This window comes from Rhodopirellula islandica, assembly GCF_001027925.1.
Classification (GTDB): Bacteria; Planctomycetota; Planctomycetia; order Pirellulales; family Pirellulaceae; genus Rhodopirellula; species Rhodopirellula islandica.
In genome coordinates, this window is record NZ_LECT01000020.1 from 1 (window position 1) to 57,671 (window position 57,671).

Sequence of the window (57,671 nt, forward strand, 5' to 3'; positions counted from 1 at the left end):
GACGGCCCCATCCGGGGCGATACCCAGACGCCCGCCACCATTTATTTTTCGAACGTCCCAAGGGAGGGTGATAATAAACGCTTGGCAACACAGCACTTCAAAACTGCACGACCTCCTGGGCGGGCGGCGTTCTCAAGACGCCACTGCAGCGTCCGAAATCTGGCGAATCCGGCTGCGGCGTCTCATGCACCTGCCGACATCGCGGTCCTCGGGTGGCCCACGGGGCAAGCATGCGAGCGTCGTGGAACCATCTTGTTCAGGCGTACGCCGAACGCTCATGAAAGGCAAACCATTTGGTCGATCATTGAGCAGACAGTTCGCTGATCAGCAACCACGTTGAACGATTAGAAACCAGGGGGATTCAGGCTCGCTCTCGGAGGCCGGAACCTGTTTCAGCAAACGCATCCCTGACTCGCCTTCCCACTGCGACACTTGAGCATAAGCGGGGACTTGGACGTCCTCCGAATTCTTTTCTGCGGTTGCCAGCACTCAATTAGCCCCGACGCTTGGGTGCCTAAGTTGCCATTGGACGATTCCAAGGGAAATTCACGGGAATGCTCTTTACTCGGACCGCGGGGAAAGAATAATTCTCGCGTTACCCAGGAACCGAACGGAGATTGCTGACTCCGGTTCTTGGCCTTTTCTTCAGCATCGGATGTTACTCCCCTATCTGCAGGGATCCCCAGCAGGCACTCCACGCCTTGCCAGTTTTGACGTTAACGCCCTGACTTTTCTGATGGTCGATTCCGGCCTGAGTGAGGTTGCGTCCATCCCCACCCCAATCGAAAGATCCGTTCGTGAACGGCACGTTTGCATTGGTGGCATTTGCCGCCTCCGTGTGCGCTACCGCTATGGTCGAAGCGTACTGGTATCGTCGTCAACTTCTCAAAATCCCTTTTCGAATCCACGTCAACGGCACTCGCGGCAAGTCCTCGGTGACACGTTTGATCGCGGCGGGGCTGCGCTCCGGCGGCCTCCGAACCTGTGCCAAAACCACTGGCACACTGGCCCGAATGATCCTTCCCGATGGGAAAGAGCTGCCGATTTTTCGACCGGACCGCGCCAACGTCATCGAACAAAAACGAATCGTTCAAACCGCAGTCGGGCACAAGGCCGATGCGCTCGTGATTGAGTGCATGGCGCTGCAACCCTTGCTGCAATCGGTTTGTGAACTGAAACTGGTTCGTTCGACTCACGGTGTCATCACCAACGCTCGCGCCGATCACTTGGATGTGATGGGGCCGACTCGTTTGGATGTGGCCCGCGCCCTGTCCGCGACCACCCCCATCAGCGGCAACATGTTCACCGCCGAAGATCGCGCGGACAGTTTGTCTGTGATGAAAGAAGCCTGCGACGACCGCGGAAGCGAGTTGTTGGTCACCACGGCAGACGATGCCAACGAAATCACCCAAGACGAACTGGCCCAGTTCAGTTACCTGGAACACGCCGAGAACGTTGCCTTGGCACTCAAAGTTTGCCAGTCCATGGGCATCGCTCGCGACGTGGCCCTGCAAGGCATGTGGGAAGCTCAACCGGACCCGGGTGCGATGCGTGTGCACGCTCAAACCGTTCACGGCAACACGTGGCACTTCGTCAACGCGTTCGCTGCCAACGACCCGGAATCAACCACCCGAATCTGGGATGCGGCCTACAACTATTTCCCAGGTGTCACCCAGCGTGTGTTGGTCATGAACTGCCGCGTCGACCGCGCCGATCGCTCGACCACCATGGCCGAGGCCGTGGCGACTTGGGCACCCGCGGATCGCTATGTGATCATTGGATCGGGCACGGACATCTTCCTACGGCGATTGCTCAAACGTGGGATTCATCCTGACAAAGTCATTTGTTTGGGGAATGCGGCTGGTCCCGAACTGGTTCAGTCGGTGTTGGAATCGTTTCGCCGCGAACAACACCTGGCAACCGCTTCCCAATCGCAATTCCATGTTGGAACAGCAGTCGCTGAACCTGTGGAAGCAATGGAACCCTCGACCATGATGCTGATGGGAATCGGCAATGTGGCCGGGCCCGGCATGGAATTGGCCGATCACTTCGGACAGGACCAGGGGTGGGAACGTTTCCGCACGCCTGTGACACATCCGGCACGAGTCTTGGAGATGGTTTGAGATGGAATGGCTCGCTTTGTCGATCGGCATTGGCCTGATCGTCAGTTTGATTTTCACCGAAGCGTTTGGCCTCAGCGTCGGCGGGATGATTGTCCCGGGTTACTTGGCACTGGCGTTCGATCAACCGGCGACGATCATCGCCACGATCGCTGCCGCTTTGGTGACGGCCTGGGTCGTCTACCAGATCGATCGCTGGGCGATCCTGTTTGGTCGTCGGCGAGTGGTGCTGACGATGGTGGTTGGATTTGCGATCGCAGCGACGCTGCGGTCCATGGTGGAACTCGCTTTCCCAGCGATGCCGGTCGGCGTTGCCTTGGAAGCGGGCACGTCCGCTGCCTCCATGATGATGGCCGGAACCACGGTCATCGGTTTTGTCATTCCAGGGTTGGTCGCTCTCTGGATTGCTCGCAGCGGCGTGGTGCAAACGTTGTCGCCGCTGGTGATTGCGACGTCTTTGGTCTACTTGGTCCTTGTGACGGCAGGTGTTGAAACGCTGGTATGAAGAAACTGTATTACCGCCCTCAGAAAATCTCGTCGGGTTCGCTGTTGTTCCTCGCCGCCCTTTCGGTGGCAACGGTTCTCGCGCTTCGCGCCATGCCCCATCAAATGGGCGGATGGAGCACGATGGTGGCCAGCCTGTACGGCATCCCGGATCTGAAAGACCGCATGCTGGAAGCATCCGAACGGGCAGACATCGCCTTCGACGCGATCCATGCCAAGCGTTTGGAACTCGGCCACCCGCTGCTCGATGCGCAGGACCCAGCCGACACCGGGATGGTTGGCCCCTCGATGTCCGCCGTGACCACTTTGCCGGGTCACCTGCCTGCCAAGCAAACATCGATCAATCCAAACTTCGCCGCGGTTGCCATGCGATTGCTGGTCGATGCCGGCGTTCGGCCTGGCGATCGCATTGCGATTGGGTGCACCGGATCCTTTCCCGCTCTGAACATCGCGGTCTACAGTGCCGCCGAATCGTTGGGAGCTCATCCGACCATCATCAGCAGTGCGGCCTCCAGCCAATTTGGCGCGAACTCACCGGACATGATGTGGCCGGACATGGAAAAACTGCTGGCCGACCAAGGCATCTTGGCCTACCGCAGCTTGGAAATTTCACGCGGCGGTTTTCGCGACCGCGCTGCGGGGATGACCGATGACACTCGCGAGATCTTGGACGCCGCGATCAAGCGAAGCGGGGTGCCGATCATGGACAGTGTCGACGACGCCGATGCCATCGAGCGACGCATGGTTGCCTATTCCAAAGCCGCGGAAGACGAAACCTACGCCGTGTACATCAACGTCGGCGGTGGAGACGCATCCGTCGGCGGCACGGAAGGCAACAATAGCATCGGCGAAGGTTTGATCTCTCCCAAACAACTCGTCACCATCCAAAAGAAGGCTGGTTCCCCGGAGGCCGTTGACTGTGTCGCAACACGGTTCCTGGCGTCGGGTGTGCCGGTGATCAACATGATCAACGTGGTGGCGTTGGCAAACCAATACGGGCTGCCAATTGCATCGGCAACCAAGGTGGAAGTCGGTCAAGGGATGGTTTACACCATCATCGACCCACGTCGAGTGCTGGCATTGATCGGGATCTTCTTCATCACGGCAGCCACTGCGATTGTGGTCAAACCGCCGCATCGATTGACGAAGTGGTTGCAACAACGAGGTTGGTTCGGCGACCAGCCCAAAGATCAGCCGCAATACATGGTCTGATGGGGCGACGACGGACGCGTCCCTACAATGGGAACGCGTCTTCTTCTTCCTGTTCGGCGTACAGCGGCATGTGCCGGTAGTACACCTCGAGGATCATTGTTGCGAACGAAGTGGCGGCCAAGCGGCCGCCTTCTTTGGGGCCGGTGTGCGTTCCGGCTTGTGGGAAGTACCAACTGCCTTTGCTGCCACCGGATTGCGATTGAGTTTCCACCAACCAATCCCGCAGCTCCGTGTTGAACTTGTCCCATTCTGGGCCACCAACATGCCGCAACACTTGGGCAGCGTAGTAGTCGTAATAGATGTTGTCCTTGCGAACACCAATGTCGACCAACGTCTCCACGCCCTTTTGCAATCCGGGGTGATTTTTATCCCAACCCAAGTACATGCGGCACAACAACCCTGCGGCGGTGCAAGCCGGGCGGACTCGTGTGGAAGGCGACTGATAACCGTACATCGCACCCCCGTTGGACTGGACCTTGTCTAAAAACAAAGTCGATCCGTTGATGGTCTGTGGCGGCACAATCAGGTGCCCCATGTAAGCGCTTTTCAGCGCCATCACTTGCCACCCCACCACGGACGTGTCACCGCCCGAAGCATCGCGGGGCTGATAACGCCATCCACCGTCTGCACACTGGGAGGTGACGATGTAATTGATCGCTTGCTGAGTCGGAACGGCAAGCGCGGGGTCCTCGGTCATCGCATAGGCTTCGCTGAGAACGATCGCCGCCAAGCCATGCGAGTACATCCCGTTGCCAGCTGATTCCGACAAATCCAACACGGGCAACCCGCGGACCGTGCCTTTCTTTCCGTTGGCGATCAAAAACAACAAACCACCTCGGACGACATTCTTGAAGTCACCCGAGTAGTGCGTTTGCCCGGCACCTAAGAACGGCAGCAAAGCCATCGCGGTCGCTGCGTTGACAGCTCCGACTCGCTTGGGTTCGCCGGGGTCGCCGCACTTGCCGTTGCAAACCAGGTTGTGTTGAAACGTCCATCCGCCGTTGGGTGCTTGGTGAAGAGCCAACCACTTGAGTGCCTCGGTGACCGCCGCTTCGCTGGCGGCCGACCCGCCATACTCCCGCAACAGTTTCTTCTTCATGTCCACCGAACGGCTGTCCATTGCGGTCATCGAAACCGACGACAACGTTTGCAATGTCTGCGCGACGGGAGCCATGTCGGACGCCAAATCCGTCATCTCCATTGGCACCGAAGGCATGTCCATCGCCACATCGACCTGCATCGTTTCGGTTGTATCAAGGGCTTCGGAAAGCTCCACCTGTTCGGTGAACTCTTCCATTTCAACCATGTCACCGGGATCAATCTGTTCGATTTGGAACTCTTCGATCTCAGGGCCTTCTTCACCGTTCGATGTCGCCGACAACACGTTGATGATTTTGACGGGGTCGGCAAACGTGACCAAACCGAGAATCAAAATCACACCGATGTGGAACAGCGTGCTGATCAACCAAGCGGGAGCGGCTTTCAAGAATCCCATGCGACGGCGTGGGGCAGCCTCTTCCGCACCTGGCGTTTCATCCGCCAAGGTTGCGTCGACAAGGTCGTGATCTGGCAAGGACGTTTCCGAAACCGTGGCCATCAATCATCCCAAATGAAGAGGAGTCAAATCTTTGTCCTGACAAGTGGAACGCATGGGCCTTGGTCAATGACGATCAAGACGAGTCATTCCAACAAACACACGGCACAACATCGATGAAGTCAATCCATCCAAGATGCGAGAAGGTGCCGTTTCGGACGCTTTCATTGTAGCTGAAACCGCATGAATCGCCGTCAAACGATTCCTGTGTGAAAATAGAACGCAGCAATCGATGAAATGTACCCGGCGCAATCGATGCGTCCGGCCCCCCGGGTGGCTAAAACAGACAAGCAAGTCACCCCCTACTGGAGTGACTTGAGCTTGGCGAAGCGATCCGCAAGCGGAAGCAAACGCTCGTCCCGAATCGCGTCCATGTGACCTCGCCAAGTCGCATTGGAATCGGGCGTTGAGTAGCCCAACCCACCCGACATTGCGAGATCAATGGTCTCGTCATCGGCAACGCCCGTCTCCGCAATCGCTTGGGCTTCACGCCACATGGCGGCCGCGAACATGTCGGCGACCAAAGAAATGTCACCGTTGATTTCTGCCGCACCAAAGTCATCGCGGGAATAGCGATCGACAAGCTCACTTGCCTCTGCGGAGAGTTCGTCCCCCGCCCGCACGCCATCCTCTGCGTAGTTGTAAAACCCTTTGCCTCCAGCCACGCCGAGCAGGGAACGTTTGACCATCGCAGGCAACAGCGGCGAAGGATCCATCCGGTGCGGGAACGATTGCCAAACCACTCGCCCACCATCAAACGCGGTCCGCGGACCGATCAAGTCAATCAATTCGAACGGCGACATCGGCATGCCATAACGCAGCGCCGCTTCGCGAATGGTGGCGGCCGACACGCCAGCGCACAACAACTGCATCGCAAGATTCAAATACGGAGCCAGCATACGATTGACAACAAACCCCGGCGAATCCAAGACTCGCAGCGGAGCCTTTCTCAAGCGCCGAACGTGTTCTTCGCAAACTGCGATGACCGCTTCCTCGGTTCCGGGATGCACAATGATTTCCGCTGCGTGGCGTCCCACCACGGGCATGAAAAAGTGCATCCCACAGAACCGTGAGGCATGCGTGTTCATTGCACCGGCGATCTCACCAATCGGCAAAGTCGAGGTGTTGGTGGTCAAAATCGGTGATCGCGAAAACCAGTTTTCAACCTCGGCAAAGAACGCCTGTTTGATCGCCAGTTTTTCGGCGATTGATTCGATCACCAACCAAACCGGAACAGCATCCATGTTGATCGTAGGGTTGTCCGGCACCTTGGGCATCAGGTGCACAATCGGAATCGGGACCAACGCTCCCCACGGCGACGCCGAATCGGCTGTCCCGTCGGTCCGCTGGAGCACTGCATCGCAGGCTTCTGACAGCACCGCTTCATCCCGGTCCGCCATCCAGACTTCGCATCCTGCCAACAGATGATCTGTCGCAATCGCGCGGCCGACGACTCCCGCGCCCACCAACAACACTCGAATCGATTCCGCCACGATCAGCGAGTTCCTGCGGCGTTGTCGCTCGACTCAGGCTTCGCTTTGACTTCGCCGGCCTTCTCAGCGGAATCTTGGGCGGGCTTTTTTGCTAACGGCAAAATCGTTTCGTCCGGGGGCGTGGTCGCGTTGGGATCGTTTTCAAACTGCGGTACCAAGACCAACCGAACCGAAGTCGCTTGTTCGGGAATGTGCTCGGTGAACGCGACAAACAACAGATTGCCGGCTTGGGCACTGCTGGAAAATGGCACATCTAACATCGCACTGCTGAAATTGGACACGCAGATCATGTCACCTGAATCAGCGGAGTAATGCGTGACCTTGTCGACCGGGTCCGTCCAGAGCTGGCTGCCTGCGAACACCCACTGCTCAGCCAATGCCTTCTTGGACTCGTTGTTCTGAACCCAAGTTCTCGCGTCAGCCACTTTGAACGCTCCCTTTTCATCTCGCCAAGTCACCCAGACAGCGACCGGTTGGCCGGTTGGCGGTTTGAATTCCGGGTCGTAAGAAACCGGCGTCCCAGATTTGGTTCCCAGCGCCAGCAACGCCGCATGAACTTCTTTGCTTTTCGCGAAGGCAGCGACAACCGATTCGTGTTCCTTGGTTCCAACCGGGCAAGCGAACATTTCCAATCCACCGTTTCGCATCGTCACGTAGCCATCGAGATAGGCCCGCTTGGCTTTTGGATCGATCCACAAATCGGGAAGCTTGGTGATCTGTTTGGCGTTCGGAGGCGCGGCGTATTTGTCCGCCATTGCACGCATCTGCCGATCCCACTCTTCCAACTCGGCTCGAATGGCTGCGTCATCGTTCGGATCGGGATCATCCGCCGCCGGAATTCCAAGCGAACGTTCATTCACCTTTTCCGTGGCTGGCTCGGTTTTGCCGGAGTCGTCTTGAGCCGAGGCGATCGACGCCCCCGCGTTTCCGAGCAACGCGACCAGGATCACCACCAGCCACCCGCTGCCCCCCCGAGAATGTCTCAATAGACCGGCGGAGAGAACTTCGCCGCTCACCAACCCAGGCAAGGTCCCTGGATTGGTTGCCAAACGAGACCGGCGAACGTCTGAAACAGATTTCATGAACATGAATTTTTCAATCACTCAAATGCGGGGAGTCTACAACTGGCGCCGCCCGGTTAGACTGCGTGGCCAGTCGATTCGTCGATCGTTCCATCGATTATTCCCTGCGTAGCACCTCGGGTCCATGACACTGACCAAACCGCCATCCAAATCGAACTCGCCCCGAAAAAAAGCCTCGGAGGCTGGCTCCACGTCCACCGACGGGACCACCAGTCTCACGCCGATGCCTGACGCAGCGGCGTGGCAGAGCCTGCGCAAAAAGATCGAGTCTCGCCGCCAACGTCAAAACGCCACCCGATTGTACGGCGACGATGCCATCGACGGCCAAATTTACCATTGGGGATTGGCGGCGCTCCTCAATGGGCCCGTCGATGCACTCAGCCATCAATTGGCAATGTTGGCTACCGTCGAGCCGGACCGCGCGTCCTCCACCGACACGGATTTGATTCCCGCTGCGGAACTTTTCTTGGAAGCCTCGCGGGACGGGCGTTCGGACGTGGCCGGCGACGTCGGCTGCATCCTTTGGGCCTCCTCGCTTCCCATCCTGACTTCGACTTTGCCATTGGAACTTTGGTGGAATCTGCTGGCGGAACTGCAACGACGCGTCGCTTCCACACTGGCCCAAGACGAACCTCAGTCGCCCCATCACTTGTTGTTGGCCGGTGAAGTTGGACTGACCCTGGCGCATCGTTTGGCGGATATCCCCAGCTGCGCCGCGCGCGGAAAACCATCCTCTTCAGCCGTCCAAGCCTACTTGGATCACGAAGAAACGATCGACGAGGCCTTGCGAACCCCGCACGCTTTGCGAGCCATCATGGCATCGATCATCCGCTGCGAAGAAACGATGCGAGCCGTCACAAAACGTAAGTTCAACCCAACGCATCGGTCGACTGCCGAAGAACTGGCCGGCTGGATTGCCGCGACTTCGCGTGTCGATGGATCGCCCGTGCTATCCAAGACAACCGCCCAGGATGTCGCTCTGGATCACGTCGGTTTGGTTTCGCGAACCAAGCAGCCAGCGAAGAAAAAGAAGTCCACTTCAAAAACCAAAAAAACCGTTCGCCCGATCGCTCCCGCCGGTTTGATGGGACGAGCGATGCAGTACGACACCGATTCCTTGCTGCCCGCGTTCTCAGCCTCCTTGGGGCAAAGCCAAAGTGGCGGCCGCTTGGCCTGGGAAATCTCGCTTCCCGAATCAATGTGGCACAGCGATGTGGCCGGTTTGGTCGCGATGTTGCCGGAGTGGGATGTGCGCCGAGGGCGAACCTTCATCGACTACAGCGATGAAGTGATGCGAATCGAAATCATGGGCGGACGCCGCACAATTTTTCGCGGTCCACTGCAAACCACCGTCGAACTGGACGGGGTCAGCCAACATCCCAAAGGGGCTTGGCAAGCGACGTGCGAATACACCGACGATGACGTTCACTACCTAGAACTGGAACAATCCTTCACCGGTGGTGTGGTTCTGCAACGACAGTTCATGATCATTCGCGATGACCGTTGCGTGATGGTGTCCGACACCGTGTTGCCAGCCCAATCCGATCCCAACTCAACCGCGTCTTCGGATGCAACCGAGCAAGGAGCCGACGGCACGCCCAGTCCCTTTGGTTCCCTGGCTGATGTCCAGATCCGCTGCGTGACCCGTTTCCCGGTTTGCGAGGATGTCTCCGCGATTCCAGACGAGCAAACGCGTGAGGTCTATTTCCACGACAACAAACGTCGTGCGATGATGTTGCCACTGCCGGCAGCCGAGTGGCGTATCGGGCCCACCGACTGCACGGCCGATCCCAGCGACACCGAGACCGAATCCAACTCCGTCATTGTGACGACCACGGGAATCGGGGCCGTCTACAGCCCCATTTGGTTCGATTTCCAATCTCGCCGCTTCCACCGCCAACGAACGTGGCGAACACTCACCGTCGCCGACGAGTTGCAACTGATCCCTCGCAACATCGCCACGGGATTCCGAATTCAAATCGGCAGCGAACAATGGATGATCTACCGTTCACTGCTCGGCCGTCGGCCTCGTTCGGTGCTCGGCAAACACTTGGTCGCCGACTTCTTCGCAGGACGGTTCCATCCCGGTGACGGAGGCGTGGAAGAACTCGTCACCGTCGACGATGCGGTCCAGGAGTAACGAACCGAACGGCAAGCTCAATCCAGTTCAGCCAACCGACCAGCAACCGCCTGAATCGCCAAGTCGATCTGCCATTGGGAATGGTCGCGATCACCGGCAACGTTGCTGATTCCGCGAACGACCATGCACGGGGTCGATGTCATTCGGCACGCCATCGCGACGCCAAACGCTTCCATGTCTTCCGCGATCACTGCCTCAGCCGGAGGCGAACCGGCCAGACTTCGACGACGACTCGCCAGGGCCGCCTCCGAAGACGCGGCGCAGACGCTGACCAGCGTGTTGATCGAATGGGCCGTCTGATCAGGAACAGGCAGTTCCAAGCGGTCACCGATTGAATCGGATGACTGCCCGTCGGTGCCTGCCCACTGTTTCCATGCCAGCGAATCCGCGGAAACAAACGCGTTGCCTTCCCCCACGCCGATCCCATCGCAAATCACACCTGCGAACCAGTGTGCTGAACCGACCGCTGCAGAATCGGATAAACCGCCCGCGATTCCGGCCAAGATGACTCGCTCCGGTTGATGGACCTGAATCGCTTGCATGGTGGAGGCAGCAGCAGCCACTAAACCGAACCCGCACAACTCGCAGTGCCAACCTCGGGAAGCCAGTGCAAGGGAGTCCGAATGGCTCAGTAGCTTCGAGCGTTCACCCGAAGTTGGAATCAATAGCAGAGTGGACTTAGCGTCCGCCACGACGAATTTCCGAGCCTGCAAACCGAATTTGGAAGCGATAAATCTTCTTGGTCACGCAAGTGATCTTGCCGGTCTGCAAATCGAAGTGATCCGGGGTCTCCGCCAGATTGATGTTGGCGACCGCGCGGAAACCACGCTCGGCAAACACATCGATCACCATCGCCAATGTCATGGGGTCTTCGAAGATCGGGTCTTCACTGTTCACGACTGCCAAACCAGCAATCGCGTGACGACGCACAATTGGCATGAAGCGACTTTGAATGATCTCAATCACATGCTGGAACAATTCTTTGTGTTCCAGTTGATACCCATCCAGACGACGGACCAGTTCCTGACGTGCGTGAACGCCAAGTTCGGTTGCCAAAGGCAGGTGCCGGACCGCGTCGTAGGTTTCCGGGTCCAACTCGAGCGACGATTGGTATTCCAATTCACTGCGGATGTTGCGTTCGACTTCTGCGATGTCGCCGCCCGCATCGATGAAGTGGTAGTGGTAAATCTTCTTCAACGACTGCAGTGCGTCCCAGGTTTTCTCCTTGAACACGCGATACCGTCGTTTTGCGGCGGTGGGATCGAGGTCCGTCAAACGCAGCTCAAGGGGCTCACCGTCGTTCTCGGTTTCGACCCGTTCGTTGTGTTCGGCGATCTTCCGACCACGCAGCAACTGCCGTTCGATGCTGGTCTTTTCGTCGATGAACAACACCACCGCGTGAACGGTGGGTTTGCGGAAATTGATCGCCAGCGGCGTCGAATGATATTCACGATAAAGCTGATTCATTTTCTGAACCAACTGATGCAGACACTCCACTTGAACGCGCGTTCGCGGGAACCCGTCCAAGATGCATCCGTCGCGGTACTCTTCTTCCAGAAGTTTGCGGAACAAAATCCCGACGACTTCGGTGTCGCCGACCATGCCACCAGCTTCTTTGATGCGTTGGGCTTCGGGCGTGTCGAGCAGACTGCTGACCACAATCGGATCGCAAGTCAAACCGCGTGCCTTGGAGATGAAACCGCTGTTGGTTCCTTTCCCCGACCCCGGTGCACCGCCCAACAGAATCAACTCTTTGGTGAACCGCAAATTTTCGCGGCCGTACTCTTCTTCCAAGTCATTCCAGACGTTGGTGAAAATCACGTGGGCGTCTTTGACCTCCAGATCTTCCACGGAATGTTCTGCCGCGGCAGCGACCGCTTCATCGGTCACCAGTTGAGACGCTTGGTCTTCCACCACGCCGGAGCCCGTGGGTGGCAAATCAGCGTCCGAATTTGAGATTTCGGGAGCTTCGTCCAGTGAGTCCATGGCAGCAACAGGATTCATACAAGGCGGAAAAAATGGAAGTCAACACCCCGCATCCTAACCAAGGAACGATGCCCCGCGAAGCGTCATTCACTCTGGCGAAGCCAGATGGACGATGGGATAGGGCGTAAAATCCGTTGCAACCCGCAAAGTGATTGGTTGGGAAGGATCGGCCCCCAAACGGGGTTCATTTTTCAACGTCAACCAAACCTTGTCTTTGCCCAAAATTTGATTCCTCAACACGCGAGCGAACCCGGGCTCGATTCCATCGCGGTGTGTCCCCATCACCTCATCGCCAATCTCGCGAATGATGGGTTCCAGTCGATCGCCCGCCGTTCGCAACTTTTCGCGAGCCTCGGGGGACGTCCAGACATCCACCCAGACCTGGCGGAGGCGATCGTTGTCAACCACCGCTTCCATCACGATGGTCCGCAGCAAATCCCGCGCTTCGTCGTCCTGCACGATTTGCAAAGCGACTTTGCCAAGCCGATCTCGCAAGACTTCGTTGGCGGCCAAATCACGCAGGATCGCTTCCACTGCCTCGGTGATTTCATCCGAGTGTGCCTCCACGATCGGGACCACTTCCTGTTCTACAAATCGCGACCACTCCTCCCGCACCAACTCCCGTTCGGGAAGGGGTGCACTGTCGTACAAGGCACGCCAACCAAATCGCCACAGCGAGGCTTTTCCCCAAATTTCACGACCAATCGTTTCCGCCGGCTCCCGCCCATGAAGACGCAGCACTGGCAAGACCTCCGTCCGAACCAACGGCACCATCTGATCCTGCACGATCTCTTCCCGAAACCGAGCGGTGATGGATTCCAACTCGACGTCGTGGCGTTTCAGCGACGCAGCCAGTTCGGATTCGATCACGGGCAAGCTTTGCCGAAACGTTTCGAATACCAACGGCAACATTGCTTCGCTGATTTCTTCCCCGTGTTCCCGCATCGCCGCTGAGATCTGTCGCGCCAATTGTTCCCGCTTGGGTTTCGGCAGCAACGTCGCGATCACATCATCGACTTTGCCCGACGAGCGATGCAGGGTTGCGTCAAGTGATTGCTCGGGATCCCAGAACGGGCTGACCGAATCGAGATCCATGGGTGCGTACAACGTCAGCGTCACCGTTTTTGCGTCTGGATCAACCTGCCCAACGTGCCCCACCTGATGCCACTGATCTCGATCCATGTCCTTCGCAAACGCTGCGTCACCCATGCTCAGAGCCGACGTCGGATCCGACAGGACCACCGATTGCGTTGGTGTCCAAACGGCTGACACCAAGGGGCGGGCACCACCGCGTGAGGAAGCGATCAACCAACCGCCGCCGATCACCAAGCACGCCAACCAGAACGCTGCGCCCAAAAAACGAGTGGTCTGCGTTGTCATGCCGAATCTTTCTTGAGAGCTCGCAGTCGGTCGACGTAAACCGCCGCGACAATGATCACACCCAACAAGATGTTTTCAATGTGGTTTTCCAATCCCAACGAGGTGCAACCGTGAGCGATCACGCTCATGATCAACACCCCGCACAACGTTCCGACCACGCTGCCGCGTCCTCCCAGCAATGATCCACCGCCGATCACCACCGCAGCGATGATCTCCAGTTCCAATCCCATCCCCGCCGACGCGTCGCCTTTTCCGAGCCGGGCGATGTCGACACAGCCTGCCAAACCAAACAACGCACCCGCGATCACGTAGACCAAAATCTTGGTTTGACGGACCTTCACACCGCACAATCTCGCCGTCGCTTCACTGGATCCAATCGCGAACACGTGACGGCCAAACACCGTTTGATGCATCAGCAGTGCGGTCGCGATCGCCAAAGCAACGGTCAACCAAACACCCCAACCAAAGTTGGGCATCACCGGGTAGGCGATCCATTCCGGACTGGGAAACGGCGTCACCGATGCCCACAACCACTCAGGGATTGTTTCTGCCGGAGGTGTGATCGTGCCGCCCTGATCCGACAGGCTTTTCCCCAATCCCATGAAGATCGTCATCGACCCCAACGAGATGATGAACGGGGTCAGCCTCAGTCCCGCGATCAAGACACCGTTGAACAACCCGCACAGTGCGCCCGCGCCGACCGCCATCGCCAGCGCCGCGAAAATCGACCATTCGTTGTCGAGCGTCAGTGCCGCGACACAGCCACACAAGGCCGCGGCAGTTCCCGCGGACAAATCGATGCCGCCACTGACGATGATCAAGGTCATTCCCAGCGACGCGATGCCGATTTTGACGCTCTGAACGCCCACCAATCGCACGGATGCCATGGACGCGAAGTTCCCATCGCTCCCGGTCACCCATTCCGCAACGGCAAAGAACAGGACCACGATCACCAACGCCAACAGGGGTCCAGCGGTATTCAATCCTCGCTTCAACAACGCAGTGGGTTCCTTATGAAAAGATGACAGACGCGAATCAGGCGGGCTTTTGCCGCTCAACCCGGCTTCGCAAACGCAAGCAGAGCAGTGTACCAGCGCAAACGCTCCGGATCAGTTGGGTTGTGCGGCTTGCAGGGCCGTCCTGGCAAACATGGGAAACCTTACCGGCAATTCGCCTCAGCGAAACGGCAACGACTGGTCGATCGTTTCGGGTAGGCGGCAATTGGCAAGGATGTCAAGCCATTGTTGACTCCCCTCCCTTGTCATTCACCCAGTACCTGCTGTGTCCAGAAACCCATCCAATTTTTTGCGTGTCCATCGTGGCGATCATGCAACGGATTCTGCCAAGCTTGCTTCCAAGCAAAAGCAGATGAAGTCGCATAGCAAACGTGCGTTGGTGACTTCCGGTGACGCTCATCGTTTGGCCAATCAAGCCAACGAGTTGGCGGATCACTTGCAGGCACAGCAAGCGGTCCTGCGTCAGCAGCAAGTGGAACTGGCGATCCAAGCCACCTTGGCGGCCGGTCAGTCCTCGCGTCCCGATCCGACCGATAGCATCGATCGGCTGCTCGGCGACGCGACCTTGGCGACCGGCACCACGGCGGCGGCGGTGTACTTGCTCGACGACGAAACCGAGTTCCTGGCAACTCGATTTGTATTCGGCTTGTCACCCGCCGAACGCTTGGGTTCCCAGCGGCCACTTCGTGGTGCTCGTGGTGACTTGGAAGCCATGGTCAAAGGCTTGGTCGCGATTGACGACATGGACCTCGGCCCGATCAGCACGTGGCGTTCTCCGGAACCCTTCCCCTCCGGAATCTGCGTGTGTCTGGGTGAAGCCGAGATGCCAATTGGCACGATGTGGTTGTATGCCGCCGCTGTGACGGCATTCAACGACGTGCACACCGCCGCGGCCCGTTTGGCCGCATCCAACCTGCAGCAAACGTTGCTCCGCTTGGCAGAACAAGAAGCCGCACCGGATTCCTCCATCCGGTTGATTCTGCCCAGCGACGTGACCCTGGATCATTCCCGTGATGTCTCGCCCCCACCCAACGAGACTCATGACGACATGGAAATGATCTGGGAGAACAATCCCACGAGCAACGCCGCTGCCCCCGTCGAGGAAAACTCCGATGGTGTTGTCCCTCCCGACACCATCGCGCCCCCAGCGGGTCTCATCGGCTGCCCTCCCGCCGATGAGTCCGCGTCCGTGATTGGCCCGATCGCGGAAGATTCCTCCGATGAAGTCCCTCGGAAAGTCCCCTCGAGGGACCACCTGGATTTGATCGACGACGAGAGTTTGTTGGATGCGGCCCTGGAATCCGCCATCGAAGCCCAACTGGTCAAAAGCGACGAATTGATCGCCGACCTGCAACGCGATTCGGATTTCCACGCGGAACCCGAGTTCGGGCTGTATGCCGAAGAAGAGGATGACGACGCCATTGACGATGCTCCGGTGCCGGCCCAGGACGCCGACGCAGAACAATGGCCGCTGCTGTCCGGTTACGACGAAGAAACAATGCGTCTGGCAGCCAAATTGGACATCCAGGACGCTCAGTTTCTAGCCGGTGAATACGACCCAACCGAGATCGACCAGTTCGACGCCGATGCGTTGGAGTTTCACCATGGTTGGGACAACGAGGAACTGGATCGCAACGTCGTCGACGATGAGGAATCCATGTGCAGTGACTTCGTCGACACCAGCGACGACGAAGAAGAGGATGATGACGGGAACATCGTTTCGTTTGATCTGTCACCCGACTCGAAGCCCACTCGAGAATCGGAAACAATCGAGGCAATCAACGATATCATCGCCCTCATCGATGACTTCGATGCGGACTTCCCCACCCGTGCACCGGAGCACGACAAGGGCGACGATTCGATCCTCACGAATCAAGCGATCGCCGAGGAAATTGAATCCGAAAACAGTGACTTGGCTCAGCAAGTTTCGATTTGGCAGCACCAAACGCTTCCGATGGGCACCAAGATCTGCCCGTCTTGGTACGCCGATGGGATGATTGAATCGCCGTTGGATGTGGCTCAAAGTTGGCACCACTGGGACATTTTGCCCGATGGACAGATTGCCATCGCAATTTGCCAGCCCAACGGCGGGGCGACTGCGAAGATCGATCTCAGCAACGTGATGGATGTGACCGTCATCCGAGCCGCCTTGCAGGCTCACATGGGTTACCGGCATCAACCTGCCGATGCGGTCCGCCGAGCCTACGACACGCTGTTCCAAATTCGCGATCACTCCTTCGCAGGCGAAGGGCATGGCAACGTTTCCTTGCTGTACGCCCACATCGATCCTGAAACGGGAGAAACGAGAATGGCGTCGACCGGGGACTGGTCGACGCTCGCGATCTCGAAGTTTGGATACCGGCCCGTCGGATGGTTGGACCGCGAATCCGATCGCAACCATCGTGATCTCGGAACCAGCGACCCGGAAACAACCTGTCTCGGCAACGTTGATATCACGAGCAGCCACCTGCACTTGCAACAGGGCGAAGTGTTCTTGGTCGCGGGCTGCCAATGGATGGGACTGCAACCGGCAACCGGTGTCCCCGGATACCCGCAGCATCAAATCGGAACCGCGATCACCCAAGCCATGCGGGAAGGCAAAGTCAGCCCCCTGGCCGCCCTCCGAACTTGGATGGCCCAGACGACGCTCAATGGCGAACGATCCGCCATGGCACTTCACCGAATGGGATGATCGGCGAACGACCAGAGATCGGTCACGTTCAGATGTCGATCACGCTCGCGACGGGCAAGACAAAGATCTTGCCGTCGCCGATCTGGCCTTCCGTTCCGGTTCGCGAAGCGTTGCGAATGATCTCGACCACCGGCTCTAAATCGTCGTCGTCGATCACCATTTCAAACGTGACCTTTCGCAACAAATCGATTTTGTATTCGTTGCCGCGAAACAACGCCGTTTGTCCACGCTGACGACCATAACCGAGCGCGTCCCCCACGATCGTGTCGCTGAAGCCCGCTTCATCGAGAGCGGACTGAACGTTGGAAAGTTTGGTCGGTTGAATGATGGCTTGAATCAAAATCATAGCGTCACCGTTTGGCCAGTCGTCATGGATGTTTCCATCGCCTCCAACATCCGCTGCGTTTCCAACGCTTGCCGATGATACTCCGCCCACGGAGGCGATGGCGAATCCCAAAGCTGTTCGTCGTCGCGTGTCGCGTGGATCCAACCGATCAATCGCGAAATCATGTTGTGCTCTTGGTGGCATTCGCAACTGAAGGGATGCACCTTGCCCGATGCCTCGTGCACCCAGCCCCGCGCCGGTTTATCAGGCCAAGGCCGTGTGAAATCATCACATACAATGGATGCTTCTTCCCCCGCGATCTCAAACCATTTTCGCGTCGAGGTGTCAAACGCGCACGACATCGTCGCCGACACGTCGCGGGGAAAATTCATCATCGCAGTCACGCGGTATGGCACGCCGCCGCGCATCACCGCTTGCGCGTTCACCGTGAGCGGCAACGCCTCGTTGGCGAGGCGTAAAATCCCGGCCGCATACCACCCCAAATCCAGCAGGCACCCGCCACCCAGCGAAGCGTCTTGGCGGTGGTCGCCCGATTGGAACGGATTGAAAAACGAAACCGCCGAACTGACGTGACGCAGTGCCCCGAGTCGAAAGTCCGCTTCGCCTTGTGGAACGGTTGCACCTTTGACCCACTGACGAAACATGTCCGTGCGGTCGTGATGCAGCCAGGCGGTTGCATCGAGCCAATGCACGCGGGCCTGCGTGCAAGCGTCCGCCATCGCTTGAGTCGCCGGAACCGTCGTCGCCAACGGCTTTTCACACAACACATGTTTGCCAGCCGCCGCAGATGCAACCATCCATTCCGCATGCAACGACGGCGGCAACGCCACGTACACCGCATCCACATCGTCACGAGCGATCAAGTCCGCGTAACCGGACACGGCCTGGGCGATCCCATACGAATCAGCGTACCAACGCGCCCGCTCAGAAGTCCGACTGGCGATCGCGGTCACGCTCGCCCCCGGCGTCGATTGCAGGTCGGCAACCAACCGGCGAGTGATCCGGCCGGTGCCCAAAATGCCAAACCGGATCGGCTGGCGGTCGTCTTCCGTGAGGGTGGGTGCTGCCTGCAAAGGTTCGGTCGTTGCGTGGGAGGGAACGGATGTCATGGCGAAAGCCTAGCCGATCCCCCGGGCAATCGGCACCACCGGTCGGACCGTTCCTCTCATCGCAAGGAAACGGCTCGAATTCCATTTTCTATCTTGCCATTCCGAGCACTGCCCCCCCTGCGTGCTAACTTTCCTACGGACGGAATTCTTTCTCGACGTATGCCCGATGGATCGATGAAAACGCAAACGATCATGAACGATCAAAGCCCCCGCAATGGCCTGCACGCCATTGCCGGTCGCTTGCGTTTTGCCTCGCTGGCCTGCGTTCTTTTTTCGGCACTGCTTTCCTCCGGTTGTGCCAACCTGCGTTTGCCCGCGATCAATCCCACGGGCGAAACCCTGTTTGCACCGCTGCCCACCACGACCAGCCTCGCTCTGCCCGGTTGCCTCGATGATGGCAGCTGTGGTTGCCTGGGTTGCCTTCGAAACCTGGGCACCTGCTTGAAATCCCCGTGCTTGGGAATTCCCAACTCGGCATTCCCCGAGCCCGAAGATCCGCCCAAGTGCGTTGATCCCAATGCCCAAATCGGCAGCGGCGTCGCGAACACCGGACCTTGCGTTCCCGGCCCCGGCTGCTCAGGCGATTGCCTGACTGGACCTCCGGCTGTTCTTTATGGCACCGAAATCACGGCTCAGAAAGCTTGCCAATTGCCACCTCGCGGCGATCGAGGCTGCATCCTGCTGACACCGCAAAAGATCGTGGCCCCCGTCGGCGGCGAGGTCATGTTGCTGTCGGGCATCTGTGGCACCGACGGCTATCTGCTGACCGGTGAGCCGCTGGAATGGATGATGACCCGAGACAGTGTGGGCAACATCATCGAAGTCGGCGACGACGATCCCGGTCTCGTGCATCGCTTGACCAAGGTGCCCGTTGCCAAGAAAGAATCGCCAGGGTTCGCTCGCGGTGTGACCAGCACCAAAGAGATGGTGGTCACGCGTGGCAACGCCAGTGCCGCCGATGACATCAAACTCGAAAAGGGCCAAACCTACATCACGGTCAGCAGCCCCAGTGAAGGAACCAGCCACGTCACCGTGCTGGCTCCCGACAGCGATTGCTGGGACCAACGGAAAGCGACCGCGACGATCTACTGGGTCGACGCTCGTTGGCAATTCCCCTCGCCACAACGCGTCCAAGCGGGCACGGTCGTGGACCTGGTCACCCGAGTCACACGTGCTCAAGGCAGCTTGCCCGCCCGCGGTTGGAAAGTCCGCTACGAAATCATGAACCCCGAACTGGCGACGTTTGCCGGCACCGGTGGCTCTTCCTTCGTGGAGGTCAACGTGGACGATTCCGGCGACGCTCGCGCAACACTGGAACCAGTCGCCGGAACCAGCGGCAACGCCATCATCGACGTTCGCGTGATCCGTCCCGGTGGCACGTCGGACAACATGCCCGACCTGACACTCGGACGTGGCCAAGCCTATGTGACCTGGAGCAGCCCGCAACTGGAACTGCAAGCCGGTGGTCCCGAAGTTGCCTCGTACCAAATCCCCTTCGACATTTTCGCGAACCTGCGGAACCCCGGCGACCAAGACGCAACCGGCGTCAAAGTCGAACTCGGTTTCCCCGCTGGCGTGCGAATCATTTCCACCGATGCATTTGCCCAAGTCTTCACGAACACAATCGTGTGGGACATCGGCACCATGCCCGCGCAGCAACAATTGGACCTGGCTGTCAATCTCACCTCGCCCACCGCACTCAACCTGACGTTCCGCGCCTCGGGCGACTCCGGATTGATCGCCGAAGACACCGTTCGCGTCGACGTGTTCCGTCCCGCATTGGCTCTTCGTGTGACCCCCAAAACCGATCGCGTGACCGCGGGCGATCCAGCCACGTTTGACATCGAAGTCGAAAACACAGGCGATCGGGCCCTGCAAAGCGTCGAACTGCAAGCGACCGGCGACAACGCCATGACACACACCGTCACCAACAGCCGCGAAGTCGGCAACGAGAAAACCGATGGCCCACTGGAACCCGGCGATATCTGGTCCACCAGCGTCACGTTCGTGCCCACCGATTCGGGGCAACGCTGCGTCGATGTGGTCGCCTTGGCCGCGGGAGGCCAACGGGCGCAGGCTCAATCATGTGTGATCGCAATCAATCCCGCTCCGCCCACCCCAGCCATCACCGCCAACCTGCAAGTCCGCGACCGTATGTCGGTCGGTGACCGGGTGCTGGCAACCGGACGAGTCACCAACTCGGGCAAAATCCCGCTGACCAATGTCCGAGCCTCCATGGCGTACGACGTGCAATTGATCCCGCGTGAAACGACCACGGATTATCCCTATGTGATCGACACCCCCTATGTCATCGCCTGGACGATCCCTGAAATCGCCCCCGGCCAAACGGTTGTCTTGGAAACGGAATTCGAAGCCCAAACGACGGCTCAGGGCAGCCGCATCGTGTTCTCCGCAGAGAGCAACGAAGGCGCGACCAACAGCGTTTCTGACAACGTTCAGATTTTTGCAGCCGCTCCCAGCAACGCCCCTTTGACTCCCGGCCCAACACTCCCGCCCGTCAGCCCCTCGCCCAACATCCCCGGCGGTGCCGGTACACCACCCGCCGACCCGAACGCCGGCCAAAGCACTCCGATCCCCGGCAACAACACGCCGGCACGGGCGGGTGTGTTGCGGCTGCAAGTCTTGCAACGTGACGTCTCACCTCGCATCGGCGATCCGATTCGCTACGCCATTGCGATCACCAACGACACCGACCTGCTCGACTCGCAAGTTCAGATCCACTTCGACCTACCACCGGGCGTGATTGTGGAGCGATTGGTGCAAACCAAGAGCCCTGAACTGGAAGGTTTGACCCGCAGCGGCAACACGGTCTACTTCACCGAGATCAAGACCATGAAACCAGGCGAAACGATCGATTACGAACTGGTCCTGCGAAGCAACCAAGCCCAAGACTTCAACCTGATCCTCGAAGCCGAGAGCCGCAACGTTCCCCAAGGCATCGGAATCCGAGAACCCACCACCGTCTCACCTTAGTTGAGCACCAAGCAATCTTGTTGGTTCAACCGAGGATGCTTCAGCCATAACCCGGGGCGTTGCCCTGGGCTGTCATCGGGCTGTCCCGGTGGGGCGAAGTCGTGGAACAAAACTTGGGCAAACCAATACGCTCCGCAACATCAAACATTTCGCAGTCCAAGCTAAGCAGGTCGACAGGAGTCTTTCGGCATTTGGACTGTTTCGGTAAGCGTCGTTGCTCCCACGTCCAACCGGGACCGACGCCCAAACGGCTCACATGATTGTGCCCGATCATTCCTGCCGATCTGCTTCTTGTTCCAGACACATCGACTCAATCGCCTGCCGCAGAACATCGGAAGTGATCCCATGCCCGAAGACACCCTTCTCATCCGTTGAACCTCCCTGATGCATGCCCGCCACCTCACCGGAATCGAACAGCAACGGCGCACCATCGGTCGCTTTCAATGACAGACGTTCATTATCAAACCGATAGCGAATGATTCCATCTTCGACATCGGTCACTTTCAATGCATGACACTTCTGACTCGGCGAGGCACCCGCGAAGACGGCGGTGACCATCCAGAGTCTCTGCCCCGGTTGAACGGATTGTTCAGATAGCTCCAGCATGGCTGGCTTGAATCTTCCTACCAGGTCAAACGCCACGACATCTGTTTCGGTAACCTTCTGCTCGGCCGCCTGATCACAGGGCTCATAGGGAGCCCCAATCTGTTTGACACCATCCGTTGCACCGAACACATCGCTCAGAAAGGTCGACTCAATCGAATCATGAAGTTCGGTCGGACGAATATCCGCTTCCAAACCACCTCCTGTGCCGAACAGATGCAATGCTGTCACGAAAACCGGCTTTGACTCTTCGCTCAATTGAAAAGCAAACCCCGTCCCAATCATATCGCTCCCACTCACATCGCCCACGTCCGTCATGAAGAATGGCCGCCACGCGGTGTACTCCTGCACGTCGGGAGCCCCTTCTGGCTTTTGAACGCCCATTCGTGTCGGCGGCGTAGAAGGCACCGGCGAACCGGGGCCGCATCCGGGAACCAAACACGACCCTAACACCGCCAACAGAACAACGTTCAACGGCAACTTACCACGACAATTCGCATTGACCATATTCACAAACATTGTAAGGAACCGTTCGTTAATCACTTCGTCTTAAGCAGGTCGGCAGGAATGATCGGGCACAACCATGTGAGCCGCTTGGGCGTTCGCCCCGGTTGGACGTGGAAGCAACCACGCTTGCCACGACATTTCAAATGCCAAAAGACTTCTGCCGACCTGCTTACCAATTGAGCGGCATTGCGTTCGCGGCCATTCCGCTACTTCGCCTAATTTTTAACGCGATGCCTAAAGAGCAGATTCTTCGTTCGCAATCTGTTTGTCTTCCTGCTCAATCTGTTGCTGCAATTCTTCCCCGAGTGGAGGTGGGGTTTCATCCCCGCCGCACCCGCTCATACCCAAACAGACAACAAGGCACGCCAAACGCAGTGCGGATTTTGCTCGACTCATAGTGACTCTCCACCAATGATTTCCCCGTCATCGCAAACGCACAGGTTCTTCCACAGCGTCGCGTCCACGTTGTACGAAAAGAATCGAACCGAGCCATCCACGAACGCGGCATTCAAACCAGATGCATGAGCCGCCCCAAAGTAACGATTCCAGTTCGTAAAGGCGTCATAAGATTGCGGGGGCAACGGAGCAACTGTTTGGCGGTCATGCTTTGGCGGAAAGTGCCAACGAAGCACACACTCGTCCCAGCCGGCGTTGTTCCAGCGTTCGTTGTCTCCACCGTCGCGTCCATGTTGCGAGGTGTGAAGCGACTTTTCAGAGAAAATGATGGTGTTCGAGGTCCCATCGAGGATTCCAGCCAAAGTTCGCTTGTCACCCTCGCCAGGCCACACAATCGCTCCTCCCTTGGAGGGCTCCAGGCCACCGTTTGTCTTGGAACGCGTCGAAACGGCAGGGGCACCCAGTGGAGCTTCCGGAATGTAGTCGATCGTTGAGTCAGGGCGACCACTATAGAACCCTGCACAACCTGCATAGTCGACCCGTCCAAATCGTGCACTGCCGTATCCCTTCGGCGACCGCCGTGACGGACAGTAATAGGTTGAAACCAGGGCTTGGGCAACGTCGTCCTCGCCAGCATTGTTCGCAACGTTCGGCCAGTATGGTGGGTCATCCCGAGCAAGCTCGTAGATGTTATTCCCTTCAAGAAACGGAAGGATTTTGTATTGAGTGCTCCATCCTGTCCGGGTTGCTGCTCGGCAACAGGTGCCGTTTTTCGGATAGCCTGCAGAATTGGGGGCGTCGTCCGTTGTGATTGCGTTCATGGCGCCATCCAGCGGACCTTCTGGCAACTTCTTGTAGGTGCTCTCAAAGTTGAGAGCCGCCAGACTCATTTGCTTCAGGTTGTTCGAGCACTGCATTCGCCGCGCTGCCTCTCGAGCCGACTGAACCGCAGGAAGCAACAAGCCAACCAAAATACCAATGATTGCAATCACAACCAAGAGTTCAACCAGAGTGAACCCCTGGGCTTGGTTGCCCCCGTCCCTGCCCGTTCGTTTTGCACCGGAGCCAGCATCACTACCACGCGTCGCCTGTCTCAATCGCAACTCCATCAATCATACTCCCTGTATTGCCAAAGGTGATGTCCACTGGGCACGCAACCACGTCGATTGAAACATCTTCTCAACCGCTACGTGGTGGCCCTCATCTATAAGATCCAGGAAACTCAAGAGGTTTCCCCCATCCGCTCGCAAGCAAGCGAAGAGCTTGCCTTGGCGGGTCGCGAGAAGGATAGAAACAATCCTTGCATGTTCAATATGAACACGACTCATTTCGCAGATCCTTCACGCAATGCAAGCGGGACTTCGATTCATTGAGTGAATCGTGTTAACACTCGATGAAGCAACAGCTCCACAGAGGTAGCTGCACACCTCTACCTTGGCAGCCTGTTGATTGAGTCAGCCGGAACGCGATCGCGTCGGTTCGTCTCCGGTAACCGTGGGCGAGCGCCCGTCGGCTGATCGTTCGATCTGCGAAACGTTTTGAATCAACAGTCTGCTAGCCATCATGGGAAGCCGAAGAGATGCCGTTTCGCGAAAACAGAGTGCGCGACAATGAACGGAAGCGAAGCAGGTAGGTAGGCAACTGGGGAGCCAGCGATCGAAGCCAACTCGCAACGCAACCCTTTCACGATCAACATCCCCGCAGGCGTCTGACCGAATATTGCTGGCGGACACAAATCCATTCCAAACGCCGTCACTCAAAACCAGATCGTTGCCGAACCGAGGGCAGTTGCCTTGAGAAAATCAATGCCAATTTCGATTGCGGTGGTGCCGACCATGACATTCAATTCGCTTTCCGCCACTGGCTCTTTGACGAACGACCACCATCGATCGCGTCTCCTGTCACCGGGCGAACACGTGTGCACTGCAACACAACCAATGGATTTTTGCGTTGCGTTCTCAGGTCCACATCGCCGAACTGGGGCACGGCGAGGCCACACGGGGTTGGTGTGCGGCGGAGATCACCCAATCGTGCGGATCAATGCCACCGTCACGCAGCGGCGTGATGTGACTCAGCGCGAGGTGGCTGGAACCATCCCAATCTCCTGGCAACATCCCAATCTAAAACGGCTCAAACGCGAATGAGCATTTTGTTGCGGGACGCTGGGCTGGCAGAAATGGGTCACCGCGGCTGGGCGTCTAGTTGACGCTCACAAGTTCGACGATGAAGTGCAGGTGGGCGTGAGCAGGAATGGAGCCTGGGGAACCACGCTCGCCGTAACCGAGGTGGGAAGGCACCCACAGTTCGATCATCCCGCCTTCTCCGACGAGCTGCAACCCTTCGGTCCAGCCGGCGACCACGTTTCCAAGTGGGAAGGTCGTCGGTTCGCCTCGATCATACGAGCTGTCGAATTCTTTTCCGTTGTCGAGCCAACCACGGTAGTGGACGCTCACGGTGCTGGCAGCCGTCGGCTTTCGACCGTTGGAATTTCGCAGCACCCGGTAGTTCAACCCGGACGCGGTTTCCGAAAACTCCGGTGCGGGGCCAGCATCCATCGGTCCCGTGTCAGCCTGAAGCTCAGGCTTGTCCAGAAACGAAATGGAGGTCCGTCTCGGAGGTTCCGGATCGAGGGTCCCCAGCTCGGACTCAATGGGTGGGGTGATCGGCGGGCTCGGCGGCGCCGTGGAGCGACATCCCAGCGTGAAGGACAGGAGGCCGAGAAGGCACCATGAAAACCAAGTATTCATATCCGCTGCAACGCTCCAATCACGCATCCCGCATCCATTTAAAACGCCCCTCAGAAATGAACCTTGTGTCCAAATTTCGGTTGGACGTTAGCGAATTCAGTTCCTGCTCGAAAGTCCGATCTTGGGCGGTCCCCGCTGCGGACAGCGGCGAGTCAACTGAAAAACGTGTGCCCCTGCCCTCCCGAGTCGAGCGTGTGCCCGGGGACGATGGCCATGGTGCCGGTGCCGCGAGCGTTTAGACTCAGGGGGTGAACCACGGACCAAGCTGAAAAACAAGGGAGTTTGCTGAGATGAAAGTCATTGTCGATTTGTGCGTCGTCCCAATGGGCGTGGGTGTTTCGGTGGGCAAGTACGTCGCGGAGTGCCAGAAGGTGCTGCAAGAGGCTGGGCTAACGCACCAACTGCACGCCTACGGCACGAACATCGAGGGCGACTGGGACGAAGTCTTCGCGGCGATCAAACGTTGCCACGAACGGGTGCATGCGATCGGTGCCCCTCGCATCACCACCAGCATCAAAGTCGGAACCCGGACCGACCGCGAGCAAACGATGCAAGACAAGATCGACAGCGTGGTTGAGAAGAAGTTTTAGAATTGGGCGTCAGAGCAGAGAACATTGGAAAAGTGATGTTCATTCCGAAATCCAAACCAACGCTCGAACTTCAGTCCACGTTGATCGATGAGGTTGGCGTGAGAGAGACGAATCGTGCGGAGAGTGGTCTCACAACACTATCGTTTCAAAGCCTTGAGTTCCCAAATCGGCACGCGTGGATTGACACTGACTTAGGAGGCGACATCTCGGTCGATCTGGAGGACTGCTCGACTGACGAAACGTGGGACAATGCAGTCGCCCGTTTCATTGCATGCATTGCCGAGTCCGCTTCCACTGTGACAGCACGCTGGCTTCAAGGAGAAAATCTAGAGTCTTGCCGAAACACAAATGGTGTGCGTGAGTCTAGTAGGCCGGATCGAGGAACGGAATGACGCCACTCTGGCAATGCACTTGAGCGGCCGTGTTGGATGAAGATTGAGTTGCTAAGCAGGCACGCAGGTGTCATCGGGTATGTGAGCCGCTGGCACTAGCCGCGGTTTTGACGCACAACCGGGGCTAACGCCCAAACGGCTCACATGGTTCTGCCCGATCATTTCTGACTACCTACTTAGAATGGCGTCTTGCTTGGTCCGGCCTACGTTCTGTTGCCGATGCCTCACAACCACAGGCTGGAAGCCTATGCCACTACGGTTGAGCGGAGAATCGACTGGCGACGTGTTCGCAGTTGATAACTTTTTCCACGAGGTCCAGTGGCACATAGAAGTAGTGGTTCGAAGCCTCGTAACCGATTCGTGAATCTTCGCTCACGACGTCAAACATGTCGCGGGCAAGAGAAACCTCGTTCTCGGTGATTTGCAAAATCTGTTCGACGAGCTTCTGCTTGGAATCGTCGCTGGAGGCCAACGCAGCATCCCGGGCAAGCACAAACCGTGCTTGGTTGGCAACACTCGCAAAGTGGAGGTGGGCAGCGCGAGCCACACTCAGGTCCGATTCAGCAGCTTCTCGCTGCACACCCGCTGTCGCCTGGACAGCTTGCTCCAAGTGGCGAATTCCCCCGGCCCACCCATCCGCAACCATCTCAAATTGCGAGGCAAAGACGTCGGTGGAATACGGGCTTCGCCAACCGTTGAGATCATCGTAGGGAAAGCACACCATCGTCGCCCGGTAACCCGTTGGGTCAGCGTACAACAAATTGGCTGGCCCCATTTGCTGCGGTGCTTTGTACATCACCGCACCGCTGTAGGGGAAATTTCGAAATGCATCGCTGAACGCGGTCCAGGCCTGGCGGACCAGAGGTGCCGCGTCGTCGCCAAAGCGATCTTGGGCGATCCGGTTGAGCACCGTTTCCTTCGTGGCTCCCGGTTCGGTTGAGAAAGACTGGGAGACAAGCAAATTGGGAGACGGGTAGCCGCCCAACGTCCAGCTCAGCATGGTGCCGTCCACGCCAACCTCACTCAAATTCTCGCAATGCTCCGCCACCAAATCCATCACGGGAAGAAACGGCACGGCGGATATTTCCCAAGTGTTGTTGACGGCAACTTTGGCGACGGTTTTGAGCCCGGCTTGCTGAGCCTGCTTCCAGTGCTTGGTCGCACGAGGTCCCGGCCCAACGGCAGACATGGAATACTCACCGATCTTGGATGCCACTCCGCCCCGTTCGATTGGCAGGGCCCATTCGCTGACCGACATCAGGGCGACATCCTTTGGAAGCAGTGAGATGATATCCGGCGCGTCACCGTGCCCCTTCCATCCCCAGTCCCAGGCGATCACTCGGGCATCTGGATTGGCCCGGTGGACCCCCTCTGCAATCGTCGCGTTGACTTCCGCAATGATTTCGGCATCGGTGCGTGTGCTGCAGTGAGGGCAGAGATGATGCTGCCCCTTGGATGCGCAGTTGGTGAGGTTTTCAGAAGCGGTGATTGTAAACACGCCGCCAAGATCCGGCACTTCTCCAAACACGTGGGCCAACGAGTCGCTCATCCAGTTGCGGACTTGGGGTGTGCTCGTGCACATCGTCCAATAGTCACCTCGGCGAATGCCTGCCAGTTCTGGACGCGTTTCGAAAAACGCAGGCGGCATCGCGCGGGGTTCGTTGATGTAGAGATAGATCCCGATGCCGTACCGTTTGGCTTGAGCGACCAGCTTCTTCAACGTCTGAATCCTCTGCTCGTGGCCGGCTCCTAACTCGGGGAATGCCTCTCCGCCCGGAGCAAGTTGTCGAAGGACGACATGCATCCAGATGCCGTTGACGCCTTTGTCAGCCAACCGTGCGAGCAAGCCATCTGGAATCGGCTCGATTTCTGGTTCGATCAATGGATCGCCAAACAAACCAAAGTAGGAGTAGACCATCCGCAACGGTTGTTCACGATTGACGGTGTTGCGATCGGGTAACACGGTGGTTCCTTCGGTGCTGCTGAGTGTTTTCACAAACCGAAATCTTGGCTCGGACTCAACCAATTCCAAGTCGCCAAAATGTTCTCTCACGACCTGTTTGATTTCTGCGGCCCTTTGAACGGCGGCCTCGTCTGGTTCTTGATAGCGAAGGGGCTCGCACTTGGGCTTGAGATTCCCCAGTTTGATGTAGAGAAAGTCATCTTCACGCAACGTCAGGGCGAGTTCATCCGGTGTCATGTCGAGCAGTTCCAACATTTGCTCGTAGGGCAAGAGATGCCAGTTGCGGCGGATCAACGTGATGTAACCACGCTCACGCATCTCACCGGATACTGAGTCGACTTGGGGCAAGCCCATCGACTCAGCGATTCGTTCGATGTTGGTGGTTTCCGTTCCAACCAGTTGCGCCATTTTGGAGGGAGGAACCAGTTGCCAGTTTCGCCAGATGAATGCATGGAGCCGGCTGGGGAAATGAGGTGATTCGAGTGCGAGAGGATGAGTGCCGACTGGCAAGCGATCGAAAGCTGGCAGGGACAATCCGTGCAGCGAGACCAGGGTGACGATGCAGAAGTTGAAAACGATTGCAATGATGCGATTCATAAATGGGGTGTCCCCGTTGCAGAACGGACGCACAAGTTTTGAGATTGGGGCAGCGACATTGTAGTGCGTTAGATCAAGGATTGGGCGACGCTTTCACGGCGACAATGGGAACGACCAGGTACTAAGCAGGTCGGCTGGAATGATCGGGCACAACCATGTGAGCCGTTTGGGCGTTAGCCCCGGTTGCGCGTGAAAACCGTGGCTAACGCCAACGGCTCACATACCCGATGACACCTGCGTACCTGCTTAACTCCCACGACGGCCCCATCCGGGGCGACCGTTTGTTTTTCGGCATCGGTCTCTCGGGGCTTCCGCCCCGAGCTATGCATGACGGCCCCATCCGGGGCGAAACCCAGACGCCAGCCACCATTCATTTTTCGAACGCCCCTTGGGCGAAGCCGTGGAATCAAATTGGCATCCGCAATCAGAGCGTCAAGGGTGACGGCTTGTCGACTCAGTCCTCAACGACGTTTGAACCCGTAGGATGGGCACTCTTGCCCGCCTGAGTCGGCCAAGACTAGCCATCACAACCCGACGCGTGAGCGAGGGACGCCCCTAAGCAGGTCGGCTGGAATGATCGGGCACAACCATGTGAGCCATTCGGCGTTCGCCCCGGTTGCGCGTGAAAACCGTGGCTAACGCCAACGGCTCACATACCCGATGACACCTGCGTACCTGCTTAACTCCCACGCGGGCCCCATCCGGGGCGAATCTCAGACGCCAGCCACCATCTCTTTTTCGAACGTCCCTGGCAGCGACACAGGCCATACCGAACGAAGCGAGCTACGGCAGGGGACATTGTTTTCGGTGGCCAGCCAGGCTCCGAAACTCACCACCTCAGTCCGCTGTGAACACCAGCACGCGAGGCTCACCGGATGAGTCACTCTTGGCCTCAGCGGTTGGCTTGTCCTCGAGCGTGCCCTCTGCCATGACCTTTCCGGTTTTCGGATCATAAACCCGATACGATCGCGGAACGTCCTGGCAGAGAATCGCCGAGTTCCCGCCTTCTGGCAAATACAACACGAACAGTTTCCCTGGCACCAACAGACCACGTCGTCCATAAGTGCAGTCCCAATTCGGCTCCATGTTCGCAAGCGGCAAACCCTCCAAGATTTTCGCTGCGATGCCGGGATACTTGGAACCTTCAAAGTCGAGGGCTTCGCGCCAACCTGCCCCCGGAGCGGTGCACCAATTTGCGTGACCGGGCTCGTTGGCATCGAGCCGCCATTGCCACAGACTGCCGGCTCCGTAGACCACCCCCATCGTGCCGCCTGCGGTCAGATTGCACCACGCTTCGTGGCCCTGCCACCAACCCGCTCCTTTACCGGTACGACCGATGTTCTCATACGTGGGTTCGCCATTGGCGACCGCTTTGACAGGACGATTCCGCCACATGTCCGCGACTCGCTCAGCGAGGTGTTCGCCACCGTGCCCGGTTTGGCACCACTGAAAATCCAACCACGCCTTGTCTTGGTGCGTGCGATTCTTTGCATGGGGCGAATAGTGAATTCCGGTTGGCTGTTGGTACGCATCCCACTTCTCGATTTCCGTTCCCGCGGCATCAAGTTGCTCGACGATGGAGGCTTTCTCGGCGGGACCGTCTCCTCCCACCAACCAAATCGCGGGGCGGGCTCCGTAGCGAGCGACGAGGTAGCGGCAATACCGAGCGTAGTCTTCGGCGCTGACCACATTGCCTGCCGTGCCACCACCTTTCCATCCGTACCCATGAAAGACAGGTTGATAAACCGGTGCGATCCCATGAGACGTCAACACATCCACCAATTGATCAAACGTCTGAAAGTAGTCCGGGTTCAGTTTTTGTAGCGACCCGTTCGGCAGGTCTTCAAAGCCGACATCGAAACCTTTGGCTTCCGTACGAGAACGCGGGCCCGTGGTCTTCAGGTCCGGTTGGACCGTCATCAACAACACGGCGTTGTAACCTTTGTCCTGCCGATCCTTAGCATACGTTTTCACTTGATCAACGGTCGCTCGCCAAGGCAACGCCCAAGCTGTGTCAGCACACAGCAGTCTCGCAGTCCCGTCCGCATGGATCAGGTTTCGGCCACCTGAGGGAATGCTCCAAAAACCATGCTGTGTGAACACAGTGGGTGTTTCCGTCTTTGACTCGACCGCTTGGAAGGAACCGGTTTTCCCATGCAGTCCTGAATCGTTGTCGCGATCCGATGACTGCCAATGCCAATTGCCTGACGAAAGTGGCGATGCAAACCGAACACGAAAGGTGTTCCCACCATCCCAAAACATCTGACGGCGGATGGTCGTCCCATCGTCGTGAGTGAAATCAACCCAAGCCTCCACATCCGTGTAAGGATTCCCGGTTCCCTGCTCTGCCGTGAAGTCGAGTTGGACTTCCTGCCACTGCTGACACTCCGTCACCGACTCTGCCGCATTGGCACCGGTCGTGCCGACACCAGCAACGAAAAGAAGCAAAACGGATAAAGGCAAGGTTTGATTTATCATGCAATTCCTCGGTGAGGGGATCAGGAAATGAGCCGGGCATCGTTCTCAGGGGCGTCGGCTTGTTCCCAGTGTACAAGGACGATGAATCCCCGGGGCGAATTCCCCTGCGACGATCAGGTGCTCCTTTTCGCTTGACAGCTGAAACCGACCTGCCTACTGTACTACCTCATGCGGTACGGTAGTCCGCGACCGATTTCGTTCGAGGCGACCATGCTGACCATCCAGATCACAACCGGAAGCGACGTGCCGATCTTTCGGCAGATCGTTCAGCAGGTGCGTGGTGGGATCGCGGCGGGCAAACTGAGCGTGGGCGACGCGTTGCCCAGTGTGCGGGGGTTGGCAGCGGACTTGGTGGTCAACCACAACACCGTCGCCAAGGCGTACTCGCAACTGGTACGGGATGGGTTGATTGAAAGCCAGCAAGGCCGCGGCTACTTCGTAACGCAGCGACGCGAGATTTACACCAAATCCGAACGGGTTCGCCGGGTTGCCTTGCTGGTGGAACCGTTGGTCAGCGAAGGGACGACACTGGGGTTCACGCCCGACGAAATCGTGGCGTTGGTGGAAAAGGAACTGGGCAAGTTGAGCGGCGGGAAAGTGTCCGGCGGAAACGCCACTGGCAAACGAGGGAAACGTTCATGAAGGCGGCGATCGAGACGTTTGGTTTGACACGTTACTTCCACCAACACTGCGTGGTCGAACAGCTGGGGTTCCAGGTTCCCACCGGCAAGGTCACCGCCTTGCTGGGGCTCAATGGTGCCGGCAAAACCACCACCATTCGGATGATGATGGGGTTGCTGGATCCAACCCGTGGCCGCTGCGAGACGCTGGGCGTGGACAGTCGCGAACTGACGCCGGCCATGCTTTCACGGATTGGCTACATGGTCGAAGGGCACTACTTGTCGTCCTGGATGCGTGTGTCACAGATGGAACGCTTTTCGGCGGAAGGTCACGCTCATTGGGACGGTGATCGCTATCGATCGATGGTGGAACACTTTGGAATTTCATCCTCTCAGAGAATCGGTTCGCTCAGTCGTGGCCAGCGTGCTGGCGTCAGCCTGGCAGCCGTGATGGCCGCTGATCCGGAGTTGCTGATCCTGGATGACCCTGCACTCGGATTGGACCCCGTCAGCCGCCGTGCGCTCAATGAGACGCTGGTCGACTTTGCAGCTGGCGAAACGACCGACGGTTGCGTTCGAACGGTGTTGCTGAGCACGCATTTGATGGACGACGTGGAACGCATCGCCGATGAAATTGCCGTGATGGTGGGCGGACGATTGTTGGTGCAAACGTCCTTGGATGACTTCCTGGACCGGGTCCAGCGAATGGCATTCACGCCGCTCCGTTCGCTCTCCAATCTCGAACTGGAGTCGAACTTACGGCAAACGATTCCCGGATTGGTGGAACTGCGTTTCGTTTCCGGTCAGTGCGTGGTTTGCATCGCGGACGTGTCGGATGAGGTGGTCGAGTCGCTCGCACGAGTTGCTGCGGGCGATGTGGAAACGTTGCCAACCTCACTGAACGATCTGGTGATCGCGTACCTGACAACACAACGAAGTGAGTCGTTTGCAGTGTCCACTTCCTCACTTGCCTTGGCGGATGAATCATGATGTTGTTTTGGAAGGAATGGCGGGAAGCGATCCGAACGCTACCGATCGCCATGGTGATTTTGGCGGTGGTGGTCTACACCGAAATGCCAAACCGTTCTACCAATCCCTCGAATCTGCCGGAGGCCCTCAGTCGCTCTCTCGCGCTGTGGGGATCCGTCTATGCGTTGGTATTGGGATTGTTGCAAACGTGGGGAGAGCAGCGAACCGATGTTCGCGGTTGGTTGTTTTCACATCCCGTCGCGCGTTGGCAGTCCTACTGGAGCAAAACGGTCGCTGCCTTTTTGGTTCACTTCGTTGCAATGCTGGTGCCTTGGACAATCGCCTACGTTTGGCTGGCGCGGGTCGCCCCCCCGACTCGGCCAGCCGACCCGCAAATGTTGATTCCCGGATTTTGGTGCTACCTCGCCGCGTTTTCGTTTCATCCCGCAACGGTCTGGATGATGGCTCGCCCTTCGCGATGGCTGGGTTCCAAAACAGTGGTCCTGGTCCCGGCGATCGCGGTGACCGCCCTCGCTTACTTCGCATTCATGACGTTCTGGGCGACGTGGGCGGTGGCGTTGATCCTGGGCGCGGTCGCATTCTTCGTGCTGGCATTTCCCGCGATCGCGCAGCACACGTTCGTTCGGCAATCCAACCAGCCGCCGCTCGCATCCGACGGCACGCTTGCGTCGCGATTGGCAGGTGCGGGGGTGATCGCATCGGTGCTGGTGGTTGGTGGCGTGGCAACCGCATTCGTCGGCGTGACGATGTCAAACCTCGTGCAGCCCGCGAGCGATGGAATGATCGAGAGTCATCGGTACATGCCCGACGGACGTTTGGTAAGGACACGCGAAAAATACATCTGGGACGAGGAGCTTGGTGGATCGGAATACAAAGTCCAATCCGCGTCTTTTGCTTCGCCGCAAAACAGCGACGCAGACGAGGTCGCGCTGACCGATCGTCAGATTGCGGAACTGATTCAACCCGCCTCCATGTCGCCAATGAAGCCTCAGGATCAACACCCGCCATTCCGAGCCATCGACACCAGCACCTACCACGAACGTGCGTTTGGATTGACTTGGTTTTGTCACGACGATGGCTACTACCTAGCGTATGTCGATCCAAGCTCCGTCACAGCCGACGAACCGTTGCTGGCAATGACACTCGATCGCAGTGGTTTCGGGTCAACCGGCCAGCCATTTGCAAGTCACGATCCGTTGAGTCAGTACCGCATGGCAATCTTGCGATTTGCAGACAGTCCCTGGAACAAGACGGTTGGCTTGGTGGACCAAGACGGGATTTACGAGGCGATGATCAAGGAGCAGAAAATGCGCGTCGTCGCAAAAATGCCGATCGATGAAATCAGCTTTTCACCAAGCTTGGGTGATCGCGGTGCAACCGCACTGGTGCTTCACGACTACGAGTTGACGCTGCACGCGATGGAAAGCACCGAGCCAGGAGTTCCCTTGCCACCTGCCTACGAACGGAACGATCGGAACACCGCCTACGCTCCGATGCCGACGTTCGCGCTGAGCCGACCGACGCCAATCACTTTGCCGGCGGACTGGTTTGCACAACCGGAAATGGCGGTGAACTCGAATTGGATCTCGCATCATTACCTGGACCGTGGCGAGGACGGTTTCGATTTGATTCGGGAAGCCTACGGCTCGTTTGTGAAGTCATTGCACATCGACAATGCTGGGCAGGTCGTCTCGCAAGAAACCTACCTCATTCCTCGGGTTCCAACTCAAACGCCCGCGGACGCACTCGTTGCGACGGTGGCTCCCCCGGTGTTCGCTGTTGGCTTCGGTGGGCTGTCGCAACGGCCTTGGGCGGCAGATTCTTCGGTCGTGATTTCGCAGCCATGGTTGTTCAATTTGGCCCTTTCACTGGGCGCATTGGCACACGGCGGGTTGGCCTGGTGGTTGACCAATCTGGCCTGTCGTCGGCGAGCGTTGTCAACGCGATGTTCCGTCGCCTGGAAGTGCTTTTCTTTGCTCGCCGGTTGGATCACTCCACTGGCGGTGCTGAGCGTTCACCCACGCATCGCCCAGACGAGTTGCCACGAATGCGACCGCTTGATTCGCGTCGATTCGGAGCACTGCCCGCACTGTGCCGCCAATTGGTGCCCACCTCAAAAAACCGGCATCGAGGTGTTCTCTCGCTCGACCTGAGAGGGGACTGACCTGGGCTGCGAACCTTCGCGCTTGCACTCGGTGCTCAGTGAAACGGTGCTCGTGCTCGTGCTCGTGCTCGTGCTCGTGCTCGTAATCGACTTTCGACTTTCGACTTTCGACTTTCGACTTTCGACTTTCGACTTTCGACTTTCGACTTTCGACTTTCGACTTTCGACTTTCGAGTACGAGTACGAGTACGAGTACGAGTACGAGTACGAGTACGAGTACGAGCACGAGCAGGGAGCACGAGCAGGGAGCAGGGAGCAGGGAGCAGGGAGCAGGGAGCAGGGCAATTCTTTCCGGTTCGTTTCCGCTGGGCTATGCTGCTCAAGTGCGCGGGTGTTGTGTGCACCGTGCTGCCCGTTTGGTTGTTTGGCGTTGGTTTGATTCTTGATTGCAATTGATTTTCATGGGGGCACTTTGCGACTGCGTGGCTGGCGGGACGTCGGTTGGTCGCAAGCGTCGGTTGCCGGCCGAATGGGAGGGATCCCATTGGTCTTCGATGATCGTGACGATTGCTTTCGTTGCGATGCGATGTGGGCGGGCAAGTTGCAGGCTCACCTGCGAAAATGGGATCAAGAGCATTTCGAAATTGATTCGTCTTCGTGGTGGCGATGGGAGGCTGGACCGGATCCGGATTGGCAGCCAAGCTTGCACGACCAACGAAACATTCAATTGCGTCCGGACCAGAATCAAGCGGTCAGTGATTTTGAATCGGGCGGGCAATGTGGTCTGCTGGTCATGCCGACAGGGACAGGCAAAACCGTGGTGGCAATGGAATGCATCCTGCGATCCCGATGCAGCGTCTTGATCGTCGTTCCCGTGCGTGACCTGATGTATCAGTGGCACGAAAAAATTCGCGAGGCAACGGGTGTCGACGCGGGCCTGATCGGCGATGGCGTGCATCGCGTGTCCCCCATCAGCATTGCAACCTATGACTCGGCGGCGATTCACATGCCGCGAATCGGTGACCGTTTCAAGATGCTGGTTTTCGATGAGGTGCACCATTTGTCAGGTGCCTGGCGCGGCGACGCCGCACGAATGTCGACCGCGACGATTCGCATGGGATTGACCGCAACCTTGCCGACGGATGAATCACGATTGCAAGCCTTGCACACGCTGGTCGGCCCGACACTGCACCAGCAAACGATTGGGCAAGCCAAAGGGAAAACACTGGCAGAGTACCGTGTTCACCGGATTGCGGTCTCGTTGAACGAGTCGGAACGGAACGCCTATCGTGGCCTTTCCGAAACAGTGCAAGAGTTTGTGGCGGAGCAACGAGAATTGGACCCAACCTTTCGCTGGGAAGACATTCACAAATTGTCGGCGGCGGTGGACAGCGAACCGGAACGTTCCCTCGCGGCACAAAAGGCGATGCGTGCTTATCGTGCCAAGCAAAAAATCGAGGACCAAGCGGAAGCCAAAATGCGCACACTGGAAGACCTGTTCCGACTCCACAACGGCCAGCCCGTGATCGTTTTCACAGGCACCAACGTGATGGCCCGAGCGGTCTCGATGCGGTTCATGGTCCCTTGCCTGCTGTCACACTGCGCGAAAAAGGAACGCCGCGAAGTGCTGCAACGATTCGCCGACGGACGCTACCCGGTGCTGGTGGCCAACCGAGTGCTGGACGAGGGAGTCGACCTACCCGAAGTGAAAACAGCCATCGTGCTGGGCGGGCTGTCCAGTCAGCGTCAGGCGATCCAGCGACTCGGACGCGTGCTTCGCAGGGGATCTCGAAAAGAAACCGCCGTGCTGTATGAAATCGTGGCGGATGGAACCAACGAAGTGAAACGCAGTCGAACACGGCGACGCAACGATGCCTATCGAAAGACAAGCTGATGCTGCGCGGTGAACACTCGATCGTTCAGCTCAACTTTGACAATCGAACCTTGAAACCGGATCGGTTGCAGCGTGTCCGTGACGCTGCGTACTCGGAAGGGATTGCCACATGCTTGCAGATTTACCGGGCCGGCATCGGCGAAATTCGGCAAGACTTGCATCGCGGCGTCGCGGAGGTGCTTGCGAACATTCCGGGTTGCCCGCCCAAACGCATGGCTGCCTTTTGCAAGCTGCTCGACGACTTCGGACAATACGAACGTGGTGGACCATCCGCCAGCCGATTGCGTCAGCGCGTATTTGAAGAGGCCGCGCCACTTCATCCCATTGTCACGGCTCGGGAAGGGATCTTCGAGCACGACCTCTCAACCGCTCGACAAAAGGTCTGCGAATCCCTGGGGATGAGTTGGGCGGAAATTGAATCGAACATGTTTTCAGATGTGATCGAGTTGCAACGCTTGCAATCATTCGACAAGGAACTGACCGCGGAGGAAGTGCTGTCGGCGTACAACGTCGCCCAAACCCAGGCGGCCCTGTACCGCGCGACCTCGATTCGAATCGATGCGAGGTCGGATTTCAAAACCATCGCGCGGCATGCCAAGCTAGCCCAATTGATGCACCGGATCGAACGCACGAAATGGACGAAGAACGGGACCGTCCAACTTGGCCTGCGTTTTGAGTTGGACGGACCAGGCTCCTCACTTCGCGAAACGACCCGCTATGGAGTTGGGTTTGCAAAGCTATTGCCCAAACTTTTGGCGTGCCAGGACTGGCGGATGACGGCACGTGTGCTTGGCCCCAACAAGCAAGCGTTTCGATTGTCGCTGTCACCCCAGGACGGCCTGCGATCTCCGCTTCCACCCGAGAATGAATTTGATTCGGAGTTTGAGCGTGCCGTGGATGCCGCCTGGAATCGCAATCCGCCAGCGGGATGGCGACTGGAACGAGAGACTGAGTTGCTGGTCCATGGCCAAAGCGTTTTCACACCTGACTTCTTAATGCGTCACGAAGATGGACGCATCATCCACTTGGAGGTGATCGGATTTTGGACGCCCGAATACCTTCAAGACAAAGCCCGACGACTCTCCAAATGGGCGTCGAGCGCAACGGACGAGAACCGCCCCACCACACCGAGCGTTGACCGCCCACATTGGTTGTTGATGTTTCCCAAGCAGCATTCCACCGGCATGGCCGAACTGGCCGATCAATTGGAACTCCCTTTCCTCCGATTTGACCCTCGACAAAATCCTGCGGAGTGGATCGAAACGGCACTTCGTTTGGCCCGGCCGACTTGAGTTTTCGAACCTGCGATGGAGAAACTAGCTCGATACTGCTGAGACGCCGGTCGAGGCAGGTCGGCGGGAGCCTTTCGGCATTTGGACTGTGATAGCAAACGCCACTGTTCCCACGCACAACCGGGGCCAACGCTGGACTGCTGAACGTTTGGGCTTGGAGAGTATTGTCGCTTGCGCAAGTTTTCATCCCGGTAGGGATGCAAGATGGTAGCCGTCGGCAAGCGATAGCGTCACCGGCGGACATGCAAACTCCACGTCACCACTCTCCATCCCGCCGTGGCCATGGGCCACGGCGGGATGGAGAGTTTTTGGAGCCACGGTTTCCGGGGGTGTGCTGCTACGCAGCGAGCCCCGGCTACCACCTGAAATCCCTACCGGGATGAAGAAAGGCAGAAGCCGGAAGAAAACTTGCATCCGCTGTTGGAGCGCCAATAGCAAAGATTTAGCAGTCCAGGCCAACGCCCAAACGGCTCACATGGTTTTGCCCGATCATTCCTGCCGACGTGTTTAGGCGGCGCGTTGGGGCACCTGAATCACGTCGGCGGGCTTGGACCATTGTTCCCAAACAAACGGGTAACACCAGTCTTCGCCGTGTGACTGTGCGAGGTCACGGCGGATGTGGTTGCGGTCGTCGTCGCTGGATGCACTCAAGTCATGGAACTGGACCTGAATGGTTTCAATCCGCGGCAGCCATCCGAGGCTGGCCAGGTGAGGCAGGATGTCATATTCGCCTCCCTCGATGTTCACCTTCATCAGATCCGCATGATCGACGCCGATGCTTTGCAAGTAGGCCCCTGCTTCGACTCGGCGACCACTGATCGATTTCTCGCCTTCGCGAATGGCGGAAGACGCATCCCCGGTGTCGGACAGAATCAGCTCGCCATCGGAACTGCTCAGCGCGACCGCGTGCACATGAATGTGGGAGTGGCCCGCGTACTTGGCCTGCAATTCGGACGCGAATCGTGGGTGCGGTTCGAAAACATGCACGGTCGAACCGTAACGAGCATGAATGTCATCGGCCCACTCGCCCCGAAAACCGCCGAGATCCAAGACGATGGAATTGGATCCAAGGTCATCAAACTCGTATCGCTTGGTGGGGATCCCATCGCTTCGGAATTGGTTGTAAGCCCGTCGGAAATCGCGGTAACGTGAGTTGGTCAGGGTCTTCCACGGTTTGCGAAAGAGCTGAGCAATTCGTTGTCCGACTGTTTTCTTGGGCATTCGTTCTGTCCTCGTTCAGCGATGACGCGCGTCACGGCGAAAGTTTGGCGGTGTGGTCCAGTCGGCTTCGTCGACGGGAGAGTACTCGGAGGTATCAGCGAGTCGCCTTCCAAGTCAAGCGATGATCTTCAGGCAGCGTGGCGAGCACGAAAGGATTCACCTGCCCAAAGGCGGTCGTAGACTTGCTGGTAACCGTCGATCTCGTTGTTCAGGCTAAGCGAATTCACGGCGAAGGATCGGCCCAACTGCCCAGCCGTATGGAGCCGGCTTGGATCCTGGATCATTTCCTGAATGGCTTGTCGGAGCGCCTCGCGACCGCCAATCGGGACGACATGGCCCGTCACACCTTCTTCGATCACGGAGGCATAGACACCGGTGTCGGCCGCCACCACAGGAACGCCACTGGACAGCGCCTCAAGCGCGGTCATGCCGTAGCCCTCGTAGCGGGCCGGCGCGACCAGCAATGACAGACTTCGCATCCAAGTTGGCAGCTCATGACTGGGGACTTCGCCAATGAAAACGATGCGATCGGTCAACCCGCAAGCGTCAACCTTGGCCTTCAGGGCTTTTTCAAACGCGGAGTCCTCGGGTTTGGCACGACCGATCACGACGGCGGTGAAATCGGGATTCTGGGGCAGCAGTTCGCACATCGATTCGACGAACAAATCCGTCCCCTTTTCGGCTCGCACACGGCCGACGATGCCGATGCCGTGTTTCCCAGGCAAACCGGTCGCCTGCCAAGCTGCGACGCGATCGTCAGCAGGCGTGAATTTGTGGGTGTCGACCCCGTGCGGCACGACCGAGGCCAAGTTGGGAACAAAGGCCCCGGCAGTTTCGGTGGTTGCGACGACCGCATCCATCCGTGAAATCAGGGCTCGCGGGAACGCCGAGTGACGGCGGATGGCGGCCGACGTGAACACGATCCGAATGGGCAGTCGCAGGACATCGCGAGCGAAGATCGCCGCACTCATTTCCATGTTGCGACGCACATGCCAGATCGAAAACGGTCGATTCGGAGGCCGCTGGGAACTGGAGCGAAGGGCCTTGTGATAGCTGAGAGGCTCAGGGGCGTCAGGAAGAGGATCGCCGACCAAACACAGCTTCAGGCGGGACTTTTGGCCAGAGACAACGGCATTGGCCGTTGCGGAAACACCGGTGAATCGTCGGTGAAAATTGGTCACGAAGACCTCCGGGGCTCGATCAAAGCCTGTCGAATTCTCGACGCCGGGGGCGTGTTCTTGAGGGTGATTCATACTGCGTTTCTCCACCGCAAGAATTACCGGGAAACACGCAATCAGATCAAGACGAATCGAGGAAATTCAAAAAAGCGGCGTCCGTGCCGCGGGCAGATGGTAGCCCCGATCGAAAACTTCGGGTCACTTCTGAATTGGAATTTCGACCGTTCGTGGACGGCCATTGCGAAGGAACTTCATCTGGACTCGGTCGCCCGGGCGATGCTGTTCATTCACGTGATCGAAAATGTCGGCCTCGCGAATCAAATCCGATTCACCGTCATATTCAATCAAGATGTCGCCCACGCGAACGCCGGCTTTGTGAGCGGTCGCATGGAGTCCAAATTTGCCAACGTTGGCAACTCGGAGTGCCATCGGAGATCGCAACTGTAGCTCCCGATGCTCACTTTCGTCCAGAGGTAGTAAACGCATTCCCCCACCAGCAATCCGACGCATCATCCACGACGAAACTCGCCAAGACGAATCGTCCCATCGCCGCCAGCCCTCCGGCAGCGACAAGGTGAGCGTCTGCGTTTGATCACCGCGTTTGATTTGGATCTCAACCTCAGCACCTTCGGCGGGAACTTGATGGAGAGCCCACTGCACATCGGCCATCGAAACCAAGGGTTGCGAATGGATGCTCAGCAAATCATCGCCGACTTGAAAGCCAGCCTTGGCAGCCGCGGAGTCTTCCGCAACGCTCTTCACGCGAGCCGGGTACCGTGCATCGAGCACCCATCCAATCGACTTGGGATGTGGGTAAGGATGCAGGACCTCTTCCGGGATCGACTGCCCTTTTTGCCAGTAGTAATCGCGTCGCGCCTCACCAATCTGATGGCAATGGATGCAGCTTTTCGCGACTTGACCGGAGTAATTCAGATGGTCAGGCCGGTCCGACAGCGTCGGGTACTTCTCCGGAGAAACAAACTCCAACGGATCACCGGTCTTGCCCGCCAGCGATTCACGATTGGCCGGGTAGGCTGCGTGCAGTTTCAAGCTTTCTCGCAGGGCCGCAGCCATTCCTTCCAAAGAAACATCGCCCAGCCATTCAGTGCGGTGGGAGCGTGTTCCAAAGCGACCGTAAACAGTCTTGTCCGCATTGAGCATGAAAACGGCAAAGGACTGATCTGTGTCGTACTGAAACACGTTCAAATCCAAGCCATTGGTGCCGACCACACGAACACGAACGTATTGATCAAGCAGACGCTTCAGCTCAGGGTCGCCTTCGACCAAGTCATCGTCCAGCTTGACGCACTCTTCGCAGGGCAAGCAACGCAAAACCACCAAGATCGGTTTGCCGGACTGGCGGGCCTGTTCGTAAGCCGCGTCCAGGTCGTTGTAAATCCAATAGCCGGTCGCCAGGACACGCTCGCGGTCGTTGCGAACAATCGTTTCTCGATCCTCTTTCGCGTTGGCCTCGGCAACCGCGAAAAGCGAGAACAAACCGGCTGAGAGAAACACGGTGGCCAGTGCAAACGCGCGCACTGTGAGAAAGCGGCTCATGGAACTCTCCTGGGGGATAGGACGCGTTAGGACCACGTGAACAACAAGTGACGTAGCGGAAGGGCGCGAGCCCTCCGGTTCCTCACCGGGCGGCTTGCGCCACACCGCTAACATCGTCACTTATTGTTCACGCGTGACAAAAAGCGTCAGATGGGGGCGTGGATTGTAAACGATTCCACGCCCCGTTTGAGAATTCGCCCCGCTCGCGAAAAGTGGCTGCCGCCCGGCAAATCAAGCGGGTCGGCAGGAGTCTGTTGGCATTTGAACTGTCATCGCAAACGCCACTGTTCCCACGTACAACCGGGGCTAACGCCGAAACGGCTCACATGATTCTGCCCGATCATTCCTGCCTACCTGCTTACATTTGGCAACCACCGCCGCCGCAACATCGCGGGGCACCACAGGCTTCGCCACCGCCCGCCATGGGCAAACTCGAACTGCCGCCGCTCATCGAGGGAGCCGAGGGGACGCTGAGAACACGCGTCAATTCAGCACTGCTGCACTTCGGGCAGGCCACTTCTTCATCCTGAGATCGAACCAAAATCTCAACCACGTCATCACACGTCTTGCATTCGTATTCGTACAGAGGCATCTTCGGTATCCGAGAGGAACACGGTCCAGGGAACAAATCATGGGCCAAGGAACAAACCATGGGCACGCCGCCCACGTCCATCCATTGTTTCTCACGGAAGACGTTCGCACCACTGGGAATGAATCGGAGCGGCTGTTTTTGTCAGCAGCAACAAGAACGGCTTGCTTCACACCTCCCCGCCCCGCTCGAACTCAAAGGAAGCGACCATGAATCAGGTTCCCCCACTGCCGCCAATGACATGCGACCAAGTTCGCGAGATTGATCAGGTGGCCATGAAGCAGTTTCAAATCCCTGGCATTGTGTTGATGGAAAATGCGGGACGCGGAGCGGCGGAATGCATCGACCAGATCGCCCCCGACGGAAGTGTGCTGATCCTCTGCGGCAAAGGCAACAACGGTGGCGATGGATTCACGATCGCCCGGCACCTGCAGCTGGCGGGACGAGAGGTGACAATCGTGGCGATGGCACCAGCGGACGAACTGCACGGTGACGCTGCCATCCAAGCCAAGATCGCCGAAGCTTCAGGGATCGAGATTCAGATTCTTCAAGAATCTGACGAGCCCCCGCAGTTGCCGGCGGCAGACATCATCGTCGATGGCTTGCTGGGCACCGGAGCCAAACCGCCACTGCGAGGTCGCTACGCGGAGGTCGTGGAGGCGGCCAACGCAGCCTCGGCAATCCAGTTCGCCCTGGACATCCCGACCGGAATGAACGGCGACACGGGAGAAACGGGCGCGACAACGTTTGTTGCCGATCACACGCTGACCTTCGCCGCCCCCAAGGTTGGCTTTGAAAAGCGAGACGCTGTCCGTTTCACTGGCGAGGTCCACGTGATCTCCATCGGCGTGCCTCTGAAACTGCTGCGTCAATTCAGTGCCTGAGCTTGGCCGGCCTGAGTGGCTGAGACTATGTTAGGGCCATGCAAAACCACCCGCCTCGGACGCGTCGCGTTCCCGTTCGTTCGTTCTCGTTGTTCAGCGTCTTGATTCTCGGCTCCACCGCCGTGCTTTCGGGGTGCGAATCCAAGCGTCTGTCGCCCGAAGATTTCCCGCGACGAGAACGCGAAGAGGTCCTGGCACCGCAAGCTCCCGAAGGCATGGCCACGTCGGAAGATGTGCCACTGCCCGAGACGTCCCCCGAAGACCAATTTCGCGAAGCCGCGATGCTAGGCGACTTGGCGGGGGTGAAACGACTCGCTGGCCAAGGCGTGGAAGTGTCGGCGATGGACGAACACCAACGCACAGCGATGCAAATGGCCGCGTTTGACGGCCACACCCCGGTGGTCGAATGGTTTCTGTCCCAGGATGTCGAAGTCGACCACCGAGATTCATTTGGACGCACGGCGCTGATGTACGCCTCCACCGCGGACAACGCCGAAACAGTCAAGCTGTTGCTCGATGCCGGCGCGGCAGTCGATTTGGTCGACAGCGAAGAACACTTTTCACCGCTGATGTTTGCCGCTGCGGAAGGCCAAATGGCGGTCGTCGAACTGTTGCTCGAGGCGGGCGCCGACCCGACCAAGAAAGACACCGATGGCGAGACCGCGATCGATTTTGCCAGCAGCAACGGCCACACCGAAGTCGTCAAACGACTGCAAAAGTGAGCCGTTGGCCGTTAGGCCCGGTTGTTTCAGCCCCAACCGACAAAGCCGACGATCTCGTCATCGTGATGTCGGCAAGACGTTCGACTGCACTGCGTCCCCGAAACTCTTGGTCCCCGTCCCCGAAACTCTTGATGAGTTTCGCGACACCCGCCATGAAAACGGCGTCCCCTGGAACGTCGACTGATCAGACTTCCAAGAACAGTCGGGCTGGGTCTTCGATCGTTTCTTTGATCGCGACCAAGAACCCAACCGCTTCCCGACCGTCGACGATGCGGTGGTCATAGGTCAACGCGACATACATCATCGGACGAATCACGACTTGGCCGTCTTCCGCGACGGGGCGTTCTTGAATCGAATGCAGGCCCAAGATGCCGCTTTGCGGTGGGTTGACGATCGGCGTGCTGAGCAGCGATCCGTAGATCCCGCCGTTGCTGATCGTGAACGTGCCGCCCATCAAGTCACTGGGTTGCAACCGGTTTTCACCCGCCAGGCGAGCGTACTCGGAGATGCTGCCTTCGACTTCGGCGAACGACATGCGTTCCACATTGCGAAGGACCGGAACGACCAAGCCCTTGCCACCGCCAATCGCGATGCCGATGTCTTGGTAGTTGCGATAGACCATCGAGTCGCCACGAATTTCCGCGTTGACGGCGGGATAACGTCGCAGGGCTTCCACGGTGGCTTTGGCAAAGAACGACATGAAGCCAAGTTTGACACCGTGTTTCTTGGCGAAGGCGTCTTTGTATTTGCTGCGAATCGCCATGACCGGTGCCATGTTGATCTCGTTGAATGTCGTCAGCAGAGCCGCGGTTTGCTGGGCCTGGACGAGACGCGACGCAATTGTGCGACGCAGCATGCTCATCGGTTTGACTTCTTCGGACCGGTAACCACCGCTGGTCATCAACGACGGAGTTTCCGGCACCGACATTGGCTGAGCCGGGGCGGGCGCAGGCGTGGCAGGAACGGCTGGCGGTGCAGCTGGGCGGGAGGCTCCGCTACGGATGTAAGCCAACACGTCTTCTTTCAGCAAGCGTCCCCCGGGACCAGTGGCGGGAACCTGCGACGAATCCAACTTGTGTTCATCGAGCAACCGCTGGGCGGCGGGCATCACAAACCCTCCGCCACCTTGGGCGGGACTGGATGCGGCCGGTGCGGGTGCCGAGGCTGCAGGGGCCGGTGCGGGCTTGCCAGCCGCAGGGGCCGAACCACCGCTTGCAGATCCACCGCCGCCAGCGGGCTGTTCCGCGACTTGAATCGAGGCGATTTGTTGGCCGACTTCGGCGAATTCCTCGGACTGTTTCGTGATCGACTGCAAGAAACCGCTGACAGGAGCGGGGATTTGCACCGACGCTTTTTCCGTTTCAATTTCGACGAGGTCTTCGCCGTTCTTGACCCAGTCACCTTCTTGTTTGAGCCAATTGCCGATTTGCACTTCGCTGATCGATTCGCCAACGGTAGGAACTTCGACGGGAATGATGTCGCTCACGGGAACGTTTCAACCACTTGATAGAAAAAGCTGGGACGGTACGAGCAACCAGAATAACGAGCCAAGCGAACAGTGTCAGCGGCTCACACCGCGATTGCTGGCTTCGGGAAAGAAGATTGACCAAGGTCGCTGGGAAAAGACAGGTCCAGCCCCCCAGAAAGTATGCCGGTTGCGAGGGAGAGGGGGATGAGCGTCCATTTTTTGGACTGCAACGATGCGGGGGCCGATTCAACACGATGGTGGCGGGTCGATTTGATTTGCCACGCCCAGAAAACGCTCGTCGCCCCAAAACCCGCCCCAATTGTCCCGGAGGCAGTCATGTCCGATCCAACCGAGAAAGGCCATCCTATTCAAATGGCTTTGATCGTTGTGTTGTTGATCGGCGGGGGATGGTATTTCTTCCAACACTACAACATCGACGGGCTGGACGGGGTCGCGATCAAACCCAAAGCCGAATTTGCTTGGGAGAAACTCGACGACCCGTTCACGTTCACGTCGTCGACAGAAGCTGGCGGATCCCTGAATTGGCCCGTCGATGAGTCGGGCAATCCGATCGAAGCCGACCCGGTCATCTACAGCCCCAGCGACATGCTGCGTTCAGGCCCCTCCACAAAACAAAGCGTTTGGGGCACCCCGGTCGAAGGCACCAACGGTGCGGCCCCGGCCGAGCAGATTTCGGCGAAGCGCCCGCCCCAGTACCGAAATCTTCGCATCGCATCCTGGTCCTTGGATGGATTCGGGCCGACCAAACTGGCCAGCAACATCTGCCGGAAAAACCTGATCCGCGTTGTTCGCCAATTCGACCTGATCTCGCTTCAGCAGGTTTCGTCGATTCATCAAGACCTCGTGCCCCGGATGGTCGACGCGATCAACGAAAACTCACTGGGCAGCGGCGGCCCCGTTTTCGACTACGTTCTCGGTGGTCCAACTGGTCCCTCCGACCGTGGCGAGCAAATGGTGATTCTGTTTCGTCCCGATCGCATTCGAGTCGACCGAACACAGACGTACACGGTTGCCGACCCCGACCAACAGATGCTTTACGACCCGTTGGTCGCCTGGTTTCGCGCGGCGCAACCCAGTGCCGCGAGAGCCTGGACGTTCACGGTGGCAAACGTGCGAATCGATCTGGGCCGAGCCCCCAGCGAAGTCGCCTTGCTGGGGCAGTTGTTCGATTCCATTCGAGATGACGGCCGAGGCGAAGATGACATCCTGATGATGGGGTTGTTCCAAGCCGATGACGCGTACCTGCTGCCGACCATCGCGGGTCAAACCGTTCGTGCGGCCGTGTCCAGCACGCCCACGGATATCTTCGGACGGCATCAGACCGAAAACATTGTGTTCGATTTTCAATCGACCGCAGAAGCCATCGGTCGCGGTGGAGTCTACGACTTCCTTCGCGTGTACAATCTCAGCCTTTCCGAAGCACAAACGGTGTCCAGCTACCTGCCGGTGTACGCCGAGTTCTCGCCACTGGAGGGCTCCCCGATCGCGAATCAGGCCACGTTGGACCAGGCCGTTGTGCAACAAGCGTCGCTGCCAAGCGGCAAAGCGATTCGCTAGCGACGATCCAAGGATCGCGATCTCCGATGATCTATCTCGACCATCATGCCACGACGCCCTGCGACCCACGTGTCGTCGAGGCGATGTTGCCCTACCTGACGCAGCACTTTGGCAACCCGCACAGCGATTCCCACGAGGCCGGACGCGAAGCTCGCCGGGCGATCGACCAATCGCTCGATTCGATGGCCGCGATCCTGAATGCTCCTCGCGAAAGCATGGTCGTGACGTCCGGAGCCACCGAGAGCATCAACCTGGCTCTGCGAGGTTTCCTGATGCACCCGCGTTGCAAACGGCACCAAGTGGTGCTTTGCGAAACCGAACATCCAGCGGTCTTGGAAGTGGCGGATGACTTGTCCAAGCAAGCCACTGCCAGCGGCCAACCCATCGAGATCATTCGCGTGGGCGTGCATCCTCACGACCACCCGTCCGCCGGACAAGTCGACGTGGATCAGTTGCGTGCCGTGGTCAACGAGCAGACCGCGGTGGTTTCCATCATGTGGGCCAACAATGAAATCGGCTCCATCGCACCCATCCAATCCCTCGCCGAGATCACTCACGAAGCGGGCGCGGTGCTGCACTGCGACGCGACTCAGGCAGTCGGGCGATTGCCGGTCGATGTGCGAGCGACTGACGTTGATTTGCTGACCGCCTCAGCCCACAAATTCTATGGTCCCAAGAGCACTGGTTTCCTGGTGGTCGGCAACGGCAATCGACGCTTGCGACTGCGCCCCCAAATCGTCGGCGGTGGCCAGCAACGAGGGCTTCGCGGCGGAACGCTGAACCCTGCCACTATCGTCGCGATGGCCACGGCAATGCGAATCGCGAACGACGATCTCGAAAGCGACACCTCACGGATTTTGGAACTGCGTGAGATGCTTTGGAATCGTTTGCATTCCGCGCTCGATGGCTTGCAACTCAATGGCACCAGTTGGCGAGAGGATTCATCGGCCCGCTTGCCAGGCAACCTGAACGTCCGTTTGCGAGACATCGAAGGCGAAGCCTGGATGGCGGCCACGCCAGACGTTGCATTCAGCAGCGGATCCGCCTGCAGCAGCACCGAGGCTCTTCCCAGCCATGTGCTGCTGGCGATGGGATTGACCGAATCGGAAGCCCGACGAAGCGTGCGATTCGGCATCGGGCGATTCAACACCGTCGACGAAATCCATGCCGCCGCGGATCAACTGATCGCATCGCATCAAAAGTTGGTCGGTTAGTGTGGCATCGGCTTCCAGCCTGTGAGCAGGAATCACAGGCTGTCGTAGTGGACGAGGTTACGAGTCCTGCTCAACGGACTCGTAACCTCGTCCACTACGACAGCAAATTGCCGTGCGCCGCTGAACGAAAGCCACTTTTACCTACATCCACCCCAGGCGAATCCCCGCGGCCAGCACAATCACGGCAGTGATTCGCCGAAGGGTCCGATGCGACAACCAACTGGACGCGGCCCGGTTTCCAATCTGACCACCGATCAACACGCTGACAAACAACCAAGGCCACCACGGGGCATGCGTTTGAAATTCCACGGCAATCTCACTGAGTGACCAAGCGTGTTTGCTGGTTTGCCCCATCAAGCCCGCGACCGAGTTGACCAGGATGAACAGCGAACTGGTCGCTGCAATGTCGCGAGCGTGACCCCAGCGAGTCAGGTGCAATACCGGCGACAAGAAAATCCCGCCCCCGATCCCCACCAATCCGGCCAACAACCCCAACCCGGCTCCGAGAGCCATTTGCAAAACCACGCTGGATCGCCATGGAAGCTTCCTGTCTGGCGTGATGGATGGATTTGCTAGCAAGTCATCTTCGGAATCCACCGGCTCCGAAGCGGATTCTTTGGCCTGCCTGGTTTGCCCACCCAACAGCAACAAGACACCCGCCAAGATCAGGGTGACGCTCAGGAGCGGAACAAACACCGCTCGGTCGAGCGGGATCGATCCGCCGACCCAGGCCATCGGAATCGACCCGACCACCAGGGGGACACAACGTGACCAAGGCATTTGCTTTTTCTGTGTGAAACGCAAACAGGCGCCCGACACAACCAACAGGTTGCAAACCAAAGAAAGCATGGGCAAAACGCGATGATCGACGCCACTGAGCACCAGCAACGCGGTGTACGTGGACCCGCCACCAAAGCCAGCGCTGCTGTACACCAACGCGGCCAAAAAGAACCACGCCACGATCCAAAAATTTCCGCCTAATAACATGCTCGATCAATCGTTACCCTGAGAGGCAGTGTCTTTTCTTTGCAGCTTCTTGAGGTGATCTACTATGCGGCAACTTCGTACCGTGACTTGCGTCTTTGTTGTCTTGAGTCTGTTGCTCGGGCTGCTTTCCTCGCCCCTGAGACTCTCCATGGCCGCTGAACCCAACCAAGACGCCGCGTGGCGAAAACAGCAATTCGAGGCTGCCGAAGAAGCGTTGAAAAAGGGACTGCCGAAGACCGCGATCAAACACTACGACGCCATCGTACCCGCCGCAATCGCCGAAGAAGACCACGACGATGCCGTTCTGGCCATGGGGATGCGAGCCTCGCTGCGAGGACAACTCGATGGCGGCGGCGCGGAAGACCGGATCCTGCATTTGCAAGAGGACCTGGATTCCGCACCCGAGGCATCCCAACCGCTGCTGCAAGCCGTGCTGGCCAGCTGGTTCTATTCCTATCAACAACAGAACCAATGGCGATTCCGGAACCGCACCGAGATCGAAACTCGCGAAGACGACACGACGCCGATCAAGTCCGCCGATGATCTGAAAACCTGGAGTGCCCAGCGGATCATCCGCCACGCCGGGGCGTTGTTCGATCAAGCCTTGGAGAACTCCGAGAAGCTGAAAACCACCGAACTGACATCCATCCAACGACTGATCACGCAGGGCAGCGCCCCCGAGTCATATCGCCCGACGGTTTATGACTTCTTAGCCAACCAAGCGATCGACCACTTCGTTGACGCCCAGTCGATCTACAGCGGACCAATCGAGCGTTTCGAACTGGAAGCGAGTTCGCCAATCCTGGATCCCGTCGCGGACTTCCTGGCTTGGGAAATCCCGGAAACTGATCTCGAATCGCCGCTTCGCCAGGCCACCGAGTTGATGCAGGACTGGGTTCGCTTCCGACAATCCAACGCCGACGACCAACGAGACGCGTTCCTCGATGCGAATTGGAACCGTTTGCAATTCGCGGATCAGAACGCGGTTGGCACCACCCAGGACGACCGCTCGCAAGCCGCGATGCAGCGTTTCCTCAGTGAGAACACAAGTCATCCGATCAGCACCCGAGCCAGCTTTCAGCTCGCTCAAACTGAAATGGGGAAAGAAGAGTTCGTTCGCGCTCATCAAATCGCGAAAGCAGCACTGGCGGCTCACCCGGACAGCTTTGGCGGACGCCAGTGCGCCGCGTTGATCGAGCAAATCGAGGCACCGCAACTCAACATCGCAACGGAACGGGTTTGGAACCCGGCCCTGGAACAATCCGCTCAAGCCGAGATTGAGATCAGCTACAAGAACATCACCCAGGTGCACTTCAAACTGGTCTCGCTCGGTTTTGATCAGTTGATCAAGACGGGGCAGATGCTTCAGAACAACGAACGCGAGTGGCTGAAACGATACGCGGAAGAACCAGCCGCGCATCAGTGGTCGATTGACCTGGAGGAGACGGCGGACTTCAAAACCAACATTCACCGAGTCAACGTCCCCCAGGATTTGCCCAAGGGAAGCTACCTGTTAATCGCCAGTGTCGACAAAGACTTTGTTTGGAAAGAGAACTACCTGGCGGGCAAACAAATTTGGGTCAGCGAACTGGCACTCGTCACCGATGGCCGCTGGAACCAAGGCACCCTCGAAGGGCACGTGTTGGATTCCAACACGGGCGAACCGGTTCCGCAGGCAACCGTGGCGGTTTGGACCTGGACCAATGAAGGCCAACCTCGAAACAAGTTCAACAATGGCTACCGATACCGATCGCTCCCTTCGTTGACAACTGATCAGAACGGTCGCTTCGAAATGAAAGCCCACGAGGGAGTCAACCGTGACAACCTGTTGCTGGTGGCCCAAAACGGCAAGGATCACCTTCCCTCTCAGCAGCATCATTCCATTCGCCCCGCTCGAACGTCGCAGCAACTCGGCGGTCGCACCGTTTTCTTCACCGACCGAGCGATTTACCGCCCGGGTCAAACGCTTCGCTTCAAAGCGATCGCGACGACTCACAACCAATCCCAGAATCTGTACGAAACCCACAATCGCAAATCGCTTCAGATTCAACTGCTCGATCCAAACAACCAAGTGGTTGAGACGTTGGACTTGATCACCAACGATCGCGGCAGTTGCCACGGCAGCTTCCACCTGCCGACGTCGGGGCTGACCGGCCAAATGCAGTTGATCGTCCGAGAGTTCCCGCGAGGCTCCGCCACCGTTCGCGTGGAAGAGTACAAACGCCCCAAGTTCGAAGTGACCTTGGACGCTCCGAAGGATCCCGTCCGCCTGGAAGAATCGGTGACGGTCTCCGGTCGCGCGACCGCCTACACCGGGGCGGCGATCAACGACGCGACCGTTCGGTACACCGTGGTTCGACAAGTCCAATATCCAATTTGGTGGGGATGGCGATGCTGGTGGATCCCGACGCCTCCCGCCGAACCGCAAACGATCGTCCAAGGCGAAACGACCACGGACGAACTGGGTCGCTTTGACGTGTCCTTTGATGCCGTGCCCGATGCCTCGGTCGATCGAGACAGCGAACCCACGTTCCGATACGTGATCACCGCTGACGTCGTCGACACCACCGGCGAAACTCGATCAGACAAACGCACGGTCACCGCGGGCTACACGACCATGTCGGCTCGAATGAGCGTCGACCGTCCCGATTGGCTGACGGAACAAGACCCCGTCGACATTCAGGTTCACACGACGTCGCTCGATGGTGAAGCCCAGGCCGCCGAAGTCAAGATTGAAGTCTGGTCGCTCAAGGCTCCCGAAGTCGTCCCGCAACCGCGATGGGGCACGTATCAACCGTTGCCAGTGGATGCGAACGACGAAGCGAAACGAGTTCGTCCCGAAGATCCCAACTCTTGGCCACTGGATGAATTGCAATCTTCGAAGACTTTGCAAACCGACGCCAATGGGCGTGGTTCGTGGGAGGTCTCGCTTTCCAAGGGGCACTATCGAGCGGTCTTGTCAGCGGTGGACTCAGCGGGCAACTCCGTCTCAGCGTTGCTGCCACTGCGAGTGTTCGACCCCAAGGCGGATCAGCTCGGTCTGCCGATTGCCAGCCTGTTCGCGACGCCTCAATCTCAGTGGGAACCGGGCGAAACATTCCATGCCGTTTGGGGCAGCGGTTACGAAAACGCAAAGGCCTTGGTGGAAGTCGAGCATCGCGGCGAAATCTTGCAGCGATACTGGACCTCCGGCGACAAGACTCAAGTCGAAATCACACAGGCGATCGATGAATCGATGCGAGGTGGCTTTGTTGTCCGCGTGATGATGATCCACGAGAACCGACTGCATCTGCACCAACAGATCGTCAACGTTCCTTGGACAAACAAAGAGTGGTCCATCCGCTGGGAACGATTTGTTTCCAAACTCAAACCCGGTGCAGAAGAGACTTGGACAGCGGTCATCGAACCCAAGGTGGTGGATGAATCGACCAAGGCCAAGCAGGATTCCATCATGGAAATGGTGGCAACCTTGTACGACGCTTCCCTGGACGTGTTTGCCAAGCATCGCTTTGCAACCGGCTTCAACGCTTTCTATCGTGATCGAAGCACACGCAGCCCGCACTTGAACAACGGTTGGCAAGGTCTGACGACCGTTGTGATGTGGTCGCACCGTGGATACCCCGGAGGCGAGCTGAGCTATCCCGATTGGGTTGCTGAATTGCAGCTGAACCGATTCTACGGAAGACCAATGCCAATGGCTCGTGGGATGTCTCGCAACATGGCGATGGCAGAGTCCGACATGATGATGGCTGATGGAGCGATGCCGGCATCAGCTCCCATGCGAAAACAAGCCGCTCCTTTGATGTTGGCTGGAAGTGCGATCACGAGCGATTCCGAAGCGGCCGATGATGCTCCCCCCGAATCAAATGATCCCAAAATCGATTTGTCCGGCATCCCGCCGCGAAAGAATCTGAACGAGACCGCGTTCTTCTTCCCGGAATTGATCGCGGACGAGAACGGGGTGGTGAAGATGAAGTTCACCATGCCGGAAGCACTGACTCGTTGGCAGTTGCTGGGATTTGCCCACGGCGCCAATCTTGCCTCGGGAACCATCTCGGGCACTGCAGTCACCAGCAAAGACTTGATGGTTCAACCCAACCCGCCTCGGACGTTGCGGGAAGGTGACGAAATTGAACTGACGGTCAAAGTCAGCAACCAATCGGCTTCGACGCAAACTGGCGTGGTGGCATTGAACCTGTCGTCAGCAGCCAGCGGCGAGTCGGTCGATGAGCAAGTCGGCAATTCCCAGCCGAAGCAATCGTTTGAAATCCCCGCCGGCCAGTCCAAGACGTTCTCATGGCGAATCCAGGTCCCCGATGGCATCGGTTATTTGGTCTACAAGGCCGTCGGTTCGACCGGACGTTTGTCGGATGGCGAAGAAGGCTACCTGCCGGTTTTGACCCGCCGCATTTTGGTGCACGAGTCCATCTCACTGCCGATCGATGGTGCGGAAACAAAGACGTTCACGTTGCCCAAGCTACTGGAAGGAAAAAGCGATACGCTGGCGAGCGAATCGCTGACCATTCAGATGACTTCCAACCCGGCTTGGTACGCCGTGATGGCGCTGCCTTACTTGATGGAGTATCCCCACGAATGCAGCGAGCAAACGTTCCATCGCTTGTATGCGAACTTGCTGGCGCGGCACATCGCGACGTCCGACCCGCGAATCGAACGCGTGTTTGAACAATGGCGAAACCAACCCGAGGTCGCTGGTCGAGTCACACTGGACAGCCCTCTGGCCCAGAACGAAGAACTGAAGTCGATCGCCCTCACCGAAACACCTTGGGTGTTGCAGTCCAAGTCCGAATCCGAGGCTCGTCGCAACGTTGGCATTTTGTTTGATACCAATCGGGTCAATGATCAAGCCGACCGATTGACGCGACGCTTACAGGAACTGCAGAAGGAAGATGGCAGCTTCGCTTGGTTCGATGGCGGTCCGTCCAATGACACCATCACGATGTTGATTGTCACCGGGTTCGGTCGCTTGCAACATCTGGGTGTCGAGGTCGACATGCAGATTGCGATGAAAGCGCTGACGCACTTGGATGCCTACGCAACCAAACTGTACGAAAGAATCCAAACCGAAAACCGCAGCAAAGTGCATGTCTCGCCGACCGTGGCGATGCTGTTGTATGGCCGCAGTTTCTACAAGGATCAACCGACCGCACCGGAGCACCTCGAAGCGGTCGAGTACTGGACCAATCAACTTGCCGAGCATTGGTTGTCCCTGCCGAGCCGGATGAGCCAAGGGCACGCCGCGATCGCTTTGCATCGACTGGGCCGACTCAAAGAAGCCAAAGAAATCGTCGCTTCATTGATCGAACGCTCGGTGATCGACGAGCAGGGCATGCACTGGAACGACGCCAACTCAGGCTGGTGGTGGTACCAAGCACCGATTGAAACGCAGGCCATGATGATCGAGGTACTCGACGAAGTCGCGGGCGATCTCAAACGAATGGAACTCTGCCAGGCTTGGTTGCTGCGGCAGAAAGAAACCCAGTCTTGGGAAACCACCAAATCCACCGCCGATGCGGTGTACGCGTTGCTGCTGCGAGGCACCGACAAGCTGGCTTCCGATGAAGTCGTCGACATTGCAGTCGGGCAGCAAGAAGTTCCCAAAGGCAACGTCGAAGCGGGCACTGGTTTCTACCAGCACCGTTTCTCGGCGGATGAGATCACGCCCGAGATGGGATCGATTCAGGTCAAGAAAACAACCTCAGGCATCGCTTGGGGTGGAGTCCACTGGCAGTACTTTGAGAACATCGAGAACATCACGCCGCACGATGGCACGCCACTGCAAATCGAGAAGCAGCTGTTTGTCGTCCGTGCGACGGATTCCGGCCCCGTGCTGCGTCCTGTCGGCGACGAACCCGTTCGCGTTGGCGATGAACTGGTTTCCAGATTGATCATCCGCAGTGATCGCGACATGGAATTCTTGCACCTGCGAGACCATCGCGGCAGTGGCACCGAGCCCGTCAATGTGTTGTCTCAATACCGCCGGCAAGATGCGTTGGGATACTACCAAAGCACTCGAGACGCTGCCGAGCATTTCTTCATTGGTTACCTGACCAAGGGAACCTATGTGTTGGAATCTCGCTGTCGTGTGCAGCTACGCGGGAACTATCAGACGGGGATGGCAAGCATCGAATCGATGTACGCTCCCCAGTACAACAGTCACAGCGAAAGCCATGCTTTGGAAGTGAAGTGATTCATGAAGATTTCATGAACCGCCCAGCCTCCTGCTCTTTGCCGTGCAATGTGCCCTGGAATTGAGCAGGGGGGTGTTCAAGGTTCAAGCACGTGTTCGATGCCCCGACCGTGCTGATATGCAGCGGGAACGAATCCACCCTTGAAATCATTGGTATGAAAGCTGCGATCAATTCGAAATCTCAACACCGGCAAACCAATGCCGATGAAGTTTTCGAACCTCAACCTCTTATAGTGATTTGATGAAAACGGGCTTTTTGATCGACATGGATGGCGTCATCTACCGCGGCAGTGAGCTGATCCCAGGTGCCGATCAGTTCATCGACACATTGATTCGTCAGGACATTCCTTTTCTGTTCTTGACCAACAACAGTCAAAGGACTCGGCGTGATGTGCAAACCAAACTCCAACGGATGGGGATCTTCGTGGAAGAGGCCCACATCTTCACTTGTGCCATGGCAACGGCACGCTTCCTCGCCAAACTGAAACCCAATGGCACCGCGTACATCATTGGCGAAGGGGGCTTGTTGCAAGCAATGCATCAAAACGGCTTCTCCATCGTGGATCACTCGCCCGACTTTGTCGTCGTTGGCGAAGGCCGCACGATCACACTCAACGCATTGGAATCCGCGGTCGACATGATCCTTGGTGGTGCCAAACTGATTGCCACCAACCTGGACCCCAGTTGCCCGACCAAGAACGGCACACGACCGGGCTGTGGGGCCACGGTCGCCTACCTGGAGGCGGTCACCGGGCGTAAAGCCTTCAGTGTGGGGAAACCCAGCCCCATCATGATGCGAGCTGCTCGCAAGGAACTGAAGTTGGCCACCTCCCAAACCGTGATGGTCGGCGACACGATGGAAACCGATATCCTGGGCGGCGTCCAAATGGGCTACCGAACCGTGCTCACCTTGTCCGGCGGCACGAAAAAGGAAGACCTCGGCCAATTCGCGTACGGCCCCGACGTGATTGTCGATTCGATCGCGGACCTTTGCGATGTCGGCGAGTTCGTCCAAAGCAGTTTGCCAGTCGGCAACCGCGAGGACGACACCGTCACTAATTTCGCCGCCTGGGCCGCCGCCAACGCGTGATGGTTTTCTCGGAGCTGAAACGGGCGCCACTTCGAGGCCAGGTCTCACCTGGAACCCACGCCGATGCTTCGGTAGAAGCGAGGCGTGATCGGAACTCAGGCGTCGTTTGACGGGGAAGGTCCAATGGCGAGTCA

At 58.0% G+C, this 57,671-nt stretch carries 39 protein-coding genes; 19 read left to right on the top strand and 20 right to left on the bottom strand.

The window, feature by feature from the left end; all coding sequences use genetic code 11:
- Positions 1 to 797: 797 nt before the first annotated feature.
- Genes pgsB through pgsW form a run of 3 tightly spaced genes read left to right on the top strand, consistent with a single transcriptional unit; the run spans position 798 to position 3,836 of the window.
- Entirely contained in the window at positions 798 to 2,123 is a 1,326-nt protein-coding gene (pgsB, locus tag RISK_RS10690) for a poly-gamma-glutamate synthase PgsB (RefSeq protein ID WP_053061139.1), read from the top strand.
- A gap of 1 nt (position 2,124) precedes the next feature.
- On the top strand, positions 2,125 to 2,625 hold the full coding sequence (gene pgsC, locus RISK_RS10695) for a poly-gamma-glutamate biosynthesis protein PgsC (RefSeq protein ID WP_047814298.1): 501 nt from the start codon (positions 2,125 to 2,127) through the stop codon (positions 2,623 to 2,625).
- Positions 2,622 to 3,836 carry a poly-gamma-glutamate system protein gene (gene pgsW / locus RISK_RS10700; RefSeq protein ID WP_047814299.1) on the top strand — a complete coding sequence of 405 codons (1,215 nt, stop codon included), beginning with the start codon at positions 2,622 to 2,624 and terminating at the stop codon, positions 3,834 to 3,836. Before pgsC ends, pgsW begins: the two co-directional genes overlap by 4 nt.
- Positions 3,837 to 3,858: 22 nt before the next feature.
- Here the strand turns inward: pgsW and RISK_RS10705 are convergent, their stop codons facing one another.
- The 3 genes from RISK_RS10705 to RISK_RS10715 form a co-directional block, all read right to left on the bottom strand.
- Entirely contained in the window at positions 3,859 to 5,433 is a 1,575-nt protein-coding gene (locus RISK_RS10705; RefSeq protein ID WP_047814300.1) for a prenyltransferase/squalene oxidase repeat-containing protein, read from the bottom strand.
- A gap of 299 nt (positions 5,434 to 5,732) precedes the next feature.
- The gene (locus RISK_RS10710) at positions 5,733 to 6,923 is read right to left on the bottom strand and encodes a 3-hydroxyacyl-CoA dehydrogenase (RefSeq protein ID WP_047814301.1); all 1,191 of its coding nucleotides are present in this window, start codon (positions 6,921 to 6,923) and stop codon (positions 5,733 to 5,735) included.
- Positions 6,924 to 6,925: 2 nt separating this feature from the next.
- Positions 6,926 to 8,011 (bottom strand): YdjY domain-containing protein, encoded by a 1,086-nt coding sequence (locus tag RISK_RS10715; RefSeq protein ID WP_236696202.1) that lies wholly within the window; start codon positions 8,009 to 8,011, stop codon positions 6,926 to 6,928.
- A gap of 118 nt (positions 8,012 to 8,129) precedes the next feature.
- On the opposite strand from RISK_RS10715, the gene RISK_RS10720 reads away from it, so the two are divergent.
- Complete coding sequence (locus RISK_RS10720; RefSeq protein WP_047814303.1) at positions 8,130 to 10,145, top strand: hypothetical protein; 2,016 nt, start codon at positions 8,130 to 8,132, stop codon at positions 10,143 to 10,145.
- A 17-nt stretch (positions 10,146 to 10,162) separates the two neighbouring features.
- Here RISK_RS10720 and mqnB read toward each other — a convergent pair whose 3' ends face one another.
- The 4 genes from mqnB to RISK_RS10740 form a co-directional block, all read right to left on the bottom strand.
- Positions 10,163 to 10,837 carry a futalosine hydrolase gene (mqnB, locus tag RISK_RS10725; RefSeq protein WP_047814304.1) on the bottom strand — a complete coding sequence of 225 codons (675 nt, stop codon included), beginning with the start codon at positions 10,835 to 10,837 and terminating at the stop codon, positions 10,163 to 10,165.
- Entirely contained in the window at positions 10,824 to 12,131 is a 1,308-nt protein-coding gene (locus RISK_RS10730) for a nucleoside monophosphate kinase (protein WP_047814334.1), read from the bottom strand. The genes mqnB and RISK_RS10730 overlap by 14 nt, the downstream gene beginning before the upstream one ends.
- Before the next feature lie 87 nt (positions 12,132 to 12,218).
- A complete protein-coding gene (locus RISK_RS10735; RefSeq protein ID WP_047814305.1) occupies positions 12,219 to 13,511 on the bottom strand; it encodes a hypothetical protein in 1,293 nt (430 codons plus the stop codon).
- Positions 13,508 to 14,569, bottom strand: a complete 1,062-nt coding sequence (locus RISK_RS10740) for an ABC transporter permease (RefSeq protein WP_047814306.1) — start codon at positions 14,567 to 14,569, stop codon at positions 13,508 to 13,510. The genes RISK_RS10735 and RISK_RS10740 overlap by 4 nt, the downstream gene beginning before the upstream one ends.
- 310 nt (positions 14,570 to 14,879) lie before the next feature.
- On the opposite strand from RISK_RS10740, the gene RISK_RS10745 reads away from it, so the two are divergent.
- The gene (locus tag RISK_RS10745; protein ID WP_236696205.1) at positions 14,880 to 17,219 is read left to right on the top strand and encodes a SpoIIE family protein phosphatase; all 2,340 of its coding nucleotides are present in this window, start codon (positions 14,880 to 14,882) and stop codon (positions 17,217 to 17,219) included.
- 28 nt (positions 17,220 to 17,247) lie between these two features.
- On the opposite strand, the gene RISK_RS10750 is transcribed toward RISK_RS10745, so the two are convergent.
- Both RISK_RS10750 and RISK_RS10755 read right to left on the bottom strand, forming a co-directional pair.
- On the bottom strand, positions 17,248 to 17,565 hold the full coding sequence (locus RISK_RS10750; RefSeq protein WP_047814308.1) for a P-II family nitrogen regulator: 318 nt from the start codon (positions 17,563 to 17,565) through the stop codon (positions 17,248 to 17,250).
- Positions 17,562 to 18,674, bottom strand: coding sequence for a Gfo/Idh/MocA family protein (locus tag RISK_RS10755; RefSeq protein ID WP_047814309.1), 1,113 nt, complete (start codon positions 18,672 to 18,674; stop codon positions 17,562 to 17,564). Before RISK_RS10755 ends, RISK_RS10750 begins: the two co-directional genes overlap by 4 nt.
- 159 nt (positions 18,675 to 18,833) lie before the next feature.
- Here RISK_RS10755 and RISK_RS10760 point away from each other — a divergent pair, with 159 nt between their 5' ends.
- On the top strand, positions 18,834 to 21,668 hold the full coding sequence (locus RISK_RS10760) for a COG1361 family protein (protein ID WP_047814310.1): 2,835 nt from the start codon (positions 18,834 to 18,836) through the stop codon (positions 21,666 to 21,668).
- Between the two features lie 270 nt (positions 21,669 to 21,938).
- Here RISK_RS10760 and RISK_RS10765 read toward each other — a convergent pair whose 3' ends face one another.
- Together RISK_RS10765 and RISK_RS10770 are read right to left on the bottom strand one after the other, a co-directional pair.
- Positions 21,939 to 22,655, bottom strand: coding sequence for a hypothetical protein (locus tag RISK_RS10765; protein WP_236696207.1), 717 nt, complete (start codon positions 22,653 to 22,655; stop codon positions 21,939 to 21,941).
- Positions 22,656 to 23,170: 515 nt separating this feature from the next.
- Positions 23,171 to 24,283: a DUF1559 domain-containing protein gene (locus tag RISK_RS10770; protein ID WP_053061140.1), complete on the bottom strand. Its 1,113-nt coding sequence runs from the start codon at positions 24,281 to 24,283 to the stop codon at positions 23,171 to 23,173.
- A 57-nt stretch (positions 24,284 to 24,340) separates the two neighbouring features.
- Here RISK_RS10770 and RISK_RS33010 point away from each other — a divergent pair, with 57 nt between their 5' ends.
- A complete protein-coding gene (locus tag RISK_RS33010; RefSeq protein WP_236696208.1) occupies positions 24,341 to 24,547 on the top strand; it encodes a hypothetical protein in 207 nt (68 codons plus the stop codon).
- Between the two features lie 825 nt (positions 24,548 to 25,372).
- Here the strand turns inward: RISK_RS33010 and RISK_RS10780 are convergent.
- On the bottom strand, positions 25,373 to 25,948 hold the full coding sequence (locus RISK_RS10780) for an FKBP-type peptidyl-prolyl cis-trans isomerase (RefSeq protein WP_047814313.1): 576 nt from the start codon (positions 25,946 to 25,948) through the stop codon (positions 25,373 to 25,375).
- Between the two features lie 263 nt (positions 25,949 to 26,211).
- Here RISK_RS10780 and RISK_RS10790 point away from each other — a divergent pair, with 263 nt between their 5' ends.
- A complete protein-coding gene (locus RISK_RS10790; RefSeq protein WP_047814315.1) occupies positions 26,212 to 26,511 on the top strand; it encodes an MTH1187 family thiamine-binding protein in 300 nt (99 codons plus the stop codon).
- A gap of 645 nt (positions 26,512 to 27,156) precedes the next feature.
- On the opposite strand, the gene RISK_RS10800 is transcribed toward RISK_RS10790, so the two are convergent.
- Positions 27,157 to 29,463: a phenylalanine--tRNA ligase subunit alpha gene (locus tag RISK_RS10800; RefSeq protein WP_047814317.1), complete on the bottom strand. Its 2,307-nt coding sequence runs from the start codon at positions 29,461 to 29,463 to the stop codon at positions 27,157 to 27,159.
- A gap of 837 nt (positions 29,464 to 30,300) precedes the next feature.
- Complete coding sequence (locus tag RISK_RS10810) at positions 30,301 to 31,941, bottom strand: apiosidase-like domain-containing protein (RefSeq protein WP_047814319.1); 1,641 nt, start codon at positions 31,939 to 31,941, stop codon at positions 30,301 to 30,303.
- A gap of 210 nt (positions 31,942 to 32,151) precedes the next feature.
- Between RISK_RS10810 and RISK_RS10815 the strand changes: the two genes are divergently transcribed.
- The 5 genes from RISK_RS10815 (at position 32,152) to RISK_RS10840 (ending at position 38,841) form a co-directional block, all read left to right on the top strand.
- Positions 32,152 to 32,583 (top strand): GntR family transcriptional regulator, encoded by a 432-nt coding sequence (locus RISK_RS10815; protein ID WP_047814320.1) that lies wholly within the window; start codon positions 32,152 to 32,154, stop codon positions 32,581 to 32,583.
- On the top strand, positions 32,580 to 33,551 hold the full coding sequence (locus tag RISK_RS10820; RefSeq protein ID WP_053061141.1) for an ABC transporter ATP-binding protein: 972 nt from the start codon (positions 32,580 to 32,582) through the stop codon (positions 33,549 to 33,551). The genes RISK_RS10815 and RISK_RS10820 overlap by 4 nt, the downstream gene beginning before the upstream one ends.
- On the top strand, positions 33,548 to 35,704 hold the full coding sequence (locus RISK_RS10825) for an ABC transporter permease (RefSeq protein WP_047814321.1): 2,157 nt from the start codon (positions 33,548 to 33,550) through the stop codon (positions 35,702 to 35,704). The genes RISK_RS10820 and RISK_RS10825 overlap by 4 nt, the downstream gene beginning before the upstream one ends.
- Positions 35,705 to 36,097: 393 nt before the next feature.
- Positions 36,098 to 37,549 carry a DEAD/DEAH box helicase gene (locus RISK_RS10835; RefSeq protein WP_053061142.1) on the top strand — a complete coding sequence of 484 codons (1,452 nt, stop codon included), beginning with the start codon at positions 36,098 to 36,100 and terminating at the stop codon, positions 37,547 to 37,549.
- On the top strand, positions 37,549 to 38,841 hold the full coding sequence (locus tag RISK_RS10840) for a DUF790 family protein (RefSeq protein WP_047814323.1): 1,293 nt from the start codon (positions 37,549 to 37,551) through the stop codon (positions 38,839 to 38,841). The genes RISK_RS10835 and RISK_RS10840 overlap by 1 nt, the downstream gene beginning before the upstream one ends.
- Positions 38,842 to 39,348: 507 nt before the next feature.
- On the opposite strand, the gene RISK_RS10845 is transcribed toward RISK_RS10840, so the two are convergent.
- The 4 genes from RISK_RS10845 to RISK_RS10860 form a co-directional block, all read right to left on the bottom strand.
- Positions 39,349 to 40,062 carry an FkbM family methyltransferase gene (locus tag RISK_RS10845; protein ID WP_053061143.1) on the bottom strand — a complete coding sequence of 238 codons (714 nt, stop codon included), beginning with the start codon at positions 40,060 to 40,062 and terminating at the stop codon, positions 39,349 to 39,351.
- A 128-nt stretch (positions 40,063 to 40,190) separates the two neighbouring features.
- On the bottom strand, positions 40,191 to 41,315 hold the full coding sequence (locus RISK_RS10850; protein ID WP_083434911.1) for a glycosyltransferase family 4 protein: 1,125 nt from the start codon (positions 41,313 to 41,315) through the stop codon (positions 40,191 to 40,193).
- A gap of 123 nt (positions 41,316 to 41,438) precedes the next feature.
- Entirely contained in the window at positions 41,439 to 42,797 is a 1,359-nt protein-coding gene (locus RISK_RS10855) for a Trx7/PDZ domain-containing (seleno)protein (RefSeq protein ID WP_047814324.1), read from the bottom strand.
- A gap of 358 nt (positions 42,798 to 43,155) precedes the next feature.
- Entirely contained in the window at positions 43,156 to 43,389 is a 234-nt protein-coding gene (locus RISK_RS10860; protein ID WP_047814325.1) for an FmdB family zinc ribbon protein, read from the bottom strand.
- A 206-nt stretch (positions 43,390 to 43,595) separates the two neighbouring features.
- On the opposite strand from RISK_RS10860, the gene RISK_RS10865 reads away from it, so the two are divergent.
- Together RISK_RS10865 and RISK_RS10870 are read left to right on the top strand one after the other, a co-directional pair.
- Positions 43,596 to 44,270 (top strand): NAD(P)H-hydrate epimerase, encoded by a 675-nt coding sequence (locus RISK_RS10865; protein WP_047814340.1) that lies wholly within the window; start codon positions 43,596 to 43,598, stop codon positions 44,268 to 44,270.
- A gap of 38 nt (positions 44,271 to 44,308) precedes the next feature.
- Positions 44,309 to 44,992 carry an ankyrin repeat domain-containing protein gene (locus RISK_RS10870; protein ID WP_047814326.1) on the top strand — a complete coding sequence of 228 codons (684 nt, stop codon included), beginning with the start codon at positions 44,309 to 44,311 and terminating at the stop codon, positions 44,990 to 44,992.
- A 184-nt stretch (positions 44,993 to 45,176) separates the two neighbouring features.
- Here the strand turns inward: RISK_RS10870 and odhB are convergent, their stop codons facing one another.
- On the bottom strand, positions 45,177 to 46,478 hold the full coding sequence (gene odhB, locus RISK_RS10875) for a 2-oxoglutarate dehydrogenase complex dihydrolipoyllysine-residue succinyltransferase (RefSeq protein ID WP_047814327.1): 1,302 nt from the start codon (positions 46,476 to 46,478) through the stop codon (positions 45,177 to 45,179).
- Between the two features lie 318 nt (positions 46,479 to 46,796).
- Here odhB and RISK_RS10880 point away from each other — a divergent pair, with 318 nt between their 5' ends.
- Positions 46,797 to 48,038: a deoxyribonuclease I gene (locus RISK_RS10880; RefSeq protein WP_173442647.1), complete on the top strand. Its 1,242-nt coding sequence runs from the start codon at positions 46,797 to 46,799 to the stop codon at positions 48,036 to 48,038.
- A gap of 26 nt (positions 48,039 to 48,064) precedes the next feature.
- Positions 48,065 to 49,252 carry a cysteine desulfurase family protein gene (locus RISK_RS10885; protein WP_047814329.1) on the top strand — a complete coding sequence of 396 codons (1,188 nt, stop codon included), beginning with the start codon at positions 48,065 to 48,067 and terminating at the stop codon, positions 49,250 to 49,252.
- 141 nt (positions 49,253 to 49,393) lie between these two features.
- Here RISK_RS10885 and RISK_RS10890 read toward each other — a convergent pair whose 3' ends face one another.
- Positions 49,394 to 50,239 carry a sulfite exporter TauE/SafE family protein gene (locus RISK_RS10890; protein ID WP_047814330.1) on the bottom strand — a complete coding sequence of 282 codons (846 nt, stop codon included), beginning with the start codon at positions 50,237 to 50,239 and terminating at the stop codon, positions 49,394 to 49,396.
- Between the two features lie 64 nt (positions 50,240 to 50,303).
- On the opposite strand from RISK_RS10890, the gene RISK_RS10895 reads away from it, so the two are divergent.
- Together RISK_RS10895 and RISK_RS10900 are read left to right on the top strand one after the other, a co-directional pair.
- Entirely contained in the window at positions 50,304 to 56,447 is a 6,144-nt protein-coding gene (locus RISK_RS10895; RefSeq protein ID WP_236696209.1) for an alpha-2-macroglobulin family protein, read from the top strand.
- A 241-nt stretch (positions 56,448 to 56,688) separates the two neighbouring features.
- Complete coding sequence (locus RISK_RS10900; RefSeq protein WP_047814332.1) at positions 56,689 to 57,537, top strand: HAD-IIA family hydrolase; 849 nt, start codon at positions 56,689 to 56,691, stop codon at positions 57,535 to 57,537.
- Positions 57,538 to 57,671: the final 134 nt, after the last annotated feature.

Excerpts from the sequence above, each read along its gene's own strand:
- RISK_RS10890 (WP_047814330.1), bottom strand. The coding sequence starts at position 50,239 with ATGTTATTAGGCGGAAATTTTTGGATCGTGGCGTGGTTCTTTTTGGCC.
- RISK_RS10800 (WP_047814317.1), bottom strand. The coding sequence starts at position 29,463 with ATGAATCGCATCATTGCAATCGTTTTCAACTTCTGCATCGTCACCCTG.
- RISK_RS10780 (WP_047814313.1), bottom strand. The coding sequence starts at position 25,948 with ATGCGTGATTGGAGCGTTGCAGCGGATATGAATACTTGGTTTTCATGG.
- RISK_RS10760 (WP_047814310.1), top strand. The coding sequence starts at position 18,834 with ATGCCCGATGGATCGATGAAAACGCAAACGATCATGAACGATCAAAGC.
- RISK_RS10755 (WP_047814309.1), bottom strand. The coding sequence starts at position 18,674 with ATGACATCCGTTCCCTCCCACGCAACGACCGAACCTTTGCAGGCAGCA.
- RISK_RS10865 (WP_047814340.1), top strand. The coding sequence starts at position 43,596 with ATGAATCAGGTTCCCCCACTGCCGCCAATGACATGCGACCAAGTTCGC.
- RISK_RS10855 (WP_047814324.1), bottom strand. The coding sequence starts at position 42,797 with ATGAGCCGCTTTCTCACAGTGCGCGCGTTTGCACTGGCCACCGTGTTT.
- pgsW (WP_047814299.1), top strand. The coding sequence starts at position 2,622 with ATGAAGAAACTGTATTACCGCCCTCAGAAAATCTCGTCGGGTTCGCTG.
- RISK_RS10840 (WP_047814323.1), top strand. The coding sequence starts at position 37,549 with ATGCTGCGCGGTGAACACTCGATCGTTCAGCTCAACTTTGACAATCGA.
- RISK_RS10820 (WP_053061141.1), top strand. The coding sequence starts at position 32,580 with ATGAAGGCGGCGATCGAGACGTTTGGTTTGACACGTTACTTCCACCAA.
- RISK_RS10810 (WP_047814319.1), bottom strand. The coding sequence starts at position 31,941 with ATGATAAATCAAACCTTGCCTTTATCCGTTTTGCTTCTTTTCGTTGCT.
- RISK_RS10825 (WP_047814321.1), top strand. The coding sequence starts at position 33,548 with ATGATGTTGTTTTGGAAGGAATGGCGGGAAGCGATCCGAACGCTACCG.
- RISK_RS10845 (WP_053061143.1), bottom strand. The coding sequence starts at position 40,062 with ATGCCCAAGAAAACAGTCGGACAACGAATTGCTCAGCTCTTTCGCAAA.
- RISK_RS10720 (WP_047814303.1), top strand. The coding sequence starts at position 8,130 with ATGACACTGACCAAACCGCCATCCAAATCGAACTCGCCCCGAAAAAAA.
- RISK_RS10815 (WP_047814320.1), top strand. The coding sequence starts at position 32,152 with ATGCTGACCATCCAGATCACAACCGGAAGCGACGTGCCGATCTTTCGG.
- RISK_RS10895 (WP_236696209.1), top strand. The coding sequence starts at position 50,304 with ATGCGGCAACTTCGTACCGTGACTTGCGTCTTTGTTGTCTTGAGTCTG.
- RISK_RS10880 (WP_173442647.1), top strand. The coding sequence starts at position 46,797 with ATGTCCGATCCAACCGAGAAAGGCCATCCTATTCAAATGGCTTTGATC.
- RISK_RS10850 (WP_083434911.1), bottom strand. The coding sequence starts at position 41,315 with ATGAATCACCCTCAAGAACACGCCCCCGGCGTCGAGAATTCGACAGGC.
- RISK_RS10860 (WP_047814325.1), bottom strand. The coding sequence starts at position 43,389 with ATGCCTCTGTACGAATACGAATGCAAGACGTGTGATGACGTGGTTGAG.
- RISK_RS10705 (WP_047814300.1), bottom strand. The coding sequence starts at position 5,433 with ATGGCCACGGTTTCGGAAACGTCCTTGCCAGATCACGACCTTGTCGAC.
- RISK_RS10885 (WP_047814329.1), top strand. The coding sequence starts at position 48,065 with ATGATCTATCTCGACCATCATGCCACGACGCCCTGCGACCCACGTGTC.
- RISK_RS10870 (WP_047814326.1), top strand. The coding sequence starts at position 44,309 with ATGCAAAACCACCCGCCTCGGACGCGTCGCGTTCCCGTTCGTTCGTTC.
- RISK_RS10900 (WP_047814332.1), top strand. The coding sequence starts at position 56,689 with ATGAAAACGGGCTTTTTGATCGACATGGATGGCGTCATCTACCGCGGC.
- RISK_RS10770 (WP_053061140.1), bottom strand. The coding sequence starts at position 24,283 with ATGGAGTTGCGATTGAGACAGGCGACGCGTGGTAGTGATGCTGGCTCC.
- RISK_RS10765 (WP_236696207.1), bottom strand. The coding sequence starts at position 22,655 with ATGGGCGTTCAAAAGCCAGAAGGGGCTCCCGACGTGCAGGAGTACACC.
- RISK_RS10790 (WP_047814315.1), top strand. The coding sequence starts at position 26,212 with ATGAAAGTCATTGTCGATTTGTGCGTCGTCCCAATGGGCGTGGGTGTT.
- RISK_RS10735 (WP_047814305.1), bottom strand. The coding sequence starts at position 13,511 with ATGACAACGCAGACCACTCGTTTTTTGGGCGCAGCGTTCTGGTTGGCG.
- RISK_RS10750 (WP_047814308.1), bottom strand. The coding sequence starts at position 17,565 with ATGATTTTGATTCAAGCCATCATTCAACCGACCAAACTTTCCAACGTT.
- RISK_RS10715 (WP_236696202.1), bottom strand. The coding sequence starts at position 8,011 with ATGTTCATGAAATCTGTTTCAGACGTTCGCCGGTCTCGTTTGGCAACC.
- RISK_RS10745 (WP_236696205.1), top strand. The coding sequence starts at position 14,880 with ATGAAGTCGCATAGCAAACGTGCGTTGGTGACTTCCGGTGACGCTCAT.
- pgsC (WP_047814298.1), top strand. The coding sequence starts at position 2,125 with ATGGAATGGCTCGCTTTGTCGATCGGCATTGGCCTGATCGTCAGTTTG.
- RISK_RS10730 (WP_047814334.1), bottom strand. The coding sequence starts at position 12,131 with ATGGACTCACTGGACGAAGCTCCCGAAATCTCAAATTCGGACGCTGAT.